At 73.6% G+C, this 44,234-nt stretch carries 42 protein-coding genes and 1 pseudogene; 31 read left to right on the top strand and 12 right to left on the bottom strand.

Going from position 1 to position 44,234, the window contains the following annotated elements; genetic code table 11:
• Window positions 1–29: 29 nt before the first annotated feature.
• Entirely contained in the window at window positions 30–767 is a 738-nt protein-coding gene (locus BI06_RS25600) for a gamma-glutamyl-gamma-aminobutyrate hydrolase family protein (protein WP_030395959.1), read from the bottom strand.
• A 162-nt stretch (window positions 768–929) separates the two neighbouring features.
• On the opposite strand from BI06_RS25600, the gene BI06_RS25595 reads away from it, so the two are divergent.
• The 4 genes from BI06_RS25595 to BI06_RS25580 all read left to right on the top strand — a co-directional run bounded on the left by BI06_RS25595 (window position 930) and on the right by BI06_RS25580 (window position 5,931).
• Entirely contained in the window at window positions 930–2,336 is a 1,407-nt protein-coding gene (locus tag BI06_RS25595) for a glutamine synthetase family protein (protein WP_051741831.1), read from the top strand.
• Window positions 2,333–3,736: an aldehyde dehydrogenase gene (locus tag BI06_RS25590; protein WP_233290290.1), complete on the top strand. Its 1,404-nt coding sequence runs from the start codon at window positions 2,333–2,335 to the stop codon at window positions 3,734–3,736. Before BI06_RS25595 ends, BI06_RS25590 begins: the two co-directional genes overlap by 4 nt.
• Before the next feature lie 9 nt (window positions 3,737–3,745).
• Complete coding sequence (locus BI06_RS25585; protein WP_051741829.1) at window positions 3,746–4,588, top strand: 3-oxoacyl-ACP reductase; 843 nt, start codon at window positions 3,746–3,748, stop codon at window positions 4,586–4,588.
• A 161-nt stretch (window positions 4,589–4,749) separates the two neighbouring features.
• Complete coding sequence (locus BI06_RS25580) at window positions 4,750–5,931, top strand: DUF2510 domain-containing protein (protein ID WP_043471906.1); 1,182 nt, start codon at window positions 4,750–4,752, stop codon at window positions 5,929–5,931.
• Window positions 5,932–6,113: 182 nt separating this feature from the next.
• Here the strand turns inward: BI06_RS25580 and BI06_RS25575 are convergent, their stop codons facing one another.
• The 3 genes from BI06_RS25575 to BI06_RS25565 form a co-directional block, all read right to left on the bottom strand.
• A complete protein-coding gene (locus tag BI06_RS25575; RefSeq protein ID WP_043471903.1) occupies window positions 6,114–7,037 on the bottom strand; it encodes a lytic polysaccharide monooxygenase in 924 nt (307 codons plus the stop codon).
• Between the two features lie 282 nt (window positions 7,038–7,319).
• Entirely contained in the window at window positions 7,320–7,748 is a 429-nt protein-coding gene (locus tag BI06_RS25570) for a hypothetical protein (RefSeq protein ID WP_030395965.1), read from the bottom strand.
• 84 nt (window positions 7,749–7,832) lie between these two features.
• Entirely contained in the window at window positions 7,833–9,095 is a 1,263-nt protein-coding gene (locus tag BI06_RS25565) for an amino acid deaminase/aldolase (RefSeq protein WP_082558675.1), read from the bottom strand.
• 138 nt (window positions 9,096–9,233) lie between these two features.
• On the opposite strand from BI06_RS25565, the gene BI06_RS25560 reads away from it, so the two are divergent.
• A complete protein-coding gene (locus BI06_RS25560; protein WP_051741827.1) occupies window positions 9,234–10,007 on the top strand; it encodes an SseB family protein in 774 nt (257 codons plus the stop codon).
• 60 nt (window positions 10,008–10,067) lie between these two features.
• Here BI06_RS25560 and BI06_RS25555 read toward each other — a convergent pair whose 3' ends face one another.
• Window positions 10,068–10,445, bottom strand: coding sequence for a DUF1844 domain-containing protein (locus tag BI06_RS25555; protein ID WP_051741826.1), 378 nt, complete (start codon window positions 10,443–10,445; stop codon window positions 10,068–10,070).
• Window positions 10,446–10,895: 450 nt separating this feature from the next.
• On the opposite strand from BI06_RS25555, the gene infC reads away from it, so the two are divergent.
• The 9 genes from infC to BI06_RS25510 all read left to right on the top strand — a co-directional run bounded on the left by infC (window position 10,896) and on the right by BI06_RS25510 (window position 20,589).
• Window positions 10,896–11,663, top strand: coding sequence for a translation initiation factor IF-3 (infC, locus tag BI06_RS25550; RefSeq protein ID WP_051741824.1), 768 nt, complete (start codon window positions 10,896–10,898; stop codon window positions 11,661–11,663).
• A gap of 138 nt (window positions 11,664–11,801) precedes the next feature.
• Complete coding sequence (gene rpmI / locus BI06_RS25545) at window positions 11,802–11,996, top strand: 50S ribosomal protein L35 (protein ID WP_030055648.1); 195 nt, start codon at window positions 11,802–11,804, stop codon at window positions 11,994–11,996.
• 109 nt (window positions 11,997–12,105) lie between these two features.
• Complete coding sequence (rplT, locus tag BI06_RS25540) at window positions 12,106–12,501, top strand: 50S ribosomal protein L20 (RefSeq protein WP_030395970.1); 396 nt, start codon at window positions 12,106–12,108, stop codon at window positions 12,499–12,501.
• A gap of 111 nt (window positions 12,502–12,612) precedes the next feature.
• Entirely contained in the window at window positions 12,613–13,482 is an 870-nt protein-coding gene (locus BI06_RS25535; RefSeq protein ID WP_030395971.1) for an RNA methyltransferase, read from the top strand.
• 201 nt (window positions 13,483–13,683) lie between these two features.
• Complete coding sequence (locus BI06_RS25530) at window positions 13,684–14,787, top strand: sensor histidine kinase KdpD (protein ID WP_030395972.1); 1,104 nt, start codon at window positions 13,684–13,686, stop codon at window positions 14,785–14,787.
• Window positions 14,788–15,066: 279 nt separating this feature from the next.
• The gene (pheS, locus tag BI06_RS25525; RefSeq protein ID WP_043471896.1) at window positions 15,067–16,188 is read left to right on the top strand and encodes a phenylalanine--tRNA ligase subunit alpha; all 1,122 of its coding nucleotides are present in this window, start codon (window positions 15,067–15,069) and stop codon (window positions 16,186–16,188) included.
• A complete protein-coding gene (pheT, locus tag BI06_RS25520) occupies window positions 16,188–18,689 on the top strand; it encodes a phenylalanine--tRNA ligase subunit beta (RefSeq protein ID WP_030395974.1) in 2,502 nt (833 codons plus the stop codon). Before pheS ends, pheT begins: the two co-directional genes overlap by 1 nt.
• Window positions 18,690–18,887: 198 nt before the next feature.
• Complete coding sequence (locus BI06_RS25515) at window positions 18,888–19,727, top strand: chitosanase (RefSeq protein WP_030395975.1); 840 nt, start codon at window positions 18,888–18,890, stop codon at window positions 19,725–19,727.
• A gap of 130 nt (window positions 19,728–19,857) precedes the next feature.
• Window positions 19,858–20,589: a hypothetical protein gene (locus BI06_RS25510; RefSeq protein ID WP_030395976.1), complete on the top strand. Its 732-nt coding sequence runs from the start codon at window positions 19,858–19,860 to the stop codon at window positions 20,587–20,589.
• A 405-nt stretch (window positions 20,590–20,994) separates the two neighbouring features.
• On the opposite strand, the gene BI06_RS25505 is transcribed toward BI06_RS25510, so the two are convergent.
• Entirely contained in the window at window positions 20,995–21,864 is an 870-nt protein-coding gene (locus BI06_RS25505; RefSeq protein ID WP_030395977.1) for a 3-hydroxybutyryl-CoA dehydrogenase, read from the bottom strand.
• A gap of 393 nt (window positions 21,865–22,257) precedes the next feature.
• Between BI06_RS25505 and BI06_RS25500 the strand changes: the two genes are divergently transcribed.
• Complete coding sequence (locus BI06_RS25500; RefSeq protein WP_030395978.1) at window positions 22,258–23,076, top strand: SDR family NAD(P)-dependent oxidoreductase; 819 nt, start codon at window positions 22,258–22,260, stop codon at window positions 23,074–23,076.
• Between the two features lie 89 nt (window positions 23,077–23,165).
• Here the strand turns inward: BI06_RS25500 and BI06_RS25495 are convergent, their stop codons facing one another.
• Window positions 23,166–24,191, bottom strand: a complete 1,026-nt coding sequence (locus BI06_RS25495) for a ketopantoate reductase family protein (protein WP_043471893.1) — start codon at window positions 24,189–24,191, stop codon at window positions 23,166–23,168.
• A gap of 102 nt (window positions 24,192–24,293) precedes the next feature.
• Complete coding sequence (locus BI06_RS25490) at window positions 24,294–25,214, bottom strand: polysaccharide deacetylase family protein (protein WP_043471890.1); 921 nt, start codon at window positions 25,212–25,214, stop codon at window positions 24,294–24,296.
• A 285-nt stretch (window positions 25,215–25,499) separates the two neighbouring features.
• On the opposite strand from BI06_RS25490, the gene BI06_RS25485 reads away from it, so the two are divergent.
• Window positions 25,500–26,381 carry an SAM-dependent methyltransferase gene (locus tag BI06_RS25485; protein ID WP_082558674.1) on the top strand — a complete coding sequence of 294 codons (882 nt, stop codon included), beginning with the start codon at window positions 25,500–25,502 and terminating at the stop codon, window positions 26,379–26,381.
• 73 nt (window positions 26,382–26,454) lie between these two features.
• Here the strand turns inward: BI06_RS25485 and BI06_RS25480 are convergent, their stop codons facing one another.
• Window positions 26,455–26,829, bottom strand: coding sequence for an RNA-binding S4 domain-containing protein (locus BI06_RS25480; protein WP_030395982.1), 375 nt, complete (start codon window positions 26,827–26,829; stop codon window positions 26,455–26,457).
• Between the two features lie 31 nt (window positions 26,830–26,860).
• Entirely contained in the window at window positions 26,861–27,265 is a 405-nt protein-coding gene (locus BI06_RS25475) for a VOC family protein (protein ID WP_030395983.1), read from the bottom strand.
• A gap of 167 nt (window positions 27,266–27,432) precedes the next feature.
• Between BI06_RS25475 and BI06_RS25470 the strand changes: the two genes are divergently transcribed.
• Complete coding sequence (locus tag BI06_RS25470; RefSeq protein ID WP_051741823.1) at window positions 27,433–28,656, top strand: methyltransferase; 1,224 nt, start codon at window positions 27,433–27,435, stop codon at window positions 28,654–28,656.
• Here the strand turns inward: BI06_RS25470 and BI06_RS25465 are convergent.
• Together BI06_RS25465 and BI06_RS25460 are read right to left on the bottom strand one after the other, a co-directional pair.
• A complete protein-coding gene (locus BI06_RS25465; protein WP_167349773.1) occupies window positions 28,646–29,377 on the bottom strand; it encodes a DUF2071 domain-containing protein in 732 nt (243 codons plus the stop codon). The two genes, BI06_RS25470 and BI06_RS25465, sit on opposite strands and share 11 nt — an antisense overlap.
• 5 nt (window positions 29,378–29,382) lie before the next feature.
• On the bottom strand, window positions 29,383–29,727 hold the full coding sequence (locus tag BI06_RS25460; RefSeq protein WP_043471888.1) for a metalloregulator ArsR/SmtB family transcription factor: 345 nt from the start codon (window positions 29,725–29,727) through the stop codon (window positions 29,383–29,385).
• Between the two features lie 159 nt (window positions 29,728–29,886).
• Between BI06_RS25460 and argC the strand changes: the two genes are divergently transcribed.
• The 14 genes and pseudogenes from argC to cbiE form a co-directional block, all read left to right on the top strand.
• Entirely contained in the window at window positions 29,887–30,915 is a 1,029-nt protein-coding gene (gene argC / locus BI06_RS25455; RefSeq protein WP_030395987.1) for an N-acetyl-gamma-glutamyl-phosphate reductase, read from the top strand.
• A gap of 14 nt (window positions 30,916–30,929) precedes the next feature.
• Window positions 30,930–32,084: a bifunctional glutamate N-acetyltransferase/amino-acid acetyltransferase ArgJ gene (gene argJ / locus BI06_RS25450; protein WP_043473012.1), complete on the top strand. Its 1,155-nt coding sequence runs from the start codon at window positions 30,930–30,932 to the stop codon at window positions 32,082–32,084.
• 123 nt (window positions 32,085–32,207) lie between these two features.
• Window positions 32,208–33,083: an acetylglutamate kinase gene (argB, locus tag BI06_RS25445; protein ID WP_369826254.1), complete on the top strand. Its 876-nt coding sequence runs from the start codon at window positions 32,208–32,210 to the stop codon at window positions 33,081–33,083.
• Window positions 33,080–34,288 carry an acetylornithine transaminase gene (locus BI06_RS25440; protein ID WP_030395990.1) on the top strand — a complete coding sequence of 403 codons (1,209 nt, stop codon included), beginning with the start codon at window positions 33,080–33,082 and terminating at the stop codon, window positions 34,286–34,288. The genes argB and BI06_RS25440 overlap by 4 nt, the downstream gene beginning before the upstream one ends.
• A 17-nt stretch (window positions 34,289–34,305) precedes the next feature.
• On the top strand, window positions 34,306–34,854 hold the full coding sequence (locus BI06_RS25435; RefSeq protein WP_030395991.1) for an arginine repressor: 549 nt from the start codon (window positions 34,306–34,308) through the stop codon (window positions 34,852–34,854).
• Window positions 34,855–35,083: 229 nt separating this feature from the next.
• Window positions 35,084–36,277: an argininosuccinate synthase gene (locus BI06_RS25430; RefSeq protein ID WP_030395992.1), complete on the top strand. Its 1,194-nt coding sequence runs from the start codon at window positions 35,084–35,086 to the stop codon at window positions 36,275–36,277.
• 92 nt (window positions 36,278–36,369) lie between these two features.
• Window positions 36,370–37,803 carry an argininosuccinate lyase gene (gene argH, locus BI06_RS25425; protein WP_030395993.1) on the top strand — a complete coding sequence of 478 codons (1,434 nt, stop codon included), beginning with the start codon at window positions 36,370–36,372 and terminating at the stop codon, window positions 37,801–37,803.
• A 117-nt stretch (window positions 37,804–37,920) separates the two neighbouring features.
• On the top strand, window positions 37,921–38,178 hold the full coding sequence (locus tag BI06_RS25420; protein ID WP_051741819.1) for a sigma-70 family RNA polymerase sigma factor: 258 nt from the start codon (window positions 37,921–37,923) through the stop codon (window positions 38,176–38,178).
• 393 nt (window positions 38,179–38,571) lie between these two features.
• The gene (locus tag BI06_RS25415; protein ID WP_030395995.1) at window positions 38,572–39,072 is read left to right on the top strand and encodes a GNAT family N-acetyltransferase; all 501 of its coding nucleotides are present in this window, start codon (window positions 38,572–38,574) and stop codon (window positions 39,070–39,072) included.
• 585 nt (window positions 39,073–39,657) lie between these two features.
• Window positions 39,658–40,683: a methionine ABC transporter ATP-binding protein gene (locus BI06_RS25410; RefSeq protein WP_043471886.1), complete on the top strand. Its 1,026-nt coding sequence runs from the start codon at window positions 39,658–39,660 to the stop codon at window positions 40,681–40,683.
• A complete protein-coding gene (locus BI06_RS25405) occupies window positions 40,680–41,399 on the top strand; it encodes a methionine ABC transporter permease (protein WP_043471883.1) in 720 nt (239 codons plus the stop codon). The genes BI06_RS25410 and BI06_RS25405 overlap by 4 nt, the downstream gene beginning before the upstream one ends.
• Before the next feature lie 126 nt (window positions 41,400–41,525).
• A complete protein-coding gene (locus tag BI06_RS25400; protein ID WP_043471880.1) occupies window positions 41,526–42,353 on the top strand; it encodes a MetQ/NlpA family ABC transporter substrate-binding protein in 828 nt (275 codons plus the stop codon).
• Between the two features lie 208 nt (window positions 42,354–42,561).
• Window positions 42,562–43,089, top strand: a pseudogene (locus BI06_RS53805) (GNAT family N-acetyltransferase); the annotation flags it as partial.
• A gap of 495 nt (window positions 43,090–43,584) precedes the next feature.
• The coding region (gene cbiE, locus BI06_RS25390; protein ID WP_063795021.1) for a precorrin-6y C5,15-methyltransferase (decarboxylating) subunit CbiE at window positions 43,585–44,234 on the top strand (650 nt) is incomplete at its 3' end.

The raw sequence follows: 44,234 nt of genomic DNA, 5'->3' as shown, positions 1-44,234 counted from the left end.
GCGGCGCACCCCGACCCGAGGGGCACGCCCTACCCGACCTCCACCGGCTCCAGCTGCAGCGACCGCGCCGCCGTCGCGGCCCGCACCAGCGCCCGCATCACCCGCAGGTCCTCGCCCTGCTCCGGATGCCACTGCACCCCGAGCGTGAACCCCGGCCCCTCCACCGCCTCCACCGTCCCGTCCGGCGCGTGCGCGCTCACCCGCAGCCCGGTCCCCAGCCGGTCCACCGCCTGGTGGTGGAAGGTCGGCACGGTCAGCTCGGGCTCCGGCAGCAGCCCGCCCAGCAGCGTCCCCGGCACCGGCCGCACCACATGCGTCCCGTACCGGCCGGGCGAACCCGCGTGCACATCCACGTCCACCACGTCCGGCAGGTGCTGGATCAGCGTGCCCCCGCACACCACGTTGAGCACCTGCATGCCCCGGCAGATCCCCAGCAACGGCATCCCCGCCGCCAGCGCCGCCCGCAGCAGCGCCGACTCCCAGACGTCGCGCTCGACCGTGTCCACATCGGTCAGCGGGTGCGGCGGCTGCCCGTAGTAGGCGGGGTCGATGTCCGGTCCGCCCGCGACGACCAGTGCGTCCAGCCGGGCGAGCACCTCCGGCGCGCGCTCGGGGGCGTCGGGCGGCAGGAGCACCGCGATCCCGCCCGAATTCTGTACATAGGCGGTGTACCGCTCGGGCACCAGGGCCACCCGGCGGTCCCGCCAGTCGCTCCAACTCGCGTCCACCAGATAGGTGCTGACGCCGACAATAGGCCTGCGATCCATGGCGCGCATTCTCCTCCCGTCCCGCCCGATCACCCGTCAACCTCGCACCTCGGCGCGCCACACCCGTCCGCCCTCTTCCGTGCTGTCAGCGCCAGGCCGTACGGTTCGCTGTGACCGCTCGGTCTCGCTGCGTGATCGAGGAAGAGGAGGAGGGCGTCCGCCATGTCCGACCGCACCACCGCACCCGGGGCCGCCGGGCCCGGCACCCCCCGGCGGCGCGCCCCGCTCACCCTCGACGAGCTGCGCGCGCTGGTCGACGCGGGCGAGGTCCACACCGTCGCCCTGGCCTTCACCGACATGCAGGGCCGACTCCAGGGCAAGCGCTTCGCCGCCGGCTTCTTCCTCGACGAGGTGGCCGAGCACGGCGCCGACGCCTGCGAGTACCTGCTGGCCGTCGACGTCGAACTCAACACCGTGGACGGCTACGCGCTCTCCTCCTGGGAGACCGGCTACGGCGACTTCGCCATGCGCCCCGACCTGTCGACCCTCCGCCTGACCCCCTGGCAGCCCGGCACCGCCCAGGTCACCGCCGACCTGGCCGGCCACGGCGGCCACCCGGTGGCCGCCGCGCCCCGCCAGCTGCTGCGCCGCCAGATCGCCCGGCTCGCCGAGTACGGCCTGGCCGCCGACATCGGCACCGAGCTGGAGTTCCTGGTCTTCCGCGACACCTACGAACAAGCCTGGCAGGGCGGCTACCGCGGCCTCACCCCGGCCAACCTCTACAACGTCGACTACTCGCTGCTGGGCACCGCCCGGGTCGAGCCGCTGCTCTCCCGGATCCGCACCGAGATGGCCGGCGCGGGCCTGGTGGTGGAGTCCGCCAAGGGCGAGTGCAACCTCGGCCAGCACGAGATCGCCTTCCGGTACGCCGACGCGCTCACCACCTGCGACCAGCACAGCGTCTACAAGACCGGCGCCAAGGAGATCGCCGCCCAACTCGGCTGCGCACTCACCTTCATGGCCAAGTACGACCAGCGCGAGGGCAACAGCTGCCACATCCACCTGTCGCTGCGGGACGCGGTGGGCGCCCCGGCGTTCGCCGCCGCCGACGGCCGGATGACCGACACCATGCGGCACTTCCTGGCCGGGCAGCTGCTCGCGCTGCGCGAGTTCACCCTGCTGTACGCGCCGAACATCAACTCCTACAAGCGCTACCGCCCCGGCTCGTTCGCGCCGACCGCGGTCGCCTGGGGCCGGGACAACCGGACCTGCGCCTACCGGGTGGTGGGGCACGGCGCGGGCCTGCGGATGGAGAACCGGGTGCCCGGCGGGGACGTCAACCCCTACCTGGCGGTGGCCGGCATGATCGCCGCCGGCCTGCACGGCGTCCAGCAGAAACTGGAGCTGCCCGCCCCCTGCCTGGGCAACGCCTACGCCGTCGAGGACTACGCCCGGGTGCCCGGCTCGCTGCGCGAGGCCGCCGACCTGTGGGGCGCCAGCGAACTCGCCCGCACGGCCTTCGGGGACGACGTGGTCGAGCACTACCTCCACATGGCCCGGGTCGAGCAGGACGCCTACGACGGCGCGATCACCGACTGGGAGCGCTACCGATCCTTCGAGCGGATGTGAGCACCATCGACACGACCACCACCACCCTCACCGAGGCGGCGCCCCCCGCCTGCACCGTCCGCAACCCCGCCACCGGCGAGGTCCTCGCCACCCTGCCCGACACCACGCCAGGGCAGCTCGACGCCGCCGTGCGGCGCGCCGTCGCGGCCCAGTGCGGCTGGGCCGCCCTGCCGCCCGGCGAACGGGCCCGGCTGCTGCGGCGCTTCGCCGACCAGGTGGACGTGCACGTCCCCGAACTCGCCGCGCTGGAGGTCACCGAGGCCGGCCACACCATCGGCAACGCCACCTGGGAGGCCGGCAACGTCCGCGACCTGCTGGAGTACGCCGCCGGGGGAGTGGAGCGCCTGACCGGGCGGCAGATCCCGGTGGCCGGCGGGCTGGACGTCACCTTCCGCGAACCGGTCGGCGTGGTCGGGGTGATCGCGCCGTGGAACTTCCCGATGCCGATCGCCGCCTGGGGCTTCGCGCCCGCCCTCGCGGCCGGCAACGCCGTCCTGCTCAAGCCCGCCGAGGCGACCCCGCTCACCGCGCTGCGGCTGGCCGAGCTCGCCCTCGCCGCCGGACTGCCCGAGGGCCTGTTCCAGGTGGTGCCGGGCTCCGGGGCGGTGACCGGCCGGGCGCTGGTGGACCACCCGGAGGTGCGGAAGATCGTCTTCACCGGCTCCACCCTGATCGGCAAGGAGGTCGCCGCCCGCTGCGCGGCCCGGGCCAAACGGGTGACCCTCGAACTCGGCGGCAAGAGCCCCAACATCGTCTTCGCCGACGCCGACCTCGCGGGCGCCGCCGACCCGATGTCCTTCCTCGACAACAGCGGCCAGGACTGCTGCGCCCGCAGCCGGATCCTGGTCCAGCGGGAGGTCCTCGACGACTTCCTGGCCCTGCTGCTGCCGGCCGTCGAGGCGGTCCGCACCGGCGACCCGGCCGATCCGCGGACCACGCTCGGCCCGCTGATCTCGGCCGCGCAGGTACGGCGGGTCGCCTCGTACGTGACGCCCGACCTGCCGGTGCTGGCCCGCGGCGCGGTGCCGGACGGCCCCGGCTTCTGGTACCCGCCGACGGTGCTGGCGCCGACCCGGCCGGACGTCCCGGCGGTCACGGAGGAGATCTTCGGCCCGGTCGCGGTGGTGCTCCCGTTCGAGGACGAGGCGGACGCACTGCGGCTGGCCAACGCCACCCGGTACGGCCTGTCCGGCTCGATCTGGACCCGCGACCTGGGCCGGGCGCTGCGGCTGGCCCGCGGGGTCGCGGCCGGGAACCTCTCGGTCAACTCGCACTCCTCGGTGCGCTACTGGACGCCGTTCGGCGGCTTCGGGGAGTCCGGGGTCGGCCGCGAGCTGGGGCCGGAGGCGCTGGCGCACTTCACCGAGACCAAGAACGTCTACATCCGCACCGATTCGTAGGAGCCGCCAGTGACCCGGAACGACCCCCGGCCGCACCACCCCCACGAGTCCGGGGAGGACGACGGGCGGGTCTGCCGCCGGCTGGTCGGGCGCACGGCCGTGATCACCGGTGCGGGCAGCGGGATCGGCCTGGCCTCGGCGCGCCGGCTCGCCGCCGAGGGCGCCCGGGTGGTCTGCGCCGACATCGACGAGGCCGCCGGGAAGGCGGCCGCCGAGGCGGTCGGCGGCCTGTTCGTGCACACCGACGTGACCGACCCGGCGATGGTCGAGGCGCTCTTCGACGAGGCCTACGAGACCTTCGGCAGCGTGGACGTCGCCTTCAACAACGCCGGCATCTCGCCGCCGGAGGACGACTCGATCCTCACCACCGGGCTGGACGCCTGGCGCCGGGTCCAGGAGGTCAACCTGACCTCGGTCTACCTGTGCTGCCGGGCCGTGCTGCCGTACATGCGCCGGCACGGGCGGGGTTCGATCATCAACACCGCGAGCTTCGTGGCCCGGACGGGCGCGGCGACCTCGCAGATCTCGTACACCGCGTCCAAGGGCGGGGTGCTGGCGATGTCGCGCGAGCTGGGCGTGCAGTTCGCCCGGGAGGGCATCCGGGTGAACGCGCTCTCCCCGGGGCCGGTGGACACCCCGCTGCTGCGCGAGCTGTTCGCCGCGGACCCGGAGCGGGCGGCGCGCCGCCTGGTGCACATCCCGCTCGGCCGCTTCGCCCGGCCGGAGGAGATCGCGGCCGCGGTGGCCTTCCTGGCCAGCGACGACTCCTCGTTCATGACGGCCGGCGAGTTCCTGGTGGACGGCGGGATCTCCGGCGCCTACGTGACGCCGCTGCACGGCCCCGGGGGGTGACCCGGGAGTGACCGGCTGCGACCCGGGGTGTGATCGGAAAGACACGTTCCGGGTGTTCGGAGGGGCCGGTCCCGCCTTCTCACGGTAATTTCATCGAAAAGGGCCGGAATTCGGGGTCCAGCTGATTTCGCGCTTATCCGGCTGCCTTTAGATTCTCTGTCGTGAGTGAGCAGATCCCCGCCGGGTGGTACCCGGACCCGAAGGACATCACCAGCGACCCGCGACCCCAGCGCTGGTGGGACGGCAAGGGCTGGACGGCCAGCACCCGGCCCGCACCCTCGGACGCGCCGCCGCCGGAGGCCCCGGCGGCCGGCGCTCCGGGGCCGGAGGAGACCGCCGAGACCCGGGTGCTGGAGGGCGAGGTGCTGGAGAGCGGACCGTCGGTCCGCTACCCGGAGCCGCCGCCCTTCGGCACCGCCTACGGTTCGCCGCCGCCCCCACCGCCGAAGCGGCGGCGCAAGCCGTCCAAGCTCGTGATCGCGGCCACCGTGGCGGCCGTGCTGGGCCTGGGCGTCGGCTCGGGCATCACCTACCTGGCGATGGACGACCACGGCGACCGGCACCACAGCGCGCGCCAGGCCGTTCCGCCCGGCGGCAACGGGAACGGGAACGGCGGCCCGTGGCGCGGTCTGCCGGACTTCGGCGACCCGGGCGGCAACGGCGGCAACGGCGGCAACAACAACGGCGGCCAGGGCAACGGCAACGGCAACGGCGGCCGGGGCAACGGGAACGGTGGCCAGGGCAACGGCGGCCAGGGCAACGGGAACGGCAACGGCGGCCGGGGCAACGGCGCCAACAGCAACCAGGCCATCGACGCGGTGAACCGGCTGGTCCTGTCCGTCCCCTCGGGCTGGGAGGGCGGCACCACCCGCGACGGCTTCGCCCTGATGACCGTCGGCTCCTACGACTGCGAGGGCGGCGGCAGCTGCTCGCTGGGCGGTGCCAACACCGGCCGGATCGACGGCGGCGGCACCGACGTCCAGGCGGCGGCCAAGGCCGACATCGACAAGGCCGTCAAGGACTCCTACAACGAGGTCCTCTCGCACCAGGAGCTCAAGTCCGAGGCGGTCAAGGTGGACGGCCGCGACGGCTACCTGGTCCGTTGGAAGGTGGACGCAGCCAAGGGCAACGACGGCTATGTGCAGACGGTGGTCTTCCCGTCCGCCGACGGCAAGTCGCTGGTCTCGGTGCACTTCGGCTTCGACATCGCCGACAAGGCGCCGGACGTCTCGGTGATGGACAGCATCCTCAAGGGCATCAACGACTACAGCGGCAAGCTGCCCGCGATCCCGGGCTTCCCCGGCGGCCAGGACGGCGGCGGCACCGGCACCTCCAACACCTGACCGCGGCAGTCGCCCCGGGGCCCCGACACGGGCCCCGGGCGCGGCCCGCACGATTGGCTCACGCACGGCGGCGGCCCGCCCGGAACACTCCGGGCGGGCCGCCGCCGTACTGCAACGGGTGGATCGGCCGGGGCAGGCGCCGAACAGGGGTTCGGGGACGGCGCCGCCCCGGCTTCCGGCGGTCAGCCGTCGTGTCGAACAGCCTCGACCCGTCGGCGCCGGAGCACCATGGCGGCCCAGCCGAGGCCGATCGCGGCGGCACCGGTGAGCAGCAGCGGCCCGGTGGCCGAACCGCCGCCGACCGCCGCGCTGTCGGCCGCGACGACCTTGCCGGCCGGCTCCTCGGCGTTGCCGCCGTGTCCGTGGTGGGCCACGGTGGACTTGGACTGACCGGCGGCGATCTGCGCCTCGCTCGGCGCTGCCGGGGCCTGGGCGGTGAGCGCGGAGACGGCCTCGGTGAGCGAGGCGCCCTTGCCGAAGTCGACGTCCGAGCAGCTGTAGAACGCCTCGGGGCTGTCGGTGCGCTGCCACACCATGTAGAGCAGCTGGCGGCCGGTGCGCTGCGGCAGGGTGCCGCTGTAGTTGTAGTAGCCGTTGTCGGAGGTGCGGAGGGTCGGCACCTGGGCGACCGGCACCGCGTCGAGGTCGGACCACTTCAGCGGCTGGGTGGGGTTCCAGCTCTGCTTGGTGATGTAGATGGTCTGGTTGCCCTGGTGCGGGGCGGTGACCCGGAACTTGAAGTCGATCTTTCCGGCGGTGACCGCGGTGGCCGGCCAGTCGGCGCGCGGCAGGTCCAGGGCCTTGTACTTGTCGCGGCCGGCGGAGCAGAGCTTGCCGTCCGGGATCAGCGCCTGGTGGTTGCCGGCGGCGTTGGCGAGGTTGACCTCGTTCCAGTCGTACAGCGGCTGGGTGCCGCTCAGCGCGACGAGGTCCTTGCAGATCTGCGACTTGGGGGTCTCCGGACCCTCGGCGTAGCAGGCCGCGATCCGGCTGACCGGGTTGGTCACGGTGCCGTGGGCGCCGGCCGTGCCGATGCCGGCCGCCGAGACGGAGAGGAACGCGGCGCCGATGACGCCGACGGACAGGGCGGTGCGCTTCATGGACATGGGGTGGGGACTCCTTGACCGTGTACCGGGCCGAGGTTGTGGGGGAGTGCCGGGCACGTCTGCCCGAGGGGCCGGTCGACCCGGCGGTCCGGTCCCTGGGCTGAGCGTATGATTGGACTAGACCAGCTGGCAATAGCGCGCTGTGGGCCACTTTTTGACGGAATGTAGCCCGTCGAGCAGCACAAAGGCCCGACGGGGCGCCGTAGTTAGGCATCCCATCGGGCCCTCTTAAGGTCCGGCCAAGGTCCGGCCAAGGTTCGGCCGGGGCTCCCGCGCCGGGGTTCAGTCCTTCGGGGGCGGGGACTGGTAGTTGTTGTACGTGGTGATCCGGCCGGCCTGGATCACGGACTCGGTGATCGTCCCGTGGTTGACCGTGTGGTTGTACACGGTGCTGCCCGGCTGCGGCGCCCGCGGTGCGAACTCCTCCAGGACGGCTCGGAGCCGGTCCACCGCCTGCGGGTCCTGCCGCAGCAGCCGGCGGAGCCGGTTGCGCAGCTCGGCGGCCTGGTCGCCGACCAGTTCGGCGTCGCCGTCCGCCCGGACCACCTCGACCCTGATCTCCTCCAGCTCGGCCGACACCTCCTCGGTGTCCCGGCCCCGCCCGAAGAGCGCGGCCAGGCGCGAACGGGCCTGCGTCCACGCCTCGGTGGCCATCAGCCCGACCACCGTCGTGGCCCCCGTCGTCACCAGCTGCGCGATCTCGGCCTCCACGGCCTCCCCCTCCGTCGGTGCGATCCCCGTCCACGGTAGTGGAACCGGGGTCCGGAGGGGGCGGAACGGCGCGGGCCGCGCGGCTCAGAGGAAGGTGTGCCCCTCGCCCCGGTAGGTGGGCACGGTGCGCACCACCCGGTCACCCTCCACCAGGTGCAACTCCGGGAAGCGCTCGCAGAGTTCTCCCGCCTTGGCGTGCCGGAACCAGACCCGGTCGCCGATCAGCAGGTCGTCCGCGGCCGCGCCGAGCAGCGGCGTCTGCACCTCGCCGGCCCCCTCCATCGGGTCGTAGCGCAGCCCGGCCGGCAGGTACGGCACGGGGGAGCGGTCCGGACCGGCCGCGCCGGACGCCGGGTAGCCGCCGCCCAGCACCGTCACCACGCCGAGCCCGGGCCGGCGGACCACCGGCTGGCCGAACAGGGCGGCCGGCCGGCCCCGGAACGAGCGGTAGTTGTCGAACAGCCGCGGCTGGTACAGCCCGGAGCCGGCCGCCACCTCGGTCACCGCGCGCTCGGCCACCGTCGACTCGACGCTGCCGGTGCCGCCGCCGTTGACGAACTCCAGCTCGGCCACCTGGCGCACCAGCCGGACCGTCGCCGCCCGCCGCTCGGCCAGCTCGGCCCGGGCCCGGGCCTGCATCAGCCGGATCAGGCCGGAGCGCACCGGCCGCCCGGGCACCGCGTCGCCCACGCCGGCGACGTGCCCCTCGTAGGCCATCAGCCCGACCACCCGGAAGCCCCGGCGGCGCTGCACCAGTTCGGCGAAGGCGGCCACGTCCCCGGGGGTGCGCAGCGGCGAGCGGCGGGCGCCGACCCGGACCCGGCCGCCGAGCAGGTGCAGCGCGGTGTCCAGCTCCAGGCAGACCCGCACCTCGGCGGAGCCGGCCCGGGCCGCGTCGACCAGGTCCAGCTGGGCCGGGTCGTCCAGGACCACGGTGACGGCGGCGGCCAGCTCCGGGTCGGCGGTCAGCTCGGCGAAGCCGGCGCGGTCGCTGGAGGGGTAGGCGAGCAGGATGTCGCGCAGGCCGGTGCGGGCCAGCCAGAGCGACTCGGCGAGGGTGAAGCCCATCACCCCGGCGAAGCCCTCCACGGCCAGTACCCGCTCCAGCAGGGCGCGGCAGCGCACCGACTTGCTGGCCACCCGGACCGGCTTGCCCCCGGCCCGGCGCACCAGGTCGGCGGCGTTGGCGTCGAAGGCCGCCAGGTCGACGACGGCCACCGGGCCGTCCAGATGGGCGGTGGCCCGGTCGTACCGGGCGCGGTCGGCGGCCGGGTTGTGCGCCCGGTGGTCGAGCGCGGCGGGCGGTCGGGCGGACGCGGTGCGGGCAGCGGCTTCGGGCGTGGCCATGGGCGCAGCGTGCCACACCCGCGCTACCCGCGGGTAGGGGTTGGACGGGGGACCTTCGGACGGGCGCGCCGGACCGGGAGCCCGGCCGGGACCTTCGGTCCGCGCGGGGCGGCCGCACGGTGGCATAGGGTCGGCCGGGTGGACCGCAACGACTTCCCGAACCCGGCCTTCGTCGGCAAGAGCATCCCCGACCCCGGCTTCTCCGGCGACGACGGCACCGCGGACCCGGCGCTGACCGCCGCGCTCGCCCGCTGGGCGCAGGACCCCGCCGCCGAGCCGCAGGTGCTGGCGGCGCTGGCGCCGACCCGGCTGATGGTGCCGATCGTGGCGATCCTCGGCGAGGTCGAGGTGGACGAGCACGGGCACAAGCACGACAAGAGCAGCGACATGGCCGTCCCGCTGGTCGAGGCCGCCGACGGCCGGCGCGCCCTGCCGGCCTTCACCTCGCTGGAGTCGCTGGCCCGCTGGCGGGCCGACGCCCGCCCGGCGCCGGTGGCCGCGCCCCAGGCCGCCATGGTCGCCTTCTCCGAGCGCGCGGACACCCTGCTGCTGGACCCGGCCGGGCCGGTGCCGTTCCTGCTGTCCGGGGCCCGGCTGCGCGCGCTGGCGGAGAACCGGCCGTACCTGGCGCCGGCCGCCGACCCGGAGGTGCGGGAGGCGGTGCGGGCGTTGCTGGCCGCCGAGCCGCAGGTGGTCGCCGGGGTGCTGGCGGCGGCCGAGGACTCGGACGGCGTGCTGGCGGTGGTCCTGGACCCGGCGCTGGACCGGGCCGGGATGCAGGAGGCCGCGCAGCGGGTGGGCCGGGCGGTCGCCACCGACCCGGTGCTGCGGGTGCGGCTGGACCTGGGGCTGGACCTGGCGGTCCTCCCGGCGGGCGCGGGGCTGCCCGGCGAACCGCTCTACCGGCGCTGACGACGGACGGAGGGGCACCTGCTCACGTGAGTAGGTGCCCCTCCGCCGTGCGCCGTCGGCTCAGGAGTAGACCGGCCCGGTGAACTTCTCGCCCGGGCCCGAGCCCGGGGCGTCCGGGACGATCGAGGCCTCGCGGAAGGCCAGCTGCAGCGAGCGCAGGCCGTCCCGCAGCGGCGCCGCGTGGAAGTTGCTGATCTCCGGGGCGCCGGCGGTGACCAGCCCGGCCAGCGCGGTGATGAGCTTGCGGGCCTCGTCGAGGTCCTTGTCCTTGTCGCCGCCCTCGGCGAGACCGCACTTGACGGCCGCGGCGCTCATCAGGTGCACCGCGACGGTGGTGATCACCTCGACGGCCGGGACCTCGGCGATGTCCCGGGTGAGGTCGTCGAAGCCGATCGCCTCGTCGTCCGCGGCGGGGTTCTGGATGGGCTCGCTGCTCAAGGGGGGCTCGTTCCGTCGTGCCGGTGTCCGTACAGAGGGAGCGTACAAGCCGGGCCGGGCCGGGGCGGAATGGCGTTCGACCCCCCGGCGCTGTATGCTTCGAGACTGACCGGCCAGGAATCCCCAGGGAACCCCGGCCAGCAAGAGGAGGCTCCACCCAGGAGGCCCGAGAGGGCAACCGCGAAAGTCTCCCACCCGAGCGGCCTCGCGGTCGACGGGTCCGGTCCGCGACGGGCGCCCAGCGCCGACAGTCGCCGCAGCACCCCTCACCGGGTGCCGCCCCCGGTTGTGTGGAGCCCCGCTTGTACCGAGCGGGGCTTTTTTCGTGTCGCGGTGTGGGCGTAGGGATCCACAGCGCAGCACGAATGAAGCCCCGCCCAGTGGTCGAGTCCACTACGTGCGACCGCCGCCCGACGGCCGCATCGCAGAAGGTGCAACCGAGGAGGCCCCATCAGCACCGAGCCCCGCATCAACGACCGGATTCGCGTCCCCGAGGTGCGACTCGTCGGTCCCAGCGGCGAGCAGGTCGGCATCGTGCCGCTTGCCAAGGCGCTGGAGCTCGCGCAGGAGTACGACCTCGACCTGGTCGAGGTCGCGGCGACCGCCCGGCCGCCGGTGTGCAAGCTCATGGACTACGGCAAGTTCAAGTACGAGTCGGCCATGAAGGCCCGTGAGGCGCGCAAGAACCAGGCGCACACGGTCATCAAGGAGATGAAGCTCCGGCCGAAGATCGATCCGCACGACTATGACACCAAGAAGGGTCACGTCGTTCGGTTCCTCAAGCAGGGCGACAAGGTCAAGATCACGATCATGTTCCGTGGTCGTGAGCAGTCCCGCCCCGAGCTGGGCTTCCGTCTGCTCCAGCGGCTCGCCGACGACGTCCAGGACCTGGGCTTCGTCGAGTCGTCGCCCAAGCAGGACGGCCGAAACATGATCATGGTCCTCGGCCCGCACAAGAAGAAGACCGAGGCGATGGCCGAGGCCCGCGCCCTCGCTGACGCCCGCAAGGCCGAGCGTCAGGGCCGGACCCCCGGTTCCGACGCCGCCTCGGACTCCGAGGATCTCCTCGAGGCCCAGGACGAGCTCCTGGAGTCCGAGGACGTCGCCGAGGACCTCACGGAGGACCTCGCCGAGGCCCAGGACGCCGCCGCCGAGACGGAGGCCCCCGAGGCCGCCGCTCCGGTCGAGCAGCCGGCCGAGGCCTCCCAGGGCGCCTGACCTTCCCCGGTCAGAGCGGCCCGGGAGACCGGCCACCAGGGTGACAGGGCATCCGCCCGGTCACCGCAGATCCATCCTTCACGCCCGCGCGGCGCACACCGCGCGGGCGTGGACGGACCGACGAGGAGATACGGCGACATGCCGAAGCAGAAGACGCACAGTGGCGCCAGCAAGCGCTTCAAGATCAGTGGCTCTGGCAAGGTGCTGCGCGAGCGCGCCGGCCGCCGCCACCTCCTGGAGCACAAGCCCTCGACGCTGACCCGCAAGCTGGCCGGGACGGTCGAGCTGGCCCCCGCCGACGCCAAGAAGATCAAGAAGCTTCTCGGCAAGTGATCGCCCTCCCGCCCGGCGCCAGCCGTGTGCGGGGCAGCTGATCCTTCCCGACCCATTCGAATGACGGACCACGTGAAGTAGTCCGTGGTCCAACCCAAGGAGTAATCAAGTGGCACGCGTCAAGCGGGCAGTGAACGCCCACAAGAAGCGCCGGGTCATCCTGGAGCGCGCCAGCGGCTACCGCGGCCAGCGCTCGCGCCTGTACCGCAAGGCCAAGGAGCAGGTCACCCACTCGCTGGTCTACAACTTCAACGACCGCAAGAAGCGCAAGGGCGACTTCCGTCAGCTGTGGATCCAGCGCATCAACGCTGCGGCCCGTGCCAACGGCATCACCTACAACCGCTTCGTGCAGGGCCTGAAGGCCGCCAGCGTCGAGATCGACCGCAAGATGCTGGCCGACCTGGCCGTCAACGACCCGGGTGCGTTCGCCGCGCTCGTCGAGGTCGCCCAGAAGGCGCTGCCGGCCGACGTCAACGCCCCGAAGGCCGCCGCCGACGCCGCCTGATCCTCGGATCAGTTGTGTTGAGCTGACCGGACCCGCAGGCTCGATCCTGCGGGTCCGGTTTTGCGTTACCGCGCAGCGTCACCGCACAGACGCCAGTACAGAGACGAGACCATGCCGAGCACCGACACGCCCCTGCTCACCTCCCTGCGCTCGCCGCGCGTCATCGCCGCCCGGAGGCTCGCCAAGCGCAGCCAGCGCGGCAAGGAGCGCCGCTTCCTCGCCGAGGGCCCGCAGGCCGTGCGCGAGGCCGTCGCGTACGGGCGGCTGCCGGGCTCGGGCGAGCACGTCGTCGTCGAGGTGTACGCCACGGTCGAGGCCGCCGAACGGCACGCCGGGATCGTCGAGTCCGCGCTGGCCGAGGGGCTGCCGGTGCTCACCGCCACGGACGAGGTGATCGCCGGGATCTGCGACACCGTCACCCCGCAGGGCATCGTCGCCCTCTGCCGCTTCATCGACACCCCGTTCGCCGAGGTGCTGGCCGCCCGGCCGAAGCTGGTCGCCGTGCTCGCCCACGTCCGCGACCCCGGGAACGCCGGCACCGTGCTGCGCACCGCCGACGCGGCCGGGGCCGACGCCGTGGTGCTCACCGACGCCTCCGTGGACCTCTACAACCCGAAGGCCGTGCGGGCCTCGGTCGGCAGCCTGTTCCACCTCCCGGTCGCCGTCGGCGTGCCGGTCGAGGAGGCGATCGGCCGGCTGCGCGAGGCCGGCGTGCGGGTGCTCGCCGCCGACGGCGCGGGGGAGCGCGACCTCGACCAGGAGCTCGACGAGGGCACCCTGGGCGCGCCCGGCGCGTGGGTGTTCGGCAACGAGGCGTGGGGGCTCCCGGAGGAGACCCGCGCGCTCACCGACGAGGTCGTGCGCGTGCCGATCCACGGGCACGCCGAGAGCCTCAACCTGGCCACCGCCGCCGCGGTCTGCCTGTACGCCTCGGCCCGCGCCCAGCGCTCGCCCGGCGGGTGCCGCGCGGCCGCCCGGTAGCGGCCGCCGGCGGCACCCCCGCCCGGCCTGGCTGCGCGCCACGCCCGGCCGTCCCGGGGCCGGTCCCCCGGCGACAGCCCGGGAACGGGGCCGCCCGGGCGCGCCGGGAACTCGTCGTGGGCCCTATTACCCGAGGCTGGGAGGCGCTAGGGTCTGCCTCGGTGGGGGGAAAGACACGGTGGGTAATCGGGGAGGACACCCATGGTCGGCAGCGGGCCAGAGCTCGACCCGGACGACCTGCCGGACGGCCTGGTGGTCGCCGACGCGTTGGGCCGGGTGGTCTGCTTCAACCGCGCCGCCGCCCGGCTGACCGGCGTCCAACCGGGGGCCGCCCTCGGCAGCGGACTGGAGGACGTCCTCCCGCTGGAGGACCTCGACGGCCGCCGCTGGTGGCAGCTGACCGACCCGTACGGCGGCCTCGCCGTCCGCACCAGCCAGCCGGAGCGCAATCTGCTGCTGCCCGGCGGCCGCGAGGTACTGGTCTCCGCCCGCTACGTGCGGTCCCGCCCCAAGGGGCCGGTGGAGAAGCTGGTGATCGCCCTGCGCGGCACCGAGGCCCGCCGCCGCACCGAGCGCAGCCACGCCGAACTGATCGCCACCGTCGCCCACGAGCTGCGCTCGCCGCTCACCAGTGTCAAGGGCTTCACGGCGACCCTGCTCGCCAAGTGGGAGCGGTTCACCGACGGGCAGAAGCGGCTGATGCTGGAGACCGTGGACGCGGACGCCGACCGGGTCACCCGGTTGATCGCCGAGCTGCTCGACATCTCCCGGATCGACGCGGGCCGGCTGGAGCTGCGCAAGCAGGTGGTCGACCTGGGCGCCGCCGTCCGCCGCCACGTCGAGCGCAAGGTCGCCACCGGCATCCCCGAGGACCGCTTCGACATCCGGATCGGCGAGCCGCTGACGGTGCTGTGGGCGGACCCGGACAAGGTCGACCAGGTGCTCGCCAACCTGCTGGAAAATGCGGTGCGCCACGGCGAGGGGACTGTCACCATCGAGGTGGCACCGGCCAAGGAGGTCGTCGAGGCCCCCGTCTGGGAGCGCCCCGGCACCCCGCCCCGCATCGTGGAAGGCACAGCGGTCACCGTGAGCGACGAAGGAAGCGGCATCCCCGAAGAGGCGGTCCCACGCGTCTTCACCCGCTTCTGGCGCGGCTCCAGGCGCGGCGGCACCGGCCTCGGCCTCTACATCGTCAAGGGCATCGTCGAGGCCCACGGCGGCTCGATCCGGGTGGACCGCGCACCCGGCGGCGGCGCCCGGTTCCGATTCGTCCTGCCCGCCGGGATCCCCGACTTCATGCTCTGAACGAGCACCGGCGCCCTGCCCCGCAGGGCGCGGTCGGTCCACGGGCGGGCTTGACGGCGGTCGCGCTACGCGCTGCGACTACACTCGACCTTTGGCGTTGTGGAACGCCCTGCGCGGTTGTGCCGCGGACATCCCACCTCCCCCGTTCGGAGACCGGCTGCCCGTGCCCCGGCCACGCCGGGCGTGACGCGGTGGCCCCCTCCTGCCCGTCGGCGGGCCCGGAGGGCGCACGAGCCCCCTTACCTGAGCACGGACGAGCAGGAGCACGGGAAGATAGAGATGTCGGCACCCAACAAGTCGTACGACCCGGTCGAGGTCGAGGCCCTCAAGCCCGAGGTGGTGGAGGCGGCCCGGGACGAGGCGCTCGCCGCGTTCGCCGCCGCCACCAGCCTCGACGAGCTGAAGCAGGCCAAGGTCGCCCACACCGGCGACCGCTCCGCGCTCTCCCTCGCCAACCGCGAGATCGGCGCCCTGCCCCCGCACGCCAAGGCCGCCGCCGGCAAGCTGATCGGCCAGGCCCGGGGCGCCGTCAACCAGGCCCTCGCCAAGCGGCAGGGCGAACTGGAGGCCGAGCGCGACGCCCGGGTGCTGGTCGAGGAGGCGGTGGACGTCACCCTGCCCTACGACCGCACCCCGCGCGGCGCCCGCCACCCGCTGACCACGCTGGCCGAGCGCATCGAGGACACCTTCGTCGCGATGGGCTACCAGGTCGCCGAGGGCCCCGAGGTCGAGGCCGAGTGGCTGAACTTCGACGCCCTCAACCTGGGCCCGGACCACCCGGCCCGCTCCATGCAGGACACCTTCTTCGTCCGGGCCCCGGACGGCTCCGCCGACTCCGGCGTGGTGCTGCGCACCCAGACCTCCCCGGTCCAGGCCCGCACCCTGCTCGACCGCGAGCCCCCCGTCTACGTGGTCTGCCCCGGCCGGGTCTACCGCACCGACGAGCTGGACGCCACCCACACCCCGGTCTTCCGGCAGGTCGAGGGCCTGGCCGTGGACGAGGGCATCACCTTCGCCGACCTCAAGGGCACCATCGAGCAGCTGGTCTCGACCCTGATCGGCGACGGCCTGGAACTGCGCTGGCGGCCCTCGTACTTCCCGTTCACCGAGCCGAGTGCCGAGATCGACCTGCAGTGCTTCGTGTGCCGCGGCGAGTCGGTCGGCAACCCGGACCGGCCCTGCCGCACCTGCGGCTCCGAGGGCTGGATCGAGCTCGGCGGCTGCGGCGTCGTCAACCCGCGGGTGCTGGTCGCCTGCGGTGTCGACCCCGACCGCTACAGCGGGTTCGCGTTCGGCCTGGGCCTGGAGCGGATCCTGATGAACCGTCACAACGTCGCCGACATGCGCGACATGGTCGAGGGTGACGTGCGCTTCACCCTCCCGTTCGGGATGGAGATCTGATGCGCGTCCCGCTTTCCTGGCTGCGCGAGTACGTCGACCTGCCGGCCGGCGAGACCGGCCGCGACGTGGCCGAGCGCCTGGTCCGGGCCGGCCTGGAGGTCGAGACCGTCGAGCAGATCGGCGGCGACCTCAAGGGCCCGCTGGTGGTCGGCGAGGTGCTCTCCATCGAGGAGCTGACCGGCTTCAAGAAGCCGATCCGGCACTGCTGGGTCAACGTCGGCGAGGCCAACGGCACCGGCGACCCGCAGGAGATCGTCTGCGGCGCGACCAACTTCGCCGTCGGCGACAAGGTCGTCGTGGTCCTCCCGGGCGCCGTGCTGCCCGGTCCGTTCCCGATCGCCGCCCGCCAGACCTACGGCCACACCTCGGCCGGCATGATCTGCTCCGCCCGCGAGCTGGGCATGGGCGACGACCACGACGGCATCATCGTGCTGCCGCCCGAGTACGAGCCCGGCACCGACGCGATCGAGCTGCTCCAGCTGGTCGACGAGGTGCTCGACATCGCCGTCACCCCGGACCGCGGCTACTGCCTGTCCATGCGCGGCGTCGCCCGCGAGGCCGCCGCCGCGTACGGGCTGCCGCTGGCCGACCCGGCGCTGCTCGACGTGCCGCCGGCGAACTCCTTCGGCTACCTGGTGAAGGTCAACGACCCGGCCGGCTGCGACCGCTTCGTGGCCCGCACCGTGGTCGGCATCGACCCGGCCGCCAAGTCCCCGATCTGGCTCCAGCGCCGGCTGCAGAAGGCGGGTATCCGCCCGATCTCGCTCGCCGTCGACATCACCAACTACGTGATGCTGGAGGTCGGGCAGCCGCTGCACGCCTACGACAAGCAGCGCGTGGACGGCCCGATCACGGTCCGCCGGGCCGAGCCGGGCGAGAGCCTGACCACCCTCGACGGCGTCAAGCGCACGCTGTCCGCCGAGGACCTGCTGATCTGCGACAACAGCGGCCCGATCGGCCTGGCCGGTGTCATGGGCGGCGCCTCCACCGAGATCCTCGACCCGGCCGCCGGCCCGGGCACCACCGAGGTGATCATCGAGGCGGCGCACTTCGACCCGGTCGCCATCGCCCGCGGTGCCAAGCGGCACAAGCTGCCCTCCGAGGCGTCCAAGCGCTTCGAGCGCGGCGTCGACCCGGAGGCCGCCCGCGCCGCCGCGCAGCGCGCCGTCGACCTGCTGGTGCTGATCGCCGGCGGCACCGCCGAGGCCGGTGTCACCGACATCGCCGCCCCGCACCCGGTGCGCACCATCACCATCGCCGCCGACCTGCCCGACCGGGTCGCCGGCACCGGGTACGGCCGCGAGACCGTCACCCGGCGCCTCCAGGAGATCGGCTGCTCGGTCTCCGGCGCCGACGTCCTGGAGGTCACCCCGCCGACCTGGCGCCCCGACCTCACCGACCCGTACGACCTCGCGGAGGAGGTCATCCGACTGGAGGGGTACGACAACGTCCCCGCCCGGATGCCCACCGTCCCGCCGGGCAAGGGCCTGACCGAGGCCCAGCGGACGCACCGCCGGGTGGGCGTGGCGCTGGCCGGCGCCGGCTTCGTCGAGGTCAACAACTACCCGTTCGTCGGCGAGGCGTCCTTCGACGCGCTCGGCCTGGAGCCGGACGACCGCCGCCGCCGGACGGTGACGCTGGTCAACCCGCTCAACGACGAGGAGCCGGGGCTGCGCACCACGCTGCTGCCGGGCCTGCTCGGGGCGCTGCGCCGCAACATCGGCCGCGGCAACACCGATCTGGCGATCTTCGAGACGGGGACGGTGTTCCTGCCGAAGGACGAGCTGTCGGTCGCCCCGCGCCCGGCCGTCGACCGCCGTCCCAGCGCCGAGGAGCTGGCCGCGCTGGACGCCGCGCTGCCGCACCAGCCGCGCCGGGTCGCGGTGGCGCTGGCCGGCGAGCGGCTGCCGTCCGGCTGGTGGGGCAAGGGCTCCGCGGCCGGCTGGGCCGACGCGATCGAGGCCGCCCGCGCGGTGGCCCGGGCCGCCGGTGTCGAGCTGGACGTGCGCCGGGGCCAGCTGCTGCCCTGGCACCCGGGCCGCTGCGCCGAGCTGGTCGTGGCGGGCACCGACCGGGTGGTCGGCCACGCCGGTGAGCTGCACCCGCGCGCCGTCAAGGCGCTGGGCCTGCCCGAGCGCACCGCCGCGATGGAGCTCGACCTGGACCTGCTGTCCGCCGACGGCGCCGTGCGGGTCGACGGCCCGCCGGTCTCCGGGTTCCCGGTGGCCACCCAGGACGTCGCGCTGATCGTCGACGCGGCCGTGCCGGCCGCCGAGGTCGAGGCCGCGCTGCGGGCCGGGGCCGGCGAGCTGCTGGAGGCGATCCGACTGTTCGACGTCTTCACCGGCGAGCAGGTCGGCGAGGGCCGCAAGTCGCTGGCGTACGCGCTGCGGTTCCGCGCCGCGGACCGGACGCTGACCGCCGACGAGGCGAGCGCCGCCCGCGAGGCGGCCGTCGCCGAGGCCGTCGCCCGCACCGGCGCGGTGCTGCGCGGCGCCTGACGGACAGTCCGCCCAGCGGTACGAGGGCCCCGACCGGAGTTCCGGTCGGGGCCTTTCGCATGACCGGGCCCGCAAAGATGGCGTCAGGGCCTTGCGCGGTGGTGGGCGTGAACGCTTCAATCTAGTTAGGAAACTTTCCTAACTCTCCTCATGGGTCCGGAGACCCCCATGCCCCGGACCAGGGAAACGGAGCGCCCCATGCGACTCAAGCACCCCACCGCCCGGCTCGCCCTCGCCGCCCTGCTGGTCGCCGTCCCGGCCAGTGTCGCGGCCGCCGGCACCGTCCACGCCGCCCCGGCCCCCGCGAGCGCCACCCGGCTCGCGGCCGTCGGCCTGGACGACCCGCACAAGAAGGACATCGCCATGCAGCTGGTGTCCAGCGCCGAGAACTCCTCCCTCGACTGGAAGTCCCAGTACAAGTACATCGAGGACATCAAGGACGGCCGCGGCTACACCGCCGGCATCATCGGCTTCTGTTCCGGCACCGGCGACATGCTCGACCTGGTCGAGCACTACACCGACCTCAAGCCGGGCAACATCCTCGCCAAGTACCTCCCGGCGCTGCGCAAGGTCAACGGCACCGAGTCGCACGCCGGCCTCGGCTCCGCCTTCGAGAAGGACTGGGCCACCGCCGCCAAGGACAGCGTCTTCCAGCAGGCCCAGAACGACGAGCGCGACCGCGTCTACTTCAACCCCGCGGTCAACCAGGCCAAGGCCGACGGCCTGCGCGCGCTCGGCCAGTTCGCCTACTACGACGCGATCGTCATGCACGGCCCCGGCGACAGCTCGGACAGCTTCGGCGGCATCCGCAAGGCCGCGATGAAGAAGGCCAAGACCCCCGCCCAGGGCGGCGACGAGGCCGCCTACCTCAAGGCCTTCCTGGCGGCCCGCAAGACCGTGATGCTGAAGGAGGAGGCCCACTCCGACACCAGCCGGGTCGACACCGAGCAGACGGTGTTCCTCAACGCCAAGAACTTCGACCTCAACCCGCCGCTGAAGTGGAAGGTCTACGGGGACAGCTACGCCATCAACAGCTGACGGACCGCCGGGTGGCGGGCGGGAGGCGCGGCGGCGGCCGGGCCTCCCGCCGCGGGCGTGCCCGGAACGGACGTGCGGTGCCCCGTAATTCGGATGACGGTCGAACGCGTGCGCTGGTAGCGTCCCCGACGTGGCAAAGCTGAACCAGATCATCGCCGTCGAAAAGGGCGTCAAGTCGAAGTCCTTCCAGGAGCTGACGCAGTCCCACCAGGACTTGCAGAAGCCCCCGCTGCTGGCCGGCATCTCCCGTACCTACCAGCCCAAGGACGAGGAGGGGGAGCAGCTCCCGCCGGAGTCCACCCGGGTCCAGATCAAGGCCGAGGACGTGCTGCGGGCCACGGCCACCACCCTGACCAGGCTGTTCGACGTGGTCGCGACCAAGGACTGGGCGAACACCACCGCCCGCGCGGACGTGGTGGTGGACGGCCGCACCCTCGTCGCCGACGCGCCGGTCACCTACCTGCTCTTCCTGGAGAAGCAGCTCACCGACCTGCGGACCTTCGTCCGCAAGCTGCCCGTGCTGGACGCCGCCGAGGCCTGGAGCCACGACCCGTCCACGGACTCCTGGAAGACCGAGGCGGTGCGCACCAACCGGACCAGGAAGGTGCCGCGCAACCACGTCAAGGCCGAGGCGACCGAGAAGCACCCGGCCCAGGTCGAGGTGTACTACGAGGACATCGCGATCGGCTACTGGACGACGGTGAAGTTCTCCGGGGCGCTCCCGGCCCGGCGGGTCAACGAGCTCGTCGAGCGGGTCGAGAAGCTCCAGCAGGCCGTGCAGTTCGCCCGCGAGGAGGCCAACGGGGCCGAGGTCGACGACCGCAGGGTGGGCGACGCGGTGTTCGGCTACCTGTTCGGGTAGCCCCATGATCGCCCCCGGGTGAGACCGGGGGTGGCGCGAAGAGCGCAAGCTGATACTGAGGTTGAAGCTGATACCGGGGAAATGGTGGGGGTTCGATTCCCTCCTCCGGCACCACCTGCCGGAGTGGCCCAAATGGCAGAGGCGCCCCGTAAGACTCAGACTCTCGCTCAAGACTCAGCATTCGCCGCCGAGTGCCGGATCGACCGGGTGTGTGCTACAGCGTGGGTTGCGGGTTCGACTCCCGTCTGCGCCTCTCCGTGGCGCGGTAGCTTCAATGGCAGAGCAACGTTGTGAGACTGACCCACACCCTTAAACGTGCCGGTGCAGAGCAATTGGGTGGCACATCAGGGGCCCGGGAGCTGGATACCGCTCCCGGGCCCCGTCACGTCCGCTGCCGGCGGACCGTCAGGCGGTCGCGGTGTAGTCGTAGAAGCCCCGGCCGGACTTGCGGCCCAGCAGGCCCGCGTCGACCATCCGGGACAGCAGCGGCGGAGCGGCGTACAGCGGCTCCTTGTACTCGTCGTACATCGACTCGGCGATGGAGACGATGGTGTCCAGGCCGATCAGGTCGCACAGCCGCAGCGGGCCCATCGGGTGGGCGCAGCCGGCCTCCATGCCCTTGTCGATGTCGGAGGCGGTGGCCACACCGGTCTCGAACATCCGCACCGCCGACAGCAGGTACGGCACCAGCAGCGCGTTGACCACGAAGCCGGCCCGGTCCCGGGCGCGGATCGGGGCCTTGTGCAGCACCTCGACGGCGAAGGTCTCGGCGCGGTCGGTGGTCGCCGAGGAGGTGGTCAGGGTCGGGATCACCTCGACCAGCTTCTGCACCGGCGCCGGGTTGAAGAAGTGCAGGCCGATCACCTGCTCGGGACGGGAGGTGGCGGCGGCCAGCTTCACGATCGGGATCGAGGAGGTGTTGGAGGCGAGGATCGCGTCCCGCCGCTCGACGACGCGGTCCAGCGTCTCGAAGATCTTCACCTTGATGTCCTCGCGCTCGGCGACCGCCTCGACCACCAGGTCGCGGTCGGCGAAGTCCGCCAGGTCGACGGTGAAGGACAGCCGGGCGAGCGCCTCGTCCTTCTCCTCCTCCGTCAGCTTGCCGCGCTTCACGGCCGTCTCCAGTGAGTTGGTCAGCCGGGTGCGCCCGAACTCCAGCGCCTCCCCACTGGCCTCGGCGACCAGGACGTCCAGCCCCGCCCGGGCGAACACCTCCGCGATGCCCGACCCCATCAGGCCGCAGCCGATCACTCCGACGCGCGCGATGTCACTCACTCAGTTGCCCTTCGGTGGTGCCGGGGGTCGCCCAGCGACAGTGGCCCAGCAGCTGCTGTTCGGCGGTTCGGGGGCACCGGTATGTGCGGACCGGTGCACCGTCCCGACGACGTTACTACTCCCTACCGGCGAGTAGGTCATCCCCTCCCCGGGCGGAACGGCCGGTCCCCGCCCCCAGGTCGTCCCGACCGCGTCGCCCCGCCGGTCCCCGGTCCCTCCCTGCGCGTTCCCGCCCCGCCCCCGCCCCGCCGCCGCCCCGCCGCCGCCCCGGGCCTGCGCCGAACGGGTGGGCCCGTCCGCGTCGTACGGCGCCCCGGGCACCGCCCCCGCCCGCCGGGGGACAGAATGCGGGCCGGACAGCGGGTGGCCGGGGAGACGCGAAGGAGCAGGGGCATGCCGACGGGATCGCTCATGGGACAGGTCGCCCTGGTGACCGGCGCCGGCCGCGGCATCGGCCGGGAGATCGCCATCGGCCTCGCCGCCGAGGGCATGGCCGTCGGCCTGGTCGGCCGCACCCACGAGACCCTCACCGACACCCTCAAGGAATGCGTCCGGCACGGCTCGCGCGGTGTCGCCGTCACCGCCGACGTCACCCGCCCCGGCTCGGTCCGCGAGGCCGTCCGCCTCGTCGAACGCGACCTCGGCCCGATCGACCTGCTGGTCAACAACGCCGGCCGGACCGACCCGGTCGAGGCCCCGCTCTGGGAGACCGACGTCAACCAGTGGTGGCAGGTCGTCGAGGTCAACCTGCGCGGCCCCTACAACCTGCTGCGCTGCGTCCTGCCCGGCATGGTCGAGCGCCGCCGCGGCCGCGTCGTCAACCTCAACTCCGGCTTCGCGCTGCGCCCCGAGAGCCGGTACACCGCGTACGCCACCTCCAAGGCCGCGCTGCTCCGGCTCTCCGACAACCTCGCCGACCCGCTCGCCGAGCACGGCATCGTCGTCCTCGACATCAGCCCCGGCGCCGTCGCCACCGACATGACCGCCGGGATGCCGATGTTCCAGGACATGAAGGCCTGGGGCTCCGTCCCGTACATGGTCGCCGTCACCGTGGACGCCGCGCGCGGGCGCTTCGACGCGCTGCACGGCCGGTTCATCCACGCCGGGCGGGACAACCTGGAGGAGCTCGTCCGCCGCGCGGAGGAGATCCGCGCGGCGGACGCCCGGACGCTGCGGCTGCGCGCCTACGGGCCGGACGACCCGATGGGCTGACCGGGTGCGGGGTGTCCGGGCGCGGGCGTGCGGGTGCGGGCGTGCGGGGCGGGACAGCGCGCGGGCGTGACGGAGCGGGGGAGGGGCGCTCAGAGGTCGGCGAGCGCCGCCAGCGAGTCCCGTTCCTCCGGCGTCAGCGAACCCGGCGCCCGCCCGGCCCGGGCGAACTCCCCGGCCAGCCGCTGGAGCGCCTCGTTCAGCGGCGCCGCCGCCCCGTGCAGCCGCGCCAGCAGGACGATCTCCCCGTTCAGGTGGTCCGCCTCGATCGAACCCGTCCCGCGCGCCAGGCTCTGCCAGGACGAGGACCCGGTCCGCTGCTCGCCCTCCACCGGCTCCAGCCGCAGCGCCTTGCCGCAGGTGCGGGCCAGCTCGTCCGGATCGTCGTGGGGGATGCCGGCGGCCGCCAGCACGGCCGCGCCCTCGGCGGTCACCCGCTCGTACAGCGCCTCCAGCCGGCCGTCCGCCGACCCCCGGCCGTACGGGCCCCGCCCGGCCACCGCGTCCAGGGCGTTGCCGAGGTTGCCGAGCAGCTTGGTGTACTTCCAGCGCGCCACGTCCGCGTCCATCGGCGCGCTGAAGCCCGACCCGTCGAGGTCGGCGGCGATCGCGGCGGCCCGCTCGCCCCCGCTGCCGGACGGGTACCCGCCCAGCCGCAGGATCCCGCTCACCGGGGTGCCGTTGGCGCTCACCCGGCCCGGCGCCACATGGGTGGACGGCATCCACACGAACACCGCCAGCACCTCGCGGAACAGCCGCAGGGCGAGCCGCTCGTTCTCCACGCCGTTCTGCGCGCACACCAGCGGCAGCCGCTCGCCGGCCGTCCCGCCGCCCGCCACCGGGCGCGGTGCCCACTCGGCCAGCACGGCGGCGGTGTCCTGCGACTTCACGGCGAGCAGCAGCACGTCGTCCGGCCGCAGCTCCAGCTCCGTCGGCCCGCCGACCGCCGGGACCCGCAGCGTCCGGGTGCCCTGCGGCGTCCCGAACCACAGCCCCTCCGCGCGCAGTGCCCCCAGGTGCGCGCCGCGCGCCACCAGGACCACCTCGTGTCCGCCCTCGTGCAGCCGGGCACCGATCGTGCCGCCCACCGCACCCGCCCCGATGATGATGTAGCGCATGCCCGAAGCATCCCACGGCCGCCCCACGGCCCCACGGCCCCCGTCCGGCCCGGGCGGAGAGGGGCTGTGGGGCCGTGGGGGGGCGGGCCGGGACGACCGGGGTCAGGCGCAGAGGCGGCTGGCGGTCACCGGGGTGAGGCCGGCCTTGGCGAGGCCGTCGAGGATGCCCGGCAGGGCGTCCACCGTGCAGCGGTGCCCCATGTGCAGGGCGACCACCGAGCCGCCGCGCACCGAGTTGAGCACCCGCCGCTGCAGTTCGGCGGCGGTCGGGTCGGCGTAGTCGCGCGGGTCCACGTCGAAGGCGAGCACGTGCTCGTAGCCGACCGCCCTGGCCTGCTCCCGCACCATCGGCGTCGCGTACTGGGCGGCGGACGGGCGGAACCAGCGGCCGATCGAGCCGGTCAGCCGCTGCAGCCGCTCCGCGCACTGGGCGATCTCGTCGCGCGCCCGGTCCGGGGACATCGCCGAGATGTTCTGGTGGTTCTGGGTGTGGTTGCCCAGCTCGTGACCGCCGTCCAGGATCCGCCGGGCCATCTGCGGCTGCTGGTCCAGCCAGCTGCCGACGACCATCACGGTGAGGCCGACGCCGCGCTTCTCGGCGGTCTCCAGCAGCGCCGTGGCCAGCGCCGGATCACCGCTGCCGTGGCAGGTCAGCGCGACACTGCGGCCGGTGCGCGGCCCGTACGCCACCTCGAACGGCGTGCCGGCCGCCAACGGCGGCAGCACCGGCGGGACGGGCGGCGCACTGGCGGCCGCCGCGGCCCGGGCGGCCGAGCCGTCCGGCACCGGCCCGTCGGACGGCGGGGCCGACGCGGTGGGCGCGGGTGAGGCGGGACCCTCGCCGGCCGGCCAGGCCGGGTCCACGGTGCCGGACGGGTCCACCGGGCCCGGACGCACGGCGAACGACCCCGGATCGGCCCGGCGGCGGCCGGTGTCGCCGCAGGCGGTGAGCAGCCCGCCGGCCGAGGCGAGAGCGGCCAGCTTGACGGTGGTGCGCAGAACGGTGCGCCGGTCGACAGTCATCGGCAGCCAGCATAGAGACGCCGCCCCCCGGCGGCGAACGGCGGCCGCGCCGGGCGCGGACCGGGACCAGGCCGCCCGCGCGGCATCGTTCGGACGCTGCGGAAACCTGAACTACCGCTGTTTCGGCGGCGTGTCGTCGGTTACGATCACGGCGCACCGTGCGGTGGGGGCCGCTCGGCGGCCGCCCGACGGCCGCACGGCGCGACGGGGGCCCGGGACGTCCGGCAGCGGACGGGCCGGCGCACAGCACGCGGCGGACACGCAGCGGACACCAGGGGGCGGAAGATGACCGAGGACACCAGCACGACGGCCGACGTCGTGGACGCATGGGAATGGGCGCGCGCCGAGGACTGGCGGCCGCCGACGGAACTCGACACCGGCGTGCCGCACACCGCCCGGATGTACGACTACTACCTCGGCGGCAAGGACAACTTCGAGGCCGACCGCAAGGCCGCCGAGGCCGCCATCGCCGCCTACCCGGCGCTGCCGCTGCTGGCCCGCACCAACCGCGAGTTCCTCGGCCGGGCCGTGGAGTTCGCGGCCGGCCGGGGGATCCGGCAGTTCGTCGACATCGGCACCGGCATCCCGGCCGTCGGCTCCACCAGCGAGGTCGCCCAGCGGGCCGCGCCCGACGCCCGGGTCGTCTACATCGACAACGACCCGATCGTGGCCACCCACGCCCGCGCCCTGCTCTCCGGCCACCCGGCGGGCCACACCTCCGTCATCGAGGCGGACCTGCGCGAGCCGGAGGCGATCCTCGACCACCCAGCCCTGCGCGGCGCCGTCGACCTCGGCGAGCCGGTCGCCCTGATGCTGGTCGCCGTGCTGCACTTCATCCGCGACGAGGACGGCGCCGAGCGGATCGTCCGCACCCTGCGCGACGCGCTCGCCCCCGGCAGCGCGCTGATCCTCTCCCACGGCAGCCCCGACTTCGCCTCCCGCGAGAGCGCCGCCGAGGGCACCCGCATCTACCGCAGCGCCAGCGCGCCGCTGGTGCTGCGCCCCCGCGCGGCCGTCGAACCCTTCTTCGGCGACTTCGAGTTCGTCGGCCCCGGCCTGGTCCAGCTCCCGCTCTGGCGCCCCGTCGCCGGCCACGTCCCCACCGCCGACCTCCCGGCCGGCTGGCAGGACGTCTCGGCCTACGCCGGCGTCGCCTTCAAGAACTGAGCGGCGGCCGGGCAGTCGCCCGAGGGAGCGGCGGCCCGGGCCGGGCGGTCCGCCCGGCCCCCGGTGGCCGGGGTCAGCGGCCGCGCAGGCCGTCCATGTCGCGGCGGTCGCGCTTGGTGGGGCGGCCGGCGCCGCGGTCGCGCAGGCCGGGGGCGGCCACGAACTCCCGGGCCGGGCGCGGCGGGCTGTTGTCCACCAGGCAGTCGGCCGCGACCTCGGCGCCGACCCGCTTGCGGATGAGCTTGCGCACCACGACGACCCGCTCCCAGCCCTCCTGGCGCACCCGGACCTCGTCGCCGGGCTTCACCGCCTGCGCCGGCTTGGCCCGTTCGCCGTTCACCCGCACGTGCCCGGCCTTGCAGGCCGCCGCGGCGGCCGACCGCGTCTTCGCCAGCCGCACCGACCAGATCCAGCTGTCCACCCGGACGTTTCCCTCGTTCTCGACCATCCTCCGAGCTTAGGACCGCGCCGTGCGGCGCTCAGCGGCGGCCGGGGGCTTCCTGGACGGCCCAGCCGTTGCCGTCCGGGTCGTTGAAGAAGACGAAGGAGTTCCACACCTCGCCCCGGCCGTCGACCCGGTCCCCGGCCTCGAAGTGCTGCACCGGGCTCACTTCGACGCCGCGGGCCAGCAGCTCCTTGTAGGCGCGGTCGATGTCCGGCACCACGAGCTGGAGGCCCTTCACCGAGCCGGCCGGGGCGTCGGTCAGGCCGGTGCCCAGCACGATCGAGCAGCCGGAGCCGGGCGGCGTCAGCTGCACCACCCGCAGGCCGTCCCGGATCCGGGTGTCGTGGTCGACGGCGAAACCGGCCTGCTCCTCGTAGAAGACCTTGGCCCGGTCGACGTCCGCCACCGGGACCACCACCACTTCCAGCTTCCAATCCATGGCCTCGTGCCTTCCCTCGGGATCCCTCGGGCCCTTCCAGTATCGGCCGCGGCCCCGCACCGCGCCCGGCACGCGCCCGCCCCGCGCCCCGACCGACCGCCCCGCGCCCGGACCGCCCCTCCCGGGCCCGGCACGGGCGGTCCGGCGGTCGGTTAGCCTGGGCCACAATGAATCCCCTCGCCGAACCGGCCGCCCCGACCCCTTTCCCGACTCCCTGGGGGGCCCTCGGCCTCACCCGCTTCCCGGAGGACCCGCGCGAGCGGCTGCGCGCCTGGGACGCCGCCGACGAGTACCTGCTGCGGCACCTGGCCGGTGAGGCCGACTCTGCCGAAGGCCGGGTCACCGCCCTGGCCGGCCGCGCCGTCACCGTCCTCGGCGACCGCTGGGGCGCGCTCACCACCGCGCTCGCCACCGCGCCGGCCGCCGCGGCCCCCGCCGAGCTCACCCAGATCAGCGACTCGCACCTCGCCCAGCGCGCCACCCTCGCCAACCTCGCCCGGGCCGGCGCCGACCCCGCCGCCGCCCGGCTGCTGACCACCCGCGACACCCCGCCCGAGCGGATCGACGTCCTGCTGGTGCGGGTCCCGAGGAGCCTCGCCCTGCTGGAGGACCAGCTGCTCCGGCTCGCCCCGGCCGTCCACCCGGACACGGTCGTCCTCGGCACCGGCATGGTCACCGAGATCCACACCTCCACCCTGAAGCTCTTCGAGCGGATCCTCGGCCCGACCCGCACCTCGCTCGCGGTCCGCAAGGCCCGGCTGATCCTCTGCACCCCGGACCGGGCGCTCGACCCCGGCCCCAACCCGTGGCCGTACCGCTACGCCCTGCCCGGCGACATCGGCGCGGTCTCGGGCCGCACCGTCGTCAACCACGCCGGCACCTTCTGCGCGGACCGCCTGGACATCGGCACCCGCTTCCTGCTCGCCCACCTGCCGACCGCCGCCCCCGGCGACCGGGTGGTGGACCTCGGCTGCGGCAACGGCGTGGTCGGCACCGCGGTGGCGCTGGCCACCCCCGGGGCCGAGCTGCTCTTCGTCGACGAGTCGCACCAGGCGGTGGCCTCCGCCGAGGAGACCTTCCGCGCCAACCTCGGCCCGGACGCCCGGGCGGAGTTCCGCACCGCCGACGCGCTCGCCGACGCGGACGTGCCGGCCGACTCGGTGGACCTGGTCCTCAACAACCCGCCGTTCCACTCCCAGCGGGCCACCACCGACGCCACCGCCTGGCGGATGTTCACCGGCGCCAAGCGCGCGCTGCGCCCCGGCGGCGAGCTCTGGGTGGTCGGCAACCGCCACCTCGACTACCACGTCAAGCTGCGCCGCCTGTTCGGCAACTGCCGGACGGTCGCGGGCAATCCGAAGTTCGTGGTGCTGAAGGCCGTCAAGCGCTGACGGCCATGGCCGGCAGCGGGTCCCAGGCCACCGGCACGTCCCGCATGACCAGCGCGCAGTCCAGCTCGGCGCTCCCCGGCGGGAAGCGCTCCGGGTCGTCGAAGAAGGACGAGGCGGCGGACTCCACCCGGCAGGCCTCCAGCCGCCAGGCGTCGGTGTGCAGTTCCATGCCGTCCAGCCGGAGGCCGCCGTCCCGGGTCGCGGAGAAACCCCGGGAGCCGCACCGGAAGAAGGCGGAGGCCTCGGCCAGGCCGCTGAACAGCCGGCTCGCGGGCAGTTCCGCGGCGAGCTCGACGGCGACCTCGGCCCGGAGGTCGCCGTCGCGGGTCGCGAAGGCGACCCGCAGCCGGTCGGCGCCCTCGTCCACCGTGAAGTCGGCGAGGCCGTACTCGCCGGGGAAGACCCGGCCGCCGGCCCAGGCGTTGAGCCGGGATCCGGTGTCGCGGCGCGGGATGTAGACGCCGGTCTCGACGCCGTTGGGCCCGTCCCACTCGACGGCGATCCGGTGGGCGACGTTCTCGCTGCGCAGCCCCAGCGAGGCGGGCGCCCAGGCCGGGCGGACCCGGCCGAGCCGCAGCAGGCAGAGGCCGGCGACGGCGTGGCCGCGCACCAGCTGCGGGCGCAGCGGCGCGGGGAGCAGCCGGGCGGCCGCCCCGGGGTCGACCCGGTAGTTCACCAGGAGCCGGCGTTCGACGACGCTGGCCAGCCGTGGTTGCCTCAGGCCCGTCATGCCTCGGTCCCCTTCTCGTCGGCCCGGGTGTCCGGGCGCCACTTGGTGTGCCGGAGCACGATCTGCTCGGGGCAGACCGCGCTGAGGAAGCGGCCGACGCACGCCGCGAGGCGGTCCTCGGCCAGTGCGTAGAGGATCCGGTTGCCGTCCCGGCGTTCGGTGATCAGTCCGGCCGTCCGGAGCACGCCGAGGTGCCGGGAGACGGACGGCGCGCTGATCGCGAACCGGCCCGCGATCTGCCCGGCCGCGAGTTCGCCGCCGCGCAGGTCCTCCAGGATCTGGCGCCGGGTCGGATCGGCGAGTGCCTTGAAGACCCCGCTGTCGTCTTGGGGTTCGGTCATGGGAGACTGTTTAGCAGATTAGCTAAATTGCTAACAAGCCCTGGGTGGGTCCGGCTTCCGGCTTCCGGCTTCCGATTCGGTCTTCGGTTCGCTCTCCTGTGCTCCTTGCATGAATGTTCGGTACTGCGTATATTCATGCCTCGACAAAGGAGGAACGCCATGGCATTGCGAGTCGCCGTCGCCGGCGCGAGCGGATACGCGGGCGGCGAGGTCCTGCGCCTGCTGCTCGGCCACCCGGAGGTCGAGATCGGGGCGCTGACCGGCGGCTCCAACGCGGGCACCGCGCTGGGACTGCTCCAGCCGCACCTGCCGGCACTGGCCGGCCGGATCCTGGAGCCCACCACCCCGGAGGTGCTGGCCGACCACGACGTGGTCTTCCTGGCGCTGCCGCACGGACAGTCCGCCGCCGTGGCCGAGGCGCTCGGCGAGAACGTCCTGGTGGTCGACTGCGGCGCCGACTTCCGGCTCAAGGCCGCCTCCGACTGGGAGCAGTTCTACGGCTCGGCGCACGCCGGCACCTGGCCCTACGGCCTGCCCGAACTGCCCGGCCACCGCGACGCGCTCAAGGGCGTCAACCGGATCGCCGTCCCCGGCTGCTACCCGACGGCCGTCTCGCTGGCGCTGTTCCCCGCCTACGCGGCCGGCCTCGCCGAGCCCGAGGCCGTGGTGGTCGCCGCCTCCGGCACCTCCGGCGCCGGCAAGGCCGCCAAGACCCACCTGCTCGGCAGCGAGGTGATGGGCAGCGTCAGCGCCTACGGCGTCGGCGGCGTCCACCGGCACACCCCGGAGATGGCGCAGAACCTCACCCCGCTCGCGGGCGAGCCGGTCAGCGTCTCCTTCACCCCCACCCTGGTCCCGATGCCGCGCGGCATCCTCGCCACCTGCTCCGCGAAGGCCCGGCCGGGGGTGGGCGCCGAGGAACTGCGCGCCGCCTACGCCGAGGCGTACGCGGACGAGCCGTTCGTCCACCTGCTCCCCGCCGGGCAGTGGCCGCAGACCAGCAGCGTCTACGGCGCCAACACCGCGCTGGTGCAGGTCGCCCTGGACGGGGCCGCCGGGCGGATCGTGGCGATCAGCGCGATCGACAACCTGGTCAAGGGCACCGCCGGCGGCGCGGTGCAGAGCATGAACATCGCCCTCGGTCTGCCCGAGGAGCTCGGCCTTCCCGTGAACGGAGTCGCACCGTGACCGACCACCAGAACATCGGCGTGACCGCGGCCCGGGGCTTCCGGGCGGCCGGCGTCACCGCCGGGATCAAGGCCTCCGGCACCCCGGACCTCGCCCTGGTCGTCAACGACGGCCCCTCGCTCGCCGCGGCCGGCGTCTTCACCTCCAACCGGGTCAAGGCCGCCCCCGTGCTCTGGTCCGAGCAGGTCCTCAAGGGCGGCACGGTCTCCGCCGTCGTCCTCAACTCCGGTGGCGCCAACGCCTGCACCGGCCCGCTGGGCTTCCAGGACACCCACGCCACCGCCGAGAAGGTCGCCGAGGAGCTGAAGCTGAGCGCCGGCGAGGTCGCCGTCGCCTCCACCGGCCTGATCGGCGTCCGGCTGCCGATGGACATCCTGCTGCCCGGCGTCGCCACCGCCGCCGCCGCGCTGGACGCCGCCGGCGGCGAGGCCGCCGCGATCGCCATCAAGACCACCGACACCGTCCACAAGACCGCGCAGGTCACCAGCCCGGCCGGCTGGACCGTCGGCGGCATGGCCAAGGGCGCCGGCATGCTCGCCCCGGGCCTGGCCACCATGCTGGTCGTGCTCACCACCGACGCCGACGCCGACGCGGCCGCCCTGGACACCGCGCTGCGCGCCGCCACCCGCACCACCTTCGACCGGATCGACTCCGACGGCTGCATGTCGACCAACGACACCGTGCTGCTGCTCGCCTCCGGCGCCAGCGGCACCGCCCCGGAGCCGGCCGAGTTCGACGAGGCGGTGCGCACGGTCTGCGCCGACCTCGCCCGGCAGCTGATCGGCGACTCCGAGGGCGCGAGCAAGGACATCCGGATCGACGTCACCGGCGCCGCCACCGAGGACGAGGCCGTCGGCGTCGCCCGGGTGATCGGCCGCAACAACCTGCTCAAGTGCGCCATCCACGGCGAGGACCCGAACTGGGGCCGGGTGCTGGCCGCGATCGGCACCACCGACGCCGCCTTCGACCCGGACCGCCTAGACGTCGCGATCAACGGCGTCTGGGTGTGCCGCGACGGCAGCGTGGGGGAGGACCGGGACCTGGTCGACATGAGCGGGCGCGAGGTCGTGATCACCGCGAACCTCAACGCCGGCGGGGCCGCCGCCACCCTGTGGACCAACGACCTCACCGCCGACTACGTGCACGAGAACAGCGCCTACTCCACCTGACGGCGGGCCGGCCCGCCGGCCGACCCGTCCGAACGCCGCCACCCGAGCCGGGGGATGACCAGAACCGTGAAGATCGCACCCAAGGGCGAACAGGCCCGGAACAACACCGCGTTGCCCAAGGCCATGACGCTCATCGAGGCCCTGCCCTGGCTGGAGCGCTTCCACGGCAAGACCGTCGTCATCAAGTTCGGCGGCAACGCCATGGTCGACGACGAGCTCAAGGCCGCCTTCGCCGCGGACGTCGTCTTCCTGCGCTTCGCCGGGCTGCACCCCGTCGTGGTGCACGGCGGCGGCCCGCAGATCAGCGCCCAGCTGGACCGGCTCGGCCTGGAGTCCTCGTTCACCAACGGCCTGCGGGTCACCACCCCGGAGACCATGGACGTGGTCCGGATGGTGCTCGCCGGCCAGGTGCAGCGCGAGCTGGTCGGCCTGCTCAACGAGCACGGCCCGTTCGCGGTCGGCATGACCGGCGAGGACGCCCACACCATGACCGCGGTCAAGCGCTACGCGGTCGTCGACGGCGAGTCGGTCGACATCGGTCTGGTCGGCGACATCGTCAACGTCGAGGCCGGCGCGGTGAAGGCGCTGATCGCGGACGGCCGGATCCCGGTGGTCTCCTCGATCGCCCGCGGCACCGACGGCCACGTCTACAACATCAACGCCGACACCGCCGCCTCCGCGCTCGCGGTCGCCCTCGGCGCCGAGATGCTCGTCGTGCTGACCGACGTCGAGGGCCTCTACAAGGACTGGCCGAACTCGGACGACGTGATCAGCCAGCTGGACGCCACCGAGCTGGAGGAACTGCTGCCGGGCCTCGCCTCCGGCATGGTGCCCAAGATGGAGGGCTGCCTGAACGCCGTCCGCTCGGGCGTCGGCACCGCCCGCGTGCTGGACGGCCGGGTGCCGCACAGCCTGCTGCTGGAGATCTTCACCGACGAGGGCATCGGCACCATGGTCGTGCCCGACGACGAACCGACCGTGACCGGGGGACTCGCATGACTTCCAACGCCCAGCTGACCGAGCGGTGGCAGCACGCCTTCACCGACAACTACGGCACCCCGCGGATCCCGCTGGTCCGCGGCGAGGGCAGCACCCTCTGGGACGCCGACGGCAAGGCCTACACCGACCTGCTCGGCGGCATCGCGGTCAACGCCCTCGGCACCGCCCACCCGGCCGTGGTCGAGGCCGTGAGCCGGCAGATCGCCACCCTCGGCCACATCTCCAACCTTTTCCTGGCCGAGCCCACCGTCGCCCTCGCCGAACGGCTGCTGGAGCTCGACGGGCGCCCCGGACGGGTGTTCTTCTGCAACTCCGGCGCCGAGGCCAACGAGGCCGCCTTCAAGATCTCCCGCCGGACCGGCCGCACCCACCTGGTCGCCCTGGAGGGCGCCTTCCACGGCCGCACCATGGGCGCCCTCGCGCTCACCGGCCAGCCCGCCAAGCAGGAGCCGTTCCGCCCGCTGCCCGGCGACGTCACCCACGTCCCGTTCGGCGACGTGGAGGCACTGCGCGCGGCCGTCACCACCGACACGGCCGCCGTCTTCCTGGAGCCGATCCAGGGCGAGAACGGCGCCGTCCCGCTGCCCGACGGCTATCTGCGGGCCGCCCGCGAGATCACCCGCGCCACCGGCACCCTGCTCGTCCTCGACGAGATCCAGACCGGCGTCGGCCGCACCGGCCACTGGTTCGCCCACCAGGCCTTCGACGGCGTCGAGCCGGACGTCGTCACGCTCGCCAAGGCGCTCGGCGGCGGCCTGCCGATCGGGGCCGTGCTCGCCTTCGGCGAGGCCGCGGAGCTGCTCACCCCGGGCCAGCACGGCACCACCTTCGGCGGCAACCCGGTGGTCGCGGCGGCCGCGCTCGCGGTGCTGGACACCATCGGGTCCGAAGGGCTGCTGGAGCACGCCCGCAAGATCGGCGAGCGGCTGCGGCACGGCGTCGAGGCGATCGACGACCCGCTGGTCTCGCACGTGCGCGGCGCCGGGCTGCTGCTCGGCATCGTGCTCACCGCCCCGGTCTCCGCGAAGGTGCAGGCGGGCCTCCAGGAGGCCGGCTTCCTGGTGAACGCCGCGGTGCCGGACGCGGTGCGCCTCGCCCCGCCGCTGGTGCTCACCGAGCAGGAGGCGGACGCCTTCCTCGCCGCGCTGCCGGCCGTCCTGCGGGCCGTGCGGGCGGACGCCCCGGACGATGCGAACCGAGCGTAGTCCGGGAGAATAATCACATGACCGTTCCCCACTCCGGCCAGCCCGCCGCCGGCCCGACGCCGCAGGTCCCGCAGACCCGCACCGCGCGCCACCGGCGGATCGTGGACCTGCTCACCCGCCAGCCCGTGCGCTCGCAGAGCCAGCTCGCCAAGCTGCTCGCCGACGACGGACTCGTGGTCACCCAGGCCACCCTGTCCCGGGACCTGGACGAGCTGGGCGCGGTGAAGATCCGCAATCGGGACGGCGCGCTCATCTACGCCGTCCCGGCCGAGGGCGGCGACCGCACCCCGCGCGCGCCGATGGGGGAGTCCGCCACCGAGGGCCGGATGGCCCGGCTGGCCGGCGAGCTGATGGTCTCCGCGACCGCCTCCGGCAACCTGGTGGTGCTGCGCACCCCGCCCGGCGCGGCGCAGTTCCTGGCCTCGGCGATCGACCAGGCCGAGGTGTTCGAGATCATCGGCACCATCGCCGGCGACGACACCGTCCTGCTGATCAGCCGCGACCCGGCCGGCGGCCAGGCCCTCGCCGACCACCTCATGCAGCTCGCCCAGGCGAAGGCGCAGTAGCCCCCCGCACAGCCCCCGCACAGCCCCCGCCCAGCCCTCGCCACAAGCCCCCGTGCAGTCCTCGTACGGCCCCCGCACAGCCCCGCACCGCCCTGTGGGCCCGGTTCCGACCGGGCCCACTGGCGTATCCGGAACCTTCCCCGCCACAGGGTTTTGAGATTCATACGGAGTAGTGCATACTTATGCCTGTCGCCGTAAGCCTGTTCGCACAGTTGTGAAGGAGAAAGCCGTGACCGAGCGCGTCGTACTCGCCTATTCGGGCGGTCTGGACACGTCCGTCTGCATCGGCTGGATCGCCGAGGAGACGGGCGCCGAGGTCATCGCCGTCGCCGTCGACGTCGGCCAGGGCGGCGAGGACCTGGACGTCATCCGCCAGCGGGCGCTGGACTGCGGCGCCGTCGAGGCCGAGGTCGCCGACGCCCGCGACGAGTTCGCCGACGAGTACTGCCTCCCGGCCGTCAAGGCCAACGCCCTCTACCAGGGCCAGTACCCGCTGGTGTCCGCCCTCTCCCGGCCGGTCATCGTCAAGCACCTGGTGGCCGCCGCCCAGAAGCACGGCGCCACCACCGTCGCCCACGGCTGCACCGGCAAGGGCAACGACCAGGTCCGCTTCGAGGTCGGCATCAACTCGCTGGCCCCGGGCCTCAAGTGCATCGCCCCGGTCCGCGACTACGCGATGACCCGGGACAAGGCGATCGCCTTCGCCGAGGCCAAGGGCCTGCCGATCGCCACCACCAAGAAGTCCCCGTACTCGATCGACCAGAACGTCTTCGGCCGGGCCGTCGAGACCGGCTTCCTCGAGGACATCTGGAACGCCCCGATCGAGGACGTCTACGAGTACACCCAGAACCCCGCCACCGCGCGCGAGGCCGACGAGGTGGTCATCACCTTCGACGCCGGCGTCCCGGTCGCGATCGACGGCCGCAAGGTCACCGTCCTGCAGGCGATCGAGGAGCTCAACAAGCGCGCCGGCGCCCAGGGCGTCGGCCGGCTCGACATGGTCGAGGACCGCCTCGTCGGCATCAAGTCCCGGGAGATCTACGAGGCCCCCGGCGCGATCGCCCTGATCACCGCCCACCAGGCGCTGGAGAACGTCACCGTCGAGCGCGAACTCGCCCGCTACAAGCGGCAGGTCGAGCAGCGGTGGGCCGAACTGGTCTACGACGGCCTGTGGTTCTCCCCGCTCAAGCGCGCCCTGGACGGCTTCGTCAACGAGGCCAACCAGCACGTCTCCGGCGAGATCCGGATCGTCCTGCACGGCGGCCGGGCCGTCGTCAACGGCCGCAAGTCCGACCAGTCGCTGTACGACTTCAACCTCGCCACCTACGACACCGGCGACACCTTCGACCAGTCGATGTCCAAGGGCTTCATCGAGATCTTCGGCCTCTCCTCGAAGATCGCCGCCCGCCGCGACCTGGGCTGAGCCGCCCCGGTCCCGGCCGGCCCCGCTCCCGCGGGGCCGGCCGGGACCACCCCCCCAACCCCCCTTTCCCGCACGTCCGTAAGGAGCCAGCGATGTCCGCCGACCAGACCGCCACCGGTGGCGACGTCCGCCTCTGGGGCGCCCGCTTCGCCGACGGCCCCTCCGAGGCCCTGGCCCGGCTCTCCGCCTCGGTGCACTTCGACTGGCGCCTCGCCCCCTACGACATCGCCGGCTCCAAGGCCCACGCCCGCGTCCTGCACAAGGCCGGCCTGCTCACCGCCGACGAACTCGCCGCCATGCACGACGGACTCGACCGGCTGCTCGCCGACGTCGAGGCCGGCACCTTCACCGGCACCGTCGCCGACGAGGACGTCCACACCGCCCTGGAGCGCGGCCTGCTGGAGCGGCTCGGCCCCGACCTCGGCGGCAAGCTGCGGGCCGGACGCTCCCGCAACGACCAGATCGCCACCCTCTTCCGGATGTACCTGCGGGACCACGCGAAGACCATCGGCGGACTGCTGCTCGACCTCCAGCACGCCCTGGTCGGCCTCGCCGAGGCCCACCCGGACACCGCGATGCCGGGCCGCACCCACCTCCAGCACGCCCAGCCCGTGCTCTTCGCCCACCACGTCCTCGCGCACGTGCAGGCCCTCGGCCGGGACGCCGAGCGGCTGCGCCAGTGGGACGCCCGCACCGCCGTCTCCCCCTACGGCTCCGGGGCGCTGGCCGGCTCCTCGCTCGGCCTCGACCCGGAGGCCGTCGCCGCCGACCTCGGCTTCGAGGGCGGCTCGGTCGGCAACTCGATCGACGGCACCGCCTCGCGCGACTTCGTCGCCGAATTCGCCTTCGTCACCGCGATGATCGGGATCGACCTGTCCCGGATCGCGGAGGAGGTGATCATCTGGAACACCAAGGAGTTCGGCTTCATCACGCTGCACGACGCCTTCTCCACCGGCTCGTCGATCATGCCGCAGAAGAAGAACCCCGACATCGCCGAGCTCGCCCGCGGCAAGTCCGGCCGGCTCATCGGCAACCTCACCGGCCTGCTCGCCACCCTCAAGGCCCTCCCGCTCGCCTACAACCGCGACCTCCAGGAGGACAAGGAGCCGGTCTTCGACTCCTGCGACACCCTCGAGGTCCTGCTGCCCGCCTTCACCGGCATGATGGCCACTCTCACCGTGCACCGCGAGCGGCTGGAGGAGCTCGCCCCGGCCGGCTTCTCCCTCGCCACCGACATCGCCGAATGGCTCGTCAAGCAGGGCGTGCCGTTCCGGGTCGCGCACGAGGTCGCCGGAGCCTGCGTCAAGGAGTGCGAGGCGCACGGCATCGAACTCGCCGACCTGACGGACGAGCAGTTCGCCGCCATCTCCGCGCACCTCACCCCCGAGGTGCGGTCGGTGCTCAACGTCCACGGCGCCATCGCCTCCCGCAACGGCCGCGGCGGCACCGCGCCCAGCGCCGTCGCCGTCCAGCTCGGCGAGATCAAGGCCGACCTCGCCGCCCAGCAGGAGTGGGTGACGGGCTGACCGGCCCCCACCACCCGGCTTGGGGGAGGGGCGCGGCGGGTCCTCCGCCGCGCCCCTCCCGTCCGTATGCGACCGGCCACCCGTAACCGGGATGGCCCCCACCCGGTCAAGAACGGTATGTGCACCGCCCTCCCGTCCGTCCCCTCCGCCGAGGACGAGGTCCTCGCCGAGCTGCGCCGCCGCCTCGTCCGCGAGGCCGTCGCCGCGCTGCCCGGACGCTGCCCGCAGCTGATGGCCGCCCTCGCCGAGGACCCACCGCCGACCTACCGCGAGCTCTCCCGCCGCCTCGGCATGCCGCGCGGCTCCATCGGCCCCACCCGGGCCCGCTGCCTGGCCTGCCTGCGCGTCCTGCTGCACGCCGAGCGCTACGCCTGAGCGGCGGCGGTGCTCCCCCCGGCCCGCGCCCCGCCGCCCCCGGCCCGCGCCCCGCCGCCCCCGCCCGGGCCTCGCACGGTCCACGCCCGGCACCTGTCCCGCCGCGCCCCGCCGGGCGTGACCCTCGCCACGTCCGGCGGCCACGAGGTTGAGATCAGCTGACAGCCGGGTAAGGCGCTGGCGAACGCGGCTCTTGACGGTGGCGCGCCCGCTCGGATACTGACCGTGAGCGCGCCGCCGACGACACGGCCCCACCAGGGCCGTGCGGGCTGGTACGTTCGTGCGCCACCCCCGGTCTGGGCGGATCCCCGGCCGGGACACCCTCCGGCAGCCAACCGGTGCGTCACCCTCACCTCTCGCGCGCCGGGTACAACGATGGGGAGGCCCCCGCACATGGGCATGAGCGTGAACATTTCGACCGCCGGGACGGACGACGCGGAGCAGATCCTCAAGCTCCAGTACCTCGGCTACCAGAGCGAGGCCGAGCTCTACGGCGACTGGGCCATCGAGCCGCTGACCCAGACCCTGGAGAGCCTGCGCGAAGAGCTGACCGAACGGCACGTGCTCGTCGCCCGCCTCGGCGACGAGATCGTCGGAACCGTCCGGGGCCACCTCGGACCCGACGGCGTCGGCCGGATAGGGCGCCTGGTCGTCCACCCCCGGATGCAGCGCCACGGCCTGGGCGGCCGACTGCTGGAGGCCCTGGAGCGCCGCCTCGCCGCGGACGGCGCGGTGAACTCCTACCGCCTCTTCACCGGCCACCGCAGCCTCGGCAACCTGCGCCTCTACGCCCGCCAGGGCTACCGCCAGACCACCGTCGAACAGATCAGCGGCCGGATCACCCTGGTGCACCTGGAGAAGTCCGTCGCGGCCCCGCTCGCCGCGACCGCCTGAAGCCCACCGCCCGAAGCCCGTCACCCGAGGCCCCGGCCCGCCCCGCGCGGGCCCCGTCGAACCGGCGCCGCCATCATTCGGACTCCCGAAGGCGGCGCCGGTCGCCGTTCTCCCAGCTCAATGCCACGGGTGTCCGCATTGCGGACGCCGCTGCGAAATAATTGGGACCTCCTCGAACCATCTGATTTACTGGCTCACATGACTGCGACGACGAAATGGACCCCCACCGGCACCCCGCCGGCAGGTGAGAGCGCCATGTGCCGTCGAATGTGTCACCGCTGAGGGCCACCGCCCCCGGCACCCGCTGAGAGTGCCTCTCCTCGCGCCCCGAAGCGAGAAACCCGGCGTCGTTCCCGTCCGTGCGGACGCGCCCGTCCTGCCCGCACCCCCTTCTTCGGCCTGCCCGCACACCCGCCGGCGGTCCACTGACTCGTAAGGGCCACGCCGTCGCGCGGCCCGGCCGCCCAGCGGCGACGATCAAGGGGTGGCAGGTCCGGATCCCCCCGGTGCGACGCCGTTCCCGTCGCCGACCGCACGGCGGTGCGACCTCCGCACGCCGCCCGCCCCCGACCCACGGAAGCAGCTGTGATCACCACCACGGACCTCACCAAGGTCTACCGATCCCGCGGCCGCGAGGTGACCGCCCTCGCGGGCGTCGACCTCCACGTCCGCCCCGGCGAGGTCTACGGAGTCGTCGGCACCAGCGGCGCCGGAAAGTCCACCCTCATCCGCTGCGTCAACATGCTGGAGCGCCCCAGCTCCGGCACCGTGACCGTGGACGGCGTCGACCTCACCGCCCTCGCCGGCGGCGAGAACCGCGCCGGCAAGGACCTCCGCGAAGCCCGCCGCCGCATCGGCATGGTCTTCCAGCACTTCAACCTGCTGTCCTCCCGCACCGTCCAGCAGAACGTCGAACTCCCGCTGGAGATCATCGGACTGGACCGCACCCAGCGCCGCCGCAAGGCCGCCGAACTGCTCGACCTCGTCGGCCTCACCGACAAGGCCCGCAGCTACCCCGGCCAGCTCTCCGGAGGCCAGAAGCAGCGCGTCGGCATCGCCCGCGCCCTCGCCGGCGACCCCAAGGTGCTGCTCTCCGACGAGGCCACCTCCGCGCTCGACCCCGAGACCACGCGCTCCATCCTCAAACTGCTGCGCGACCTCAACGAACAGCTCGGCCTCACCGTCCTGCTCATCACCCACGAGATGGACGTCATCAAGTCCGTCTGCGACTCCGCCGCCCTGATGCGCGGCGGCCGGGTGGTCGAGTCCGGCGCGCTCACCGACCTGCTCGCCCGGCCCGGCTCCGAACTCGCCCGCGAACTCTTCCCGCTCAGCGAATTCGGCACCGGCCACCCCGGCGCCACCGTGCTGGAGATCACCTTCCAGGGCGACGCCCCGGCCCAGCCCTTCGTCTCCCAGCTCGCCCGCACCTACCAGATCGACATCAACATCCTCGGCGCCGCCGTCGAGACCATCGCCGGCCGCATGGTCGGCCGGATGCGCGTCGAACTGCCCGGCTCGCGGCACGACAACGTGGTGCCCATCGGCTTCCTGCGCGAACAGGGCCTCCAGGTGGACGTGATCGAAACGGCGAACGGAGCGGTGGCATGACCTGGGACCAGATGCAGGAACTGATGTGGCCCGCCACCTGGGAGACCCTCCAGATGGTCGGAGTGTCGACCGTGTGCACCGTGGTCCTCGGACTGCCGCTCGGCGTGCTGCTGGTGCTCACCGCCAAGGGCGGCGCCCTCCAGAACCAGCCCGTCAACAAGGTGCTCGGCGCGGTCGTGAACCTCGCCCGCTCACTGCCGTTCATCATCCTGATGATCGCGCTGTTCTCCTTCACCCGCTGGCTGGTCGGCAGCTCCCTCGGCTGGCAGGCCGCCACCGTCCCGCTGACCGTCGGCGCCATCCCCTTCTTCGCCCGGCTCGTGGAGACCAACGTCCGCGAGGTCGACCGCGGCCTGGTCGAAGCCGTCCAGGCGATGGGCGGCAACACCTGGACCCTGGTCCGCAAGACGCTCGTCCCCGAGGCCCTCCCCGGCATCGTCGCCTCCGTCACCACCACCGTCATCGCGCTCATCGGCTACTCCGCGATGGCCGGCACCGTCGGCGGCGGCGGCCTCGGCGACCTCGCCTACCGCTACGGCTACCTGCGCTTCGAGACCGCCTTCATGTGGGTCATCGTCGCCGAGATCGCGATCATCGTCACCGTGATCCAGCTGGCCGGCGACTACGCCGTGCGACGGCTCGCCAACCGCGGCCGCGGCGGCGGCCGGACCAGGCTGCTGGGCCCCCGCGCCGACACCGACCTCGTCGCCTCCTAGATCTCCGAGACCCTCGGGGCCTCCCGGGCCTCCCGGGCCTCCTCCTCCCGCAGGCCTCCCGCCTCGCAGACTTCCCCGTCCGATCCTCGGACGCGGCTCCCCGCAATACGCAGAAAGGCACTTTTCGTGCGCAACGCCCTGAAGTTCACCAGCGTCCTCGCCACCGCCGGCATCGCCCTCTCGCTGGCCGCCTGCGGCAGCAACGGCGACTCGTCCTCCTCGGACGCGAACGCGCCGCTCACCGTCGTCGCCAGCCCCACCCCGCACGGCCAGATCCTCAAGTACGTCAAGGACAACCTCGCGGACAAGGCCGGCCTCAAGCTCAACGTCAAGGAGGTCACCGACTACGTGACCCCCAACACGGCGGTGCAGGACGGCTCGGCCGACGCCAACTACTTCCAGCACGTGCCGTACCTGGAGGACTTCAACAAGAAGCGCGGCACCGACATCGTCTCCGTCGAGGCCGTGCACCTGGAGCCGCTGGGCGTCTACTCCAAGAAGGTCAAGGCGATCGCCGACCTGCCGGACGGCGCCACCATCGGCCTGCCCAACGACGCCACCAACGAGGGCCGCGCGCTCAAGCTGCTCGCCGACAACAAGCTCATCACCCTCAAGGACGGCGCCGGCACCGGCGCCACCCCCGCCGACGTCACCGGCAACCCGAAGAACTTCAAGTGGAAGGAGCTGGAGGCCGCCCAGCTGCCCCGCTCCATCGCCGACCTCGACGCCGCCGTCATCAACGGCAACTACGCGCTCGACTCCGGCCTCAAGCCCGCCACCGACGCGATCGTGCTGGAGAAGGCCGAGGGCAACCCCTACGCCAACATCCTCGCCGTCAAGAAGGGCAAGGAGAACGACCCGCGGGTGAAGAAGCTCGCCGAGCTGCTGCACTCCCCCGAGGTCAAGAAGTACATCGACGACACCTTCCAGGGCTCCGTCATCCCGGCGTTCTGATCCCCGGAGCCGACCGCTCCCGACCCGTCCCGCCGGACCACCGACCGGGCCCCCGCCGCAACCAGGCGGGGGCCCGGTCGGGCAGTATGCACCAGTGACGGTCCGACAGGCCCATTTCTGACGTACCGTCGTCCGGTCCGTGCACCGCGTGACCACCCGGCACCGGCGAGGCGTACGGTGTGTCCACGACCCGGCGAGGAGAGACGGCATGGCAGCGAGCTTCCCCGAGACCGCCATCAGCACCGAACGGCTGCTGCTGCGCCCGCTTGCGGAGGACGACGCCCCCGGCCTGGCCGACATGATGGCCGACGAACTCGTCCTGGCCTGGACCGACCACCCGCACCCCTTCACCGAGGCCCACGCCCTCGACCTGGCCCGCACCCTCGCACCCGCCCACCGCGCCACCGGCCGCGGCATCGTGCTCGCCGTCACCGAACACCTCACCCAGCGCCTGGTCGGCCTGGTCGAACTCCGGCACACCGACTGGCGGCTGCGCTCCACCGAGATCTCCTTCGTCACCGCCGCCTGGGCCCGCGGCGAGGGCTACGCCCCCGAGGCCGTCCTCGGCGTCGCCCAGTGGCTCTTCGAGGACCGGGACTTCCTGCGCCTCGAACTGCGCACCGCCGCCGGGAACACCGCCGCCCAGCAGGTCGCCCAGAAGATCGGCGGCATCAGCGAGGGCGTCCTGCGCAGCGCCTGGATAGTGCGCGGCGAGTCCGGCGAGTCCGGCGAGTCCGGCGAGTCCGCCGCCGGTGCGGCGGGGGAGCGCCGGGGCCACGACCGCTCGGGCTACGACCCTTCCGGCTACGACCCCTCGGGCTACTACCCCTCCTCCGGCCACGACCGCCGGGCCGCCGACCGCCCGGCCCCGGACCGTCCGGCCGTCGGCGAGAGCCGCAGCGACCTCATCCTGTGGAGCCTGCTCCCCGAGGACCTGGAGACCCCCGCGGCCGCCGCCCCCGCCTGGGCCGGCGGCCACCGCTACGTGCTGCGCGACTGACCCGCACGTGGGCCCGCGCGACCGACCCGCACGACCGACCCGCACGACCGGACGTACGAGGGGCCCGTACAACCGGCCCGGACCACCGCCGGGCTGCCCTTCGGGGCCGACCGGCACGGACATGTGTACGAGATGTCCGCGCCGAGGGGATCACACCCGGTAGCCTCTCCACCGGTGCCGCACGCCGGCGCCGCCTGTCGGCGCACGGACGGCGAGGGAGAACAGCCACAGATGGCTGACCGGATCACGGTCATCGGGTGGGACGGCACACCGCTCACCGAGGCCGCCGCCGCGGCCCTCGCCGCAGCCACCCTGGTGGCCGGCGCCCCCTACCAGCTCAAGGCCCTCCCGGTGCCGCCCGCCGCCGAACGCATCGCCCTCGGCAGCATCCAGCTCGCCGCCCGCCGGATCGCCGAACACCGCGGCGCCGCCGTCGTCATCGCCGAGGGCGACCCCGGCTTCTTCGGCGTCGTCCGCACCCTGCGCCGCCCCGAGTACGGCCTCGAACTCGAAGTCCTCCCCGCAGTCTCCTCCGTCGCCGCCGCCTTCGCCCGCGCCGGCATGCCCTGGGAGGACGCCCAGGTTGCCAGCGCGCACGGCGGCCGCCTGCGCCGCGCCGCCAACCTCTGCCGCGCCCACCCCAAGGTCGCCGTCCTCACCGCACCCGGCGCCGGCCCCGCCGAACTCGCCCTCATGCTCCGCGGCGTCCACCGCACCTTCGTCGTCTGCGAAGCCCTCGGCACCCCCGACGAGGACGTCACCGTCCTCACCTCCGACCGCGTCGCCGACCACATCTGGCGCGACCCCAGCGTCGTCCTCGTCATCGGCGGCAGCAGCGCCGGCGGCCCCGGCGGCGGACCCGCGAACGGCGCCGCCGGCGA

Source organism: Kitasatospora sp. MBT66 (genome assembly GCF_000710405.2).
Lineage (GTDB): Bacteria > Actinomycetota > Actinomycetes > Streptomycetales > Streptomycetaceae > Kitasatospora > Kitasatospora purpeofusca.
Note: the sequence above shows the minus strand (reverse complement) of the source record. Positions and strands in the feature narration are given on the sequence as shown.

Bases quoted from the DNA above. Each gene is read 5' to 3' on its own strand.
- BI06_RS25600 (WP_030395959.1), bottom strand. From the start codon at position 767: ATGGATCGCAGGCCTATTGTCGGCGTCAGCACCTATCTGGTGGACGCG.
- BI06_RS25595 (WP_051741831.1), top strand. From the start codon at position 930: ATGTCCGACCGCACCACCGCACCCGGGGCCGCCGGGCCCGGCACCCCC.
- BI06_RS25575 (WP_043471903.1), bottom strand. From the start codon at position 7,037: ATGTCCATGAAGCGCACCGCCCTGTCCGTCGGCGTCATCGGCGCCGCG.
- BI06_RS25565 (WP_082558675.1), bottom strand. From the start codon at position 9,095: ATGGCCACGCCCGAAGCCGCTGCCCGCACCGCGTCCGCCCGACCGCCC.
- rpmI (WP_030055648.1), top strand. From the start codon at position 11,802: ATGCCGAAGCAGAAGACGCACAGTGGCGCCAGCAAGCGCTTCAAGATC.
- BI06_RS25535 (WP_030395971.1), top strand. From the start codon at position 12,613: ATGCCGAGCACCGACACGCCCCTGCTCACCTCCCTGCGCTCGCCGCGC.
- BI06_RS25530 (WP_030395972.1), top strand. From the start codon at position 13,684: ATGGTCGGCAGCGGGCCAGAGCTCGACCCGGACGACCTGCCGGACGGC.
- pheS (WP_043471896.1), top strand. From the start codon at position 15,067: ATGTCGGCACCCAACAAGTCGTACGACCCGGTCGAGGTCGAGGCCCTC.
- pheT (WP_030395974.1), top strand. From the start codon at position 16,188: ATGCGCGTCCCGCTTTCCTGGCTGCGCGAGTACGTCGACCTGCCGGCC.
- BI06_RS25515 (WP_030395975.1), top strand. From the start codon at position 18,888: ATGCGACTCAAGCACCCCACCGCCCGGCTCGCCCTCGCCGCCCTGCTG.
- BI06_RS25500 (WP_030395978.1), top strand. From the start codon at position 22,258: ATGCCGACGGGATCGCTCATGGGACAGGTCGCCCTGGTGACCGGCGCC.
- BI06_RS25495 (WP_043471893.1), bottom strand. From the start codon at position 24,191: ATGCGCTACATCATCATCGGGGCGGGTGCGGTGGGCGGCACGATCGGT.
- BI06_RS25490 (WP_043471890.1), bottom strand. From the start codon at position 25,214: ATGACTGTCGACCGGCGCACCGTTCTGCGCACCACCGTCAAGCTGGCC.
- BI06_RS25485 (WP_082558674.1), top strand. From the start codon at position 25,500: ATGACCGAGGACACCAGCACGACGGCCGACGTCGTGGACGCATGGGAA.
- BI06_RS25480 (WP_030395982.1), bottom strand. From the start codon at position 26,829: ATGGTCGAGAACGAGGGAAACGTCCGGGTGGACAGCTGGATCTGGTCG.
- BI06_RS25475 (WP_030395983.1), bottom strand. From the start codon at position 27,265: ATGGATTGGAAGCTGGAAGTGGTGGTGGTCCCGGTGGCGGACGTCGAC.
- BI06_RS25470 (WP_051741823.1), top strand. From the start codon at position 27,433: ATGAATCCCCTCGCCGAACCGGCCGCCCCGACCCCTTTCCCGACTCCC.
- BI06_RS25460 (WP_043471888.1), bottom strand. From the start codon at position 29,727: ATGACCGAACCCCAAGACGACAGCGGGGTCTTCAAGGCACTCGCCGAT.
- argC (WP_030395987.1), top strand. From the start codon at position 29,887: ATGGCATTGCGAGTCGCCGTCGCCGGCGCGAGCGGATACGCGGGCGGC.
- argB (WP_369826254.1), top strand. From the start codon at position 32,208: ATGACGCTCATCGAGGCCCTGCCCTGGCTGGAGCGCTTCCACGGCAAG.
- BI06_RS25440 (WP_030395990.1), top strand. From the start codon at position 33,080: ATGACTTCCAACGCCCAGCTGACCGAGCGGTGGCAGCACGCCTTCACC.
- BI06_RS25435 (WP_030395991.1), top strand. From the start codon at position 34,306: ATGACCGTTCCCCACTCCGGCCAGCCCGCCGCCGGCCCGACGCCGCAG.
- argH (WP_030395993.1), top strand. From the start codon at position 36,370: ATGTCCGCCGACCAGACCGCCACCGGTGGCGACGTCCGCCTCTGGGGC.
- BI06_RS25420 (WP_051741819.1), top strand. From the start codon at position 37,921: ATGTGCACCGCCCTCCCGTCCGTCCCCTCCGCCGAGGACGAGGTCCTC.
- BI06_RS25415 (WP_030395995.1), top strand. From the start codon at position 38,572: ATGGGCATGAGCGTGAACATTTCGACCGCCGGGACGGACGACGCGGAG.
- BI06_RS25405 (WP_043471883.1), top strand. From the start codon at position 40,680: ATGACCTGGGACCAGATGCAGGAACTGATGTGGCCCGCCACCTGGGAG.